General features: G+C 31.6%; 60 protein-coding genes (1 of these 60 running past the window's edge). 14 read left to right on the top strand and 46 right to left on the bottom strand.

Features of this window, described 5'->3' with window-relative positions:
• From KLA_RS03945 to KLA_RS03910, 8 genes are all read right to left on the bottom strand, one after another.
• Positions 1–519, bottom strand: the 5' portion of a protein-coding gene (locus KLA_RS03945) for a thioredoxin family protein (protein WP_013620981.1). It extends 24 nt beyond the left edge of the window; the window shows 519 of its 543 coding nt (coding positions 1–519); it begins with the start codon at positions 517–519; its stop codon lies off the left edge, out of view.
• A gap of 437 nt (positions 520–956) precedes the next feature.
• Positions 957–1,610 carry a 3-oxoacid CoA-transferase subunit B gene (locus tag KLA_RS03940; protein WP_013620982.1) on the bottom strand — a complete coding sequence of 218 codons (654 nt, stop codon included), beginning with the start codon at positions 1,608–1,610 and terminating at the stop codon, positions 957–959.
• Between the two features lie 42 nt (positions 1,611–1,652).
• Positions 1,653–1,991: a hypothetical protein gene (locus KLA_RS03935; RefSeq protein WP_034644133.1), complete on the bottom strand. Its 339-nt coding sequence runs from the start codon at positions 1,989–1,991 to the stop codon at positions 1,653–1,655.
• A gap of 15 nt (positions 1,992–2,006) precedes the next feature.
• Positions 2,007–2,708, bottom strand: coding sequence for a CoA transferase subunit A (locus KLA_RS03930; RefSeq protein ID WP_034644130.1), 702 nt, complete (start codon positions 2,706–2,708; stop codon positions 2,007–2,009).
• Positions 2,709–2,724: 16 nt separating this feature from the next.
• On the bottom strand, positions 2,725–5,070 hold the full coding sequence (locus KLA_RS03925) for a penicillin-binding protein 1A (RefSeq protein WP_034644127.1): 2,346 nt from the start codon (positions 5,068–5,070) through the stop codon (positions 2,725–2,727).
• A 2-nt stretch (positions 5,071–5,072) separates the two neighbouring features.
• Positions 5,073–5,558 (bottom strand): gliding motility lipoprotein GldH, encoded by a 486-nt coding sequence (locus tag KLA_RS03920; RefSeq protein WP_034644328.1) that lies wholly within the window; start codon positions 5,556–5,558, stop codon positions 5,073–5,075.
• The gene (locus KLA_RS18475) at positions 5,545–7,326 is read right to left on the bottom strand and encodes a stage 0 sporulation family protein (RefSeq protein WP_262486342.1); all 1,782 of its coding nucleotides are present in this window, start codon (positions 7,324–7,326) and stop codon (positions 5,545–5,547) included. The genes KLA_RS03920 and KLA_RS18475 overlap by 14 nt, the downstream gene beginning before the upstream one ends.
• 247 nt (positions 7,327–7,573) lie before the next feature.
• Positions 7,574–8,605: a rhodanese-related sulfurtransferase gene (locus KLA_RS03910; protein ID WP_034644124.1), complete on the bottom strand. Its 1,032-nt coding sequence runs from the start codon at positions 8,603–8,605 to the stop codon at positions 7,574–7,576.
• Between the two features lie 291 nt (positions 8,606–8,896).
• Here KLA_RS03910 and recA point away from each other — a divergent pair, with 291 nt between their 5' ends.
• From recA to KLA_RS03890, 4 genes are all read left to right on the top strand, one after another.
• The gene (gene recA, locus KLA_RS03905; protein ID WP_034644323.1) at positions 8,897–9,904 is read left to right on the top strand and encodes a recombinase RecA; all 1,008 of its coding nucleotides are present in this window, start codon (positions 8,897–8,899) and stop codon (positions 9,902–9,904) included.
• A 141-nt stretch (positions 9,905–10,045) separates the two neighbouring features.
• Positions 10,046–10,471, top strand: coding sequence for a hypothetical protein (locus tag KLA_RS03900; RefSeq protein ID WP_034644121.1), 426 nt, complete (start codon positions 10,046–10,048; stop codon positions 10,469–10,471).
• Between the two features lie 30 nt (positions 10,472–10,501).
• Entirely contained in the window at positions 10,502–11,068 is a 567-nt protein-coding gene (locus KLA_RS03895; RefSeq protein WP_034644117.1) for an RNA polymerase sigma factor, read from the top strand.
• A gap of 25 nt (positions 11,069–11,093) precedes the next feature.
• Positions 11,094–12,557 (top strand): outer membrane beta-barrel protein, encoded by a 1,464-nt coding sequence (locus KLA_RS03890; RefSeq protein WP_034644114.1) that lies wholly within the window; start codon positions 11,094–11,096, stop codon positions 12,555–12,557.
• On the opposite strand, the gene KLA_RS03885 is transcribed toward KLA_RS03890, so the two are convergent.
• A complete protein-coding gene (locus tag KLA_RS03885; protein ID WP_013620993.1) occupies positions 12,554–13,312 on the bottom strand; it encodes a lysophospholipid acyltransferase family protein in 759 nt (252 codons plus the stop codon). The genes KLA_RS03890 and KLA_RS03885 overlap by 4 nt on opposite strands.
• A 143-nt stretch (positions 13,313–13,455) precedes the next feature.
• Between KLA_RS03885 and trpS the strand changes: the two genes are divergently transcribed.
• A complete protein-coding gene (gene trpS / locus KLA_RS03880) occupies positions 13,456–14,424 on the top strand; it encodes a tryptophan--tRNA ligase (RefSeq protein ID WP_034644322.1) in 969 nt (322 codons plus the stop codon).
• 26 nt (positions 14,425–14,450) lie between these two features.
• Here the strand turns inward: trpS and KLA_RS03875 are convergent, their stop codons facing one another.
• Complete coding sequence (locus KLA_RS03875; RefSeq protein WP_013620995.1) at positions 14,451–15,203, bottom strand: FKBP-type peptidyl-prolyl cis-trans isomerase; 753 nt, start codon at positions 15,201–15,203, stop codon at positions 14,451–14,453.
• Positions 15,204–15,479: 276 nt separating this feature from the next.
• Positions 15,480–16,580, bottom strand: a complete 1,101-nt coding sequence (gene dprA / locus KLA_RS03870; RefSeq protein WP_034644112.1) for a DNA-processing protein DprA — start codon at positions 16,578–16,580, stop codon at positions 15,480–15,482.
• Between the two features lie 104 nt (positions 16,581–16,684).
• Here dprA and KLA_RS03865 point away from each other — a divergent pair, with 104 nt between their 5' ends.
• Positions 16,685–17,632, top strand: a complete 948-nt coding sequence (locus tag KLA_RS03865) for an SPOR domain-containing protein (protein WP_034644109.1) — start codon at positions 16,685–16,687, stop codon at positions 17,630–17,632.
• A 60-nt stretch (positions 17,633–17,692) separates the two neighbouring features.
• Positions 17,693–18,202 carry an acyl-CoA thioesterase gene (locus KLA_RS03860; RefSeq protein ID WP_013620998.1) on the top strand — a complete coding sequence of 170 codons (510 nt, stop codon included), beginning with the start codon at positions 17,693–17,695 and terminating at the stop codon, positions 18,200–18,202.
• Between the two features lie 118 nt (positions 18,203–18,320).
• On the opposite strand, the gene KLA_RS03855 is transcribed toward KLA_RS03860, so the two are convergent.
• From KLA_RS03855 to KLA_RS03820, 8 genes are all read right to left on the bottom strand, one after another.
• The gene (locus tag KLA_RS03855) at positions 18,321–19,067 is read right to left on the bottom strand and encodes an SDR family NAD(P)-dependent oxidoreductase (RefSeq protein WP_013620999.1); all 747 of its coding nucleotides are present in this window, start codon (positions 19,065–19,067) and stop codon (positions 18,321–18,323) included.
• Positions 19,068–19,127: 60 nt separating this feature from the next.
• Complete coding sequence (locus tag KLA_RS03850; protein ID WP_034644106.1) at positions 19,128–19,691, bottom strand: TetR/AcrR family transcriptional regulator; 564 nt, start codon at positions 19,689–19,691, stop codon at positions 19,128–19,130.
• Positions 19,692–19,785: 94 nt separating this feature from the next.
• Entirely contained in the window at positions 19,786–20,646 is an 861-nt protein-coding gene (locus KLA_RS03845) for an SDR family oxidoreductase (RefSeq protein WP_034644102.1), read from the bottom strand.
• 51 nt (positions 20,647–20,697) lie between these two features.
• On the bottom strand, positions 20,698–21,249 hold the full coding sequence (locus tag KLA_RS03840; RefSeq protein WP_034644100.1) for a TetR/AcrR family transcriptional regulator: 552 nt from the start codon (positions 21,247–21,249) through the stop codon (positions 20,698–20,700).
• Positions 21,250–21,330: 81 nt separating this feature from the next.
• Positions 21,331–21,618: a putative quinol monooxygenase gene (locus KLA_RS03835; RefSeq protein WP_013621003.1), complete on the bottom strand. Its 288-nt coding sequence runs from the start codon at positions 21,616–21,618 to the stop codon at positions 21,331–21,333.
• 110 nt (positions 21,619–21,728) lie between these two features.
• Positions 21,729–22,655: a YeiH family protein gene (locus tag KLA_RS03830; protein ID WP_034644098.1), complete on the bottom strand. Its 927-nt coding sequence runs from the start codon at positions 22,653–22,655 to the stop codon at positions 21,729–21,731.
• A 77-nt stretch (positions 22,656–22,732) separates the two neighbouring features.
• Positions 22,733–23,617: a LysR family transcriptional regulator gene (locus KLA_RS03825; protein ID WP_013621005.1), complete on the bottom strand. Its 885-nt coding sequence runs from the start codon at positions 23,615–23,617 to the stop codon at positions 22,733–22,735.
• 32 nt (positions 23,618–23,649) lie between these two features.
• Complete coding sequence (locus KLA_RS03820; protein ID WP_034644096.1) at positions 23,650–24,525, bottom strand: AraC family transcriptional regulator; 876 nt, start codon at positions 24,523–24,525, stop codon at positions 23,650–23,652.
• A gap of 96 nt (positions 24,526–24,621) precedes the next feature.
• Between KLA_RS03820 and KLA_RS03815 the strand changes: the two genes are divergently transcribed.
• Positions 24,622–24,984, top strand: a complete 363-nt coding sequence (locus KLA_RS03815) for a DUF983 domain-containing protein (RefSeq protein ID WP_013621007.1) — start codon at positions 24,622–24,624, stop codon at positions 24,982–24,984.
• A 3-nt stretch (positions 24,985–24,987) separates the two neighbouring features.
• Here KLA_RS03815 and KLA_RS03810 read toward each other — a convergent pair whose 3' ends face one another.
• From KLA_RS03810 to KLA_RS03800, 3 genes are all read right to left on the bottom strand, one after another.
• Entirely contained in the window at positions 24,988–25,377 is a 390-nt protein-coding gene (locus KLA_RS03810; RefSeq protein ID WP_034644093.1) for a VOC family protein, read from the bottom strand.
• Between the two features lie 4 nt (positions 25,378–25,381).
• The gene (locus KLA_RS03805) at positions 25,382–25,765 is read right to left on the bottom strand and encodes a hypothetical protein (protein WP_034644091.1); all 384 of its coding nucleotides are present in this window, start codon (positions 25,763–25,765) and stop codon (positions 25,382–25,384) included.
• A gap of 67 nt (positions 25,766–25,832) precedes the next feature.
• Entirely contained in the window at positions 25,833–26,552 is a 720-nt protein-coding gene (locus tag KLA_RS03800; protein ID WP_013621010.1) for a 3-ketoacyl-ACP reductase, read from the bottom strand.
• A 232-nt stretch (positions 26,553–26,784) separates the two neighbouring features.
• Here KLA_RS03800 and KLA_RS03795 point away from each other — a divergent pair, with 232 nt between their 5' ends.
• The 5 genes from KLA_RS03795 to KLA_RS03775 all read left to right on the top strand — a co-directional run bounded on the left by KLA_RS03795 (position 26,785) and on the right by KLA_RS03775 (position 36,554).
• Positions 26,785–28,356, top strand: a complete 1,572-nt coding sequence (locus KLA_RS03795; RefSeq protein ID WP_051983457.1) for a histidine kinase — start codon at positions 26,785–26,787, stop codon at positions 28,354–28,356.
• A 91-nt stretch (positions 28,357–28,447) separates the two neighbouring features.
• Positions 28,448–31,021: a zinc-dependent metalloprotease gene (locus KLA_RS03790; protein WP_034644089.1), complete on the top strand. Its 2,574-nt coding sequence runs from the start codon at positions 28,448–28,450 to the stop codon at positions 31,019–31,021.
• Positions 31,022–31,046: 25 nt separating this feature from the next.
• The gene (locus KLA_RS03785) at positions 31,047–34,385 is read left to right on the top strand and encodes a SusC/RagA family TonB-linked outer membrane protein (protein ID WP_013621013.1); all 3,339 of its coding nucleotides are present in this window, start codon (positions 31,047–31,049) and stop codon (positions 34,383–34,385) included.
• Between the two features lie 11 nt (positions 34,386–34,396).
• Positions 34,397–35,713, top strand: coding sequence for a RagB/SusD family nutrient uptake outer membrane protein (locus KLA_RS03780; protein WP_034644087.1), 1,317 nt, complete (start codon positions 34,397–34,399; stop codon positions 35,711–35,713).
• Between the two features lie 85 nt (positions 35,714–35,798).
• On the top strand, positions 35,799–36,554 hold the full coding sequence (locus KLA_RS03775) for a LytR/AlgR family response regulator transcription factor (RefSeq protein ID WP_034644085.1): 756 nt from the start codon (positions 35,799–35,801) through the stop codon (positions 36,552–36,554).
• Between the two features lie 11 nt (positions 36,555–36,565).
• Here the strand turns inward: KLA_RS03775 and KLA_RS03770 are convergent, their stop codons facing one another.
• The 14 genes from KLA_RS03770 to KLA_RS03705 form a co-directional block, all read right to left on the bottom strand.
• Entirely contained in the window at positions 36,566–37,072 is a 507-nt protein-coding gene (locus tag KLA_RS03770; protein ID WP_013621016.1) for a GNAT family N-acetyltransferase, read from the bottom strand.
• A gap of 164 nt (positions 37,073–37,236) precedes the next feature.
• A complete protein-coding gene (locus tag KLA_RS03765; protein WP_013621017.1) occupies positions 37,237–37,539 on the bottom strand; it encodes a DUF3861 domain-containing protein in 303 nt (100 codons plus the stop codon).
• Between the two features lie 5 nt (positions 37,540–37,544).
• Positions 37,545–38,393, bottom strand: coding sequence for an NAD(P)H-binding protein (locus tag KLA_RS03760; protein WP_013621018.1), 849 nt, complete (start codon positions 38,391–38,393; stop codon positions 37,545–37,547).
• A gap of 100 nt (positions 38,394–38,493) precedes the next feature.
• Complete coding sequence (locus KLA_RS03755) at positions 38,494–39,369, bottom strand: helix-turn-helix domain-containing protein (protein ID WP_034644083.1); 876 nt, start codon at positions 39,367–39,369, stop codon at positions 38,494–38,496.
• An 18-nt stretch (positions 39,370–39,387) separates the two neighbouring features.
• Positions 39,388–40,023 carry a transglutaminase-like domain-containing protein gene (locus KLA_RS03750; RefSeq protein ID WP_034644081.1) on the bottom strand — a complete coding sequence of 212 codons (636 nt, stop codon included), beginning with the start codon at positions 40,021–40,023 and terminating at the stop codon, positions 39,388–39,390.
• Positions 40,024–40,157: 134 nt separating this feature from the next.
• Positions 40,158–41,660: an aldehyde dehydrogenase family protein gene (locus tag KLA_RS03745; RefSeq protein ID WP_034644079.1), complete on the bottom strand. Its 1,503-nt coding sequence runs from the start codon at positions 41,658–41,660 to the stop codon at positions 40,158–40,160.
• Between the two features lie 202 nt (positions 41,661–41,862).
• A complete protein-coding gene (locus KLA_RS03740) occupies positions 41,863–42,696 on the bottom strand; it encodes a helix-turn-helix domain-containing protein (RefSeq protein WP_034644077.1) in 834 nt (277 codons plus the stop codon).
• A 27-nt stretch (positions 42,697–42,723) separates the two neighbouring features.
• A complete protein-coding gene (locus KLA_RS03735) occupies positions 42,724–43,230 on the bottom strand; it encodes an RDD family protein (RefSeq protein ID WP_034644074.1) in 507 nt (168 codons plus the stop codon).
• Between the two features lie 46 nt (positions 43,231–43,276).
• Positions 43,277–43,900, bottom strand: coding sequence for a tetratricopeptide repeat protein (locus KLA_RS03730; protein ID WP_034644072.1), 624 nt, complete (start codon positions 43,898–43,900; stop codon positions 43,277–43,279).
• 10 nt (positions 43,901–43,910) lie between these two features.
• A complete protein-coding gene (locus KLA_RS03725) occupies positions 43,911–44,567 on the bottom strand; it encodes a sterol desaturase family protein (RefSeq protein WP_034644071.1) in 657 nt (218 codons plus the stop codon).
• Positions 44,568–44,724: 157 nt separating this feature from the next.
• The gene (locus KLA_RS03720) at positions 44,725–44,916 is read right to left on the bottom strand and encodes a hypothetical protein (protein ID WP_034644067.1); all 192 of its coding nucleotides are present in this window, start codon (positions 44,914–44,916) and stop codon (positions 44,725–44,727) included.
• A gap of 11 nt (positions 44,917–44,927) precedes the next feature.
• On the bottom strand, positions 44,928–45,824 hold the full coding sequence (locus tag KLA_RS03715; protein ID WP_235183517.1) for a DUF695 domain-containing protein: 897 nt from the start codon (positions 45,822–45,824) through the stop codon (positions 44,928–44,930).
• 275 nt (positions 45,825–46,099) lie between these two features.
• A complete protein-coding gene (locus KLA_RS03710; protein ID WP_034644061.1) occupies positions 46,100–46,531 on the bottom strand; it encodes a hypothetical protein in 432 nt (143 codons plus the stop codon).
• Between the two features lie 69 nt (positions 46,532–46,600).
• Positions 46,601–47,485, bottom strand: a complete 885-nt coding sequence (locus KLA_RS03705; protein WP_034644058.1) for a DUF2608 domain-containing protein — start codon at positions 47,483–47,485, stop codon at positions 46,601–46,603.
• 215 nt (positions 47,486–47,700) lie between these two features.
• On the opposite strand from KLA_RS03705, the gene KLA_RS03700 reads away from it, so the two are divergent.
• A complete protein-coding gene (locus KLA_RS03700; RefSeq protein ID WP_034644055.1) occupies positions 47,701–48,300 on the top strand; it encodes a leucine-rich repeat domain-containing protein in 600 nt (199 codons plus the stop codon).
• Here KLA_RS03700 and KLA_RS03695 read toward each other — a convergent pair.
• The 10 genes from KLA_RS03695 to KLA_RS03650 all read right to left on the bottom strand — a co-directional run bounded on the left by KLA_RS03695 (position 48,297) and on the right by KLA_RS03650 (position 57,428).
• Positions 48,297–48,875, bottom strand: a complete 579-nt coding sequence (locus KLA_RS03695) for a hypothetical protein (RefSeq protein WP_034644053.1) — start codon at positions 48,873–48,875, stop codon at positions 48,297–48,299. The genes KLA_RS03700 and KLA_RS03695 overlap by 4 nt on opposite strands.
• On the bottom strand, positions 48,859–49,656 hold the full coding sequence (locus tag KLA_RS03690) for an alpha/beta hydrolase (RefSeq protein WP_034644050.1): 798 nt from the start codon (positions 49,654–49,656) through the stop codon (positions 48,859–48,861). Before KLA_RS03690 ends, KLA_RS03695 begins: the two co-directional genes overlap by 17 nt.
• A gap of 74 nt (positions 49,657–49,730) precedes the next feature.
• The gene (locus tag KLA_RS03685; RefSeq protein WP_013621033.1) at positions 49,731–50,339 is read right to left on the bottom strand and encodes a Crp/Fnr family transcriptional regulator; all 609 of its coding nucleotides are present in this window, start codon (positions 50,337–50,339) and stop codon (positions 49,731–49,733) included.
• 157 nt (positions 50,340–50,496) lie between these two features.
• Positions 50,497–51,363 (bottom strand): glycerophosphodiester phosphodiesterase family protein, encoded by an 867-nt coding sequence (locus tag KLA_RS03680; protein ID WP_013621034.1) that lies wholly within the window; start codon positions 51,361–51,363, stop codon positions 50,497–50,499.
• 305 nt (positions 51,364–51,668) lie between these two features.
• Positions 51,669–53,300, bottom strand: a complete 1,632-nt coding sequence (locus tag KLA_RS03675; protein ID WP_034644044.1) for a serine hydrolase domain-containing protein — start codon at positions 53,298–53,300, stop codon at positions 51,669–51,671.
• 67 nt (positions 53,301–53,367) lie between these two features.
• Positions 53,368–54,510 carry a helix-turn-helix domain-containing protein gene (locus KLA_RS03670; protein ID WP_034644040.1) on the bottom strand — a complete coding sequence of 381 codons (1,143 nt, stop codon included), beginning with the start codon at positions 54,508–54,510 and terminating at the stop codon, positions 53,368–53,370.
• Between the two features lie 278 nt (positions 54,511–54,788).
• A complete protein-coding gene (locus tag KLA_RS03665) occupies positions 54,789–55,241 on the bottom strand; it encodes a hypothetical protein (RefSeq protein ID WP_034644037.1) in 453 nt (150 codons plus the stop codon).
• A 161-nt stretch (positions 55,242–55,402) separates the two neighbouring features.
• Positions 55,403–56,044, bottom strand: a complete 642-nt coding sequence (locus KLA_RS03660) for a hypothetical protein (RefSeq protein ID WP_034644034.1) — start codon at positions 56,042–56,044, stop codon at positions 55,403–55,405.
• 144 nt (positions 56,045–56,188) lie between these two features.
• Positions 56,189–56,674: a hypothetical protein gene (locus tag KLA_RS03655; RefSeq protein ID WP_034644030.1), complete on the bottom strand. Its 486-nt coding sequence runs from the start codon at positions 56,672–56,674 to the stop codon at positions 56,189–56,191.
• A 22-nt stretch (positions 56,675–56,696) separates the two neighbouring features.
• Entirely contained in the window at positions 56,697–57,428 is a 732-nt protein-coding gene (locus tag KLA_RS03650) for a tetratricopeptide repeat protein (RefSeq protein ID WP_034644028.1), read from the bottom strand.
• Between the last annotated feature and the right edge of the window lie 78 nt (positions 57,429–57,506).

The raw sequence follows: 57,506 nt of genomic DNA, 5'->3' as shown, positions 1-57,506 counted from the left end.
TGTGCTGCCAGTTATAATAGCTTTTATGTCTTTTTCTAAGCTTATTATAGGAGATTCTACAATACGGTTAATTTCTTTACCGTTTTTAAAAAAAATAAAAGTAGGTACGTGTGTAATGTTTAACCCTTTTTCTTCTCCTCCTGGGCTTTTTTTATAATTATTTTTTGCATTATCTACTGCTACTAAACTAAAATTTTCCATTGGGTAGTTTGCTGCTTCTAATACTTTGTAGAACGGTGGTGTTTCTCTTTTGCTATCACCGCACCAGGTACCCATAAAGGCAACTATTTTGTACGCTTTTAGTTTGTCTTTTATTGTGTTTATTGTTTCTGTGTCTACCTTATAATCGTTGTAGTTGGGTGTAAACCAATTTTCAAATGAATTTTTTGTTAGGTCAGACTTGCTAATTTTACCTAGTAAGCGTTCTCTGTTGTTGTGGTCTTTAGGTACCTGTGCAGAAGCTACAACGGTAAACAAAAATAACGCTAGAAGTTGAGTGGTGTGTTTTGCTTTTTTCATTTTAATTAGATTTAGCACTAAGTTACATGGCTTTAATGAGCTAATCAAACGCTTTAAGGCTATTTTAGTATAAATTAATAGTATCTTATATATGTTTTGTATTAATTGCCTTAAGTGGCTTATTTTAATTGATTTTTTGAGAAAATAAAAAGGAGCTACATTTAGTAAAATGTAGCTCCTTTTAATGTCTTTAGTTTAAACTCATTTATGAAAGCATAAATAGTTTTTTCGTTAGGCTAATAACTCCAGAAAAGAAACTTTTCTTGTAAATTACTTTCTCTGATGTTGGGTAAATTTGGGCATTCATAATTTAGGTTGTTAAAAGTTTTAATTTGGGGTTAAACTTATAATACAATGTAAATATAGGTGCATCCTTTAAAATTGTAAAACAATTGTTGTAAAACGCTACTTTTATGTTGTATACCTACATTTTTTGTTTAAATATCCATTTCAGGAACGTCTCCATCTACAATTAAAGTACCCTTTGTGGCTTTCTTTATTTCATCTACAGTTACACCTGGAGCGCGCTCTAAAAGTAAAAACCCTTCTTTAGTAACCTCTAAAACAGCTAGGTTTGTTACTATTTTTTTTACACAACCAACACCAGTTAAAGGTAAGGTACATTTGTCTAATAATTTAGACTCTCCTGCTCTGTTGGTGTGCATCATAGCAACAATAATATTTTCTGCAGATGCAACTAAGTCCATTGCCCCACCCATACCTTTTACCATTTTTCCAGGTATTTTCCAGTTGGCAATATCTCCGTTTTCAGAAACTTCCATAGCGCCTAAAATAGTAAGGTCTACGTGTTGCCCTCTAATCATACCAAAACTTGTTGCAGAGTCAAAAAAAGAAGCTCCTGGTAAAGTTGTTATGGTTTGTTTACCAGCATTAATGATATCAGCATCTTCTTCTCCTTCAAAAGGGAAAGGGCCCATACCCAATACGCCATTTTCACTCTGAAACTCAACACTTATATCATTGTTTACAAAATTAGCTACTAAAGTAGGTATGCCAATACCTAAATTCACGTAAAACCCGTCTTGTACTTCTTTTGCAATGCGTTTAGCTATTCCGTTTTTATCTAGCATAATAGTTACTATAAAATTGAATATTTTTTTTAATTAGATAAGTTACCTGCGTCTTATCATATATTTATTAAAGGTATTGGTTGCGCTACTTTCTACGGACATAAAAAGTATTGGAATACCAACTGCAACTGTTCCAATAGCGCCAAAAATAGACCATAATATTATTGCAGATGCAAGGCCAATTATAGCGCCTATTACTATTAATCTCTTGTCTTGTACTGCTGTAATTTTATTAATATGTACTTTTTCTATAGAGTTGCAACTTGTGCAATTAGCGTTAAAACTATCGCCAATTTTCATATGTAAATCTCCTCTGGTTGCAATTACTGGTGTGTAATAATTTGTTGCTTTGCAAGAAGGACATCTATATGCTAATTTCATAAGGCACTTTCTGTATTACTCTTTAGTTCTAACAGTACGTTGTTCTATTCTTTTTTGATAATCTTTTCCTTGAAAAATTCGTTGTACAAATATTCCTGGAATATGAATTTCATTTGGGTCTAAACTTCCTGCTGGTAAAAGTTCTTCAACTTCGGCAACAGTTATTTTGGCAGCACCACACATAACGGCATTAAAGTTACGGGCTGTACCTTTAAAAATAAGGTTCCCTGCTTCGTCACCTTTCCAGGCTTTTACAAAAGCGAAATCGGCTTTAGCAGCTTCCTCTAAAACATACATTTTGCCATTAAACTCTCTTGTTTCTTTCCCTTCTGCTACCTCTGTACCGTAGCCGGCAGGAGTGTAAAAAGCCGGAAAGCCAGATTGTGCAGCTCTACATTTTTCAGCTAAAGTGCCTTGTGGTGTTAATTCTACTTCTAGCTCACCACTTAGCATTTGTCTTTCAAATTCATCATTTTCACCAACATATGAAGATACCATTTTTTTAACTTGACGTTTTTGTAGTAATAAGCCAAGTCCAAAATCATCTACACCTGCATTGTTAGATATGCAAGTAATATTTTTAACGTTTAGGTTAACAAGCTCTTCTATTGCGTTTTCTGGAATGCCGCATAATCCAAAGCCGCCAACCATAAAAGTCATATTGTCTTTTACGCCTTTAAGGGCTTCTTTAACGTTTGCTACTGTTTTTCTAATCATTTTAAATAAGAATTAATTAAAAATCAAGATCTTCTATGTCGTCATCAACACGCTGATCTTGTTGCATCTCTTTTCTAACCTTGGCGCAATCTACATTAATAGATAGGTTTTTAGGTTTGGTAAAGGCTTTGTCTGATATGCCTAAATCTTTATCTGCATAATTTGCTTTCATGTACATACCCCATATTGGTAATGCCATTGCTGCTCCTTGCCCGTATGTGATACTTTTAAAGTGTGTTGCTCTGTCTTCGCCACCAACCCAAACGCCAGTAACTAAGTTTGGTACCATACCCATAAACCAACCATCACTTTGGTTTTGTGTAGTTCCTGTTTTACCAGCAATTGGGTTCCTAAGTTCGTAAGGATAACCAGTCATAATTTCTTTATAGTCTCTTCTATTTGCTTGGTATTTGTGTCTTAGCCTTGTTCCTGAACCACCTTGAGTAACGCCTTCCATTAGATTTACAACAGCGTAAGCAACATCTTTACTCATAACATCTCTTGTTTCTGGAGTATACTCATAAAGTACTGTGCCGTTTTTATCCTCTATTCTGGTAACCATTACGGGTTTTACATACACACCTTGGTTTGCAAATGCGCCATATGCGCCAACCATTTCATACACACTCATATCTGCAGTACCTAAAGCAATAGATGGTACTTCTGGTAACTCTTTAGAAATGCCTAATTTTTTAGCCATTTGCACTACTGGTGCAGGGCCAACCTCGTCTATTAATTTTGCTGTAACAGAATTTACGGAATTTGCTAATGCGTGTTTAAGCGTCATCATTTTTCCTGAATACTTACCGTCTGAGTTTTTAGGGCACCAAGCGTCTGTGTTACCGTGTTTGCCAGCTGCAATACAATGTTGTGTGTCCATAATAGAATCACAAGGAGATAAACGCAATTGGTCTATAGCTGCAGCATACACAAATGGTTTAAATGTAGAACCTGCTTGCCTAGATCCGTTATATACATTGTCATACTGAAAATACTTATAGTTTATACCACCAACCCAGGCTTTAACGTGCCCTGTTTGTGGTTCCATAGACATCATAGCTGTTCTTAAAAAAGATTTGTGATATCTAATGGAGTCTAAAGGAGACATTACAGTGTCTTTGTTTTTAGTTTTGGTTGTCCAGCTAAAAACCTTCATTGGAATTGGCTTTTTAAATGCTGCTCTAATTTCCTTTTCAGATTTTCCGTTTCTTTTCATAGATCTCCATCGGTCTGAAGTTTTCATACCTCTTTCCAGTATTCTATTTACCTCGTCCTTGTTTAGGTCTAAAAATGGAGCGGTTTTATTACGTTCTGGTGTATTTTGAACAAAAAACTCAGCTTGTAACTTCGTCATATGTCTTTCTACTGCTACTTCTGCGTTTTTCTGCATTCTAGAGTCAATAGTGGTGTAGATTTTTAATCCGTCTAAAAATAAGTTCCATTTGTCGCGCTCTCCTTTTAATCCAGGCTTAGGGTTCTTTTTTGCCCAATCGCTCATAAAACCTTGTAAGTACATTCTAAAATACGTTGCAAGACCTTCTTTATGGTTTTCTGGAGAAAAGTTTAAGCTTAACGGTGTTTTTTGTAATGAGTCTTTTTCCTTTTGAGTAATGTAGCCATATTTTGCCATTTGCGCTAACACTACATTTCTACGATTTAAAGTTCCTTCTGGGTTTCTTTTTGGGGTAGGATTGTATAAAGATGAATTTTTAAACATACCTACCAGCATCGCAGATTCCTTAACATCTAAATCTTTAGGTTCTTTGCCAAAGTAAATACGAGAAGCAGAACGTATACCATCTGCATTATTACCAAAATCATAAATGTTAAAGTACATTGCTATAATTTCTTCTTTAGTATACTGGCGCTCTAAACGAGTTGCAATAACCCATTCTTTAATTTTTTGAGTATAACGTTGCCATCCTCTTGCAGCTTGGCCTGTAAATAATTGCTTTGCTAGCTGCTGAGAAATTGTACTTGCGCCTCCCTTTTTTCCTAGGTAGAAAAATGCTCTTAGTGTACCACGGGCATCTATTCCAGAGTGCTCAAAATAACGAGCATCTTCTGTTGCAACCAAAGCATCTACTAAATGTTTAGGCAATTGCTCGTAAGCTACATCTGTTCTGTTGTCTTCAAAATAGTACTTGCCTAATAACTCGCCATCTGAGGAGATAATTTGACTGGCTAAATTTGTTTGAGGATTCTCTAAGCGTTCAAAATCTGGTAACTCGCCAAAAGCATTCATAGATGCTAATAAAAATATAAGTACCACAGATATAATACCTACAACAAATAATATCCAAAACCATTTAATAAACTTAAAAAATGGTTTACTTTCTTTTTTCTTTACAGCCTTTGCCATTGCTATTCTTTAATTTTTTCTATTTGATACCCAACATCAGTGATGCCTTCTAAATTTACTATGCCGTTTACATTGCCATTTTTGCGCATAGCTTGTGAAATTTGTAATGTATATACGCCATTTTCTGGAAAAACGATGTTTTCTTTAAGCCAAAGTTTATTTTCTTTAATACTTCCGTTTCCTTTACCTAACCACTCACCATTAGGCTTTGCCATTTGGTATTCTAAGGTGTCTTTAATAACAGTTCCGTTAGGAAAACTTAACTCTGATATTAAAAATAAGTTACTGTAAGGAAATGTATTGTCATTTCTTAGGTTGATAAATACATTATACCTGCTAATTGTGTCTGGTGCATTAAATGAAAAACTCATTATTTCATCTTTATTCCAAACGCCATTTTTAGTTGCCTTGTATTTGGTTTCTATAATGTTAGAGTTGCAGGCACCTAAGAGTACAAGTAAAAAAATGATAAAACTATTTCTTAGCATTTTTTGTGGGTCTTTTTTTGTTAGTGTTGCTGTTACTATTTGGGTTGTTGTTTTTTTTGTTTGCAACAGGTCTTTTTTTAGCCGGACTTTTAGCCTTGTTACTCTTGCTATTAGGGTTTGACTTTGGTTTTGACCTCTTATTATTAGGGTTGTTGTTGTTGTTGTTGTTGTTGTTGTTGTTGTTGTTGTTGTTGTTGTTGTTGTTGTTGTTGTTGTTGTTGTTGTTGTTGTTGTTGTTGTTGTTGTTGTTGTTGTTGTTGTTGTTGTTGTTGTTGTTGTTGTTGTTGTTGTTGTTGTTGTTGTTGTTGTTGTTGTTGTTGTTGTTGTTGTTGTTGTTGTTGTTGTTGTTGTTGTTGTTGTTGTTGTTGTTGTTGTTGTTGTTGTTGTTGTTGTTGTTGTTGTTGTTGTTGTTGTTGTTGTTGTTGTTGTTGTTGTTGTTGTTGTTGTTGTTGTTGTTGTTGTTGTTGTTGTTGTTGTTGTTGTTGTTGTTGTTGTTGTTGTTGTTGTTGTTGTTGTTGTTGTTGTTGTTGTTGTTGTTGTTGTTGTTGTTGTTGTTGTTGTTGTTGTTGTTGTTGTTGTTGTTGTTGTTGTTGTTGTTGTTGTTGTTGTTGTTGTTGTTGTTGTTGTTGTTGCGCTTTTTATTATTGTTGCGTCTCTTTTTGTTAGACTTTTTTGGTTTGTCAAAACGAGTTAAACTGTCTTGGCCAACAACATTTTCAAACACCATTGCTTTTTCTTCAACTATGTTTTCTACCGCATAATCTTCTAAGCTAACAATTTTTTCTTTTTGCTTGTTTAAGGCAACAAGTTCATTTACTTGATCTTTGGTTAGCATATGCCAGTTTGCGGCATCATCTCTGTAAGAAAACCATAACATTTCTTTGAAAATGTCAGTTTTTTGGCAGTATGCAACTCCTTTTTCTGTAAATATTTTAGTGTCTTGACTAGGAAAATCCTTCAAGGCATCTAAATACACATCTAACTCATAGTTTAAGCAACACTTTAGCTTACCGCATTGGCCAGCTAGCTTTTGTGGATTTAAAGAAAGTTGTTGGTAGCGGGCAGCAGCAGTACTTACAGATCTAAAGTCTGTTAACCAAGTAGAGCAGCAAAGTTCTCTACCACAAGATCCAATTCCGCCTAAACGTTGTGCTTCTTGTCTGTAACCAATTTGGCGCATTTCTATACGAATAGAAAATGCCTTTGCCATATCTTTTATCAACTGTCTAAAATCTACCCTGTCTTCTGCTGTGTAGTAAAATGTAGCTTTAGAGCCATCTCCTTGAAACTCAACATCAGATATTTTCATCTCTAAATTAAGTGCAATTGCAATTTCTCTGGCTCTCTTTTTAATAGCCTCTTCTCTATCTCTGCAATTTTGCCAAGTATCTACATCTTTTTGACTAGCTTTTCTGTATAGTTTTAGAATATCTTCACTATCTAAAGCAACTTTTTTCTTTTTCATTTGCACCCTTACAAGCTCACCTGTAAGTGTTACCATACCAACATCATAACCAGATTTTGCTTCGGTTACTACTAAGTCTCCTATTGCTAGAGATAATTTATCTGTGTTTTTAAAAAACTCTTTTCTACTATTTTTAAAGCGTACCTCTACACAATTAAAAGGCTCTGCGCCGTTTGGCAACGACATATTAGAGAGCCAATCAAAAACCGTTAATTTATTACAGCCATCTGTTCCGCAAGTACCATTGTTCTTACATCCTTTTGGTTGGCCGTCTTTACCAGTTGAACAACTGCTACAACCCATATTATATATATTGATTTGACACTAAAAACAAAGCTGCTTTGTGCCAAAAAAGGTTCATATTAATTTACTTAACCGTAAAGATACTATTTTTAAGTTGAAATAAATAAGACAGTACTTTATTGTAAAATGTTAATTATTTAAACTGAATAAAATAGCTTTTTGTTGTCTGCTGTTTTAATGTAAAAAAGCTGCTAAAAACAAGTGTTTTAGCAGCCTTTATTTGTGTGGGGAAGTTTAGAGTTAAAATCTATTTTTTGTATTTTAAAACCTCAGATCTTCCTTTTTTAAATATTTTGTTGCTTACCGTTTTACCACGTCTAAGCTCTTTTTGTGTTTCGTAAGGCAGTGCGTGTATTTCTTTGCACTCTGTAGAACAACAATTGTCCATTTCTTCGGCACATTTTTTACACTGTATAAATAATAAATGGCAAGCCTCGTTAGCGCAGTTTACGTGTGTGTCACAAGGATCTCCACATTGGTGACAGTTGGCAATAACATCATCAGTTATGCGTTCACCTCTTCTGTGGTCAAAAACAAAGTTTTTACCAATAAACTTATTTTCTAGGTTTTTATCAGTTACCTGTCTGGTATACTCTATTATACCACCTTCTAGTTGGTAAACGTTTTTAAAGCCTTTGTGTTTGTAGTAAGCACTAGCTTTTTCACAACGTATACCACCAGTACAATACATTACTAGTTTTTTATCTTCTTTGTGGTCTTTTAAATCGTTCTCTATAATATCTAAAGAGTCTCTAAAAGTATCTACATCTGGAGTAATAGCATTTTTAAAGTGACCAATTTCACTTTCATAATGGTTGCGCATATCTACCAACACCGTATTTGGGTCTTCAATAAGCTCGTTAAATTTTTCAGCATTAACGTGTACACCCTTGTTTGTAACATCAAAAGCATTGTCGTTTAAACCATCAGCAACAATTTTATTACGCACTTTTACCTTTAATTTTAAAAAGGACATATTGTCTTGTTCAATGGCAATATTTAGTCGTACATTTTCTAAAAATGTAATACTATCTAAATGTGCTTTAAAGGCATTAAAATTTTCTGCAGGAACAGATAATTGAGCGTTTATACCCTCTGTTGCTACATAAATACGTCCAAGAACCTCTAATTGGTCCCAGGTAATAAATAAGTGATCTCTAAATAAAGATGTGTTGCCTATGTGCGCATATTTGTAGAAAGAAATGGTTAGGCGTTCCTTACCAGCCTCTTCAATAAGGGCTGCTCTTTCCTTGGCGCTTAATGTATTGTACAGTTGCATGCTATACTAATTTTATTAAGTTAAAGAATAGCGGCAAAGCTATAAAATATTGAGGTTTTGGGCAACAAAAAAGGGTTATAACATATAGTTAAACCCTTTTTAGATGCTTTTTCCGACTTAACCAACAAAGCGGAAAAATAAACCTGCCTTAAAAATGTAGAATCTTAAGGCACCTTCGTTTTAAGATTGAAGGTGAACACACCTTGTAGATGCAGCTTTGGTAAAAAGGTTGCGTTGGCATTGTATTATGACAAAAGAAATGGTAATTTAGCGGTACAAACACTATTAGAAATGAGCAACGAAAAAGAAGCAAAATTAAAAGCGTTAAAATTAACTTTAGACAAGCTAGATAAGACTTACGGTAAAGGATCTGTAATGAAGATGGGAGATAAGGTTGTAGAAGATGTAGCTGTTATATCTTCTGGATCTTTAGGTTTAGACATTGCCTTAGGCGTAGGTGGTTATCCACGTGGTAGAGTTGTAGAAATATACGGACCAGAATCTTCTGGTAAAACAACATTAACGTTGCATGCTATAGCAGAGGCTCAAAAAGCTGGTGGTATTGCTGCTTTTATAGATGCAGAGCACGCTTTTGATCGTTTTTATGCAGAAAAATTAGGAGTAGATATAGATAATTTAATTATTTCTCAGCCAGATCATGGAGAGCAGGCTTTAGAAATTGCAGATAATTTAATTAGATCTGGTGCTATTGATATTGTTATTGTGGATTCTGTTGCCGCTTTAACGCCTAAAAGTGAAATTGAAGGTGAAATGGGTGACTCTAAAATGGGATTACACGCCAGACTTATGTCGCAAGCACTACGTAAACTAACAAGCTCTATTAGTAAAACAAATTGTACTGTTATCTTTATTAACCAGTTAAGAGAAAAAATTGGGGTTATGTTTGGTAATCCAGAAACTACTACTGGTGGTAATGCATTAAAATTTTATGCTTCTGTACGTTTAGATATTAGAAGGTCTACACAAATTAAAAATACAGATGGTGATGTGCAGGGTAATAAAACAAGAGTAAAAGTTGTTAAAAATAAAGTTGCACCACCGTTTAGAACTACTGAGTTTGATATTATGTATGGTCAAGGTGTATCTAAAGTAGGAGAGATTTTAGATTTAGGTGTGCAATACGAAATAATTAAGAAAAGTGGATCTTGGTTTAGTTATGGCGATACAAAACTTGGTCAGGGTAGAGATGCTGTTAAAAGTATTTTAGCAGATAACCCAGAATTGCTAGAGGAATTAGAAGTAAAAATTAAAGATGCTATAAAAGCAGTTACAGCTTAATTTTTATTTATAAAATAAACAGTTTTACCCAAAAATGGGCCTAAAACATTCAAAATCCCGATTTTTTCGGGATTTTGTCGTTTTTAACGCAACCTTACCATTTAATAATCATCTATAAAGCAACAATATAATAATTACAACATGAAAAAAAGTTTAAGTATTTTAATGCTTGTGATAGTAAGTTTATCTTTTAACGCTTGCTCTTTAGATGATGATGATAATACTAATTTTAAATACGTAAATTTAAAGGTGTTAAGTGCAGAAGTGCCAGAGGCCTTTGAGTACGGAGAAAGGTATACCATATTTGTTACATACGCTAATCCTAATACGTGTACCTATTTTGAAGGGTTTGACATTCACAAGCATCAGTTAACAGAGCGTGAGGTTTACCCTATTGGAACAGAGTTAATAGGTAATGATAACTGCCAAGAAAGTACAGAAGAGGTAGAAGTGTCTTTTGATTTTGAGGTAATTTATAATGAAGATTACTTATTTAAATTTTGGACAGGGCAAAATGCAGATGGTGAAGACCAGTACATAGAAATTACAGTACCAGTAAACCAATAAAATATTTTATAACCAACCATTTTACGTTTTTTGGACTTAAATGAAACTATACATAATTGTGTAAAAGGCAATAGAGCAGCACAAGAGCAGCTTTACCGCCATTACGCTCCTATGCTTTATGGGGTTTGTTTAAAGTATTCTAAAAATAAAGAAGAGGCAGAAGACAATTTGCATGATAGCTTTATGACCATTTTTAATAAAATTGGTCAGTTTAAATTTAATGGTTCTTTTGATGGTTGGATAAAACGAATTACCGTTAATACTGTTCTGCAGAAATACAGAAAAGAAACTTACGTAGCTATAAAAGAAGAAGAAAAGATTGAAGAGCCAGTTGAAGTAGAAGTTACAGAAGACTCTCCCTCATTATCAATGCTTTTAAGTTACATACAAGAGTTGCCGTACAAATACAGAACAACGTTTAATTTATATGTGTTAGATGGCTATACGCACAAAGAAATAGGAGATTTGTTGGGTACAACGGCAGGTACATCTAAATCTAACTTAGCTAGAGCGCGACAAATTTTAAAGGATAAAATAGAAAAAACAAAGCTAAAAATAGTAGTTTCCATAGTGCTATTTTGTTGGTTGCAATTTTAATTGTAGTCAGTATATAATAATTAAAATGAGTAAAGAAAATTTAGACAAGCTGTTCCAGGATAAGTTTAAAGACTTTGGACAAGTGCCAGATGATAAAGTTTGGCAGCGGCTTAATGCGTCTTTAGACGATAAGAAAAAAGATAGGTTTGTAATTCCTATTTGGTGGAAACTTGGCGGAATAGCTGCTGTTTTTGCTTTGTTGTTTTTTGCGGTAAAACCTTTTTTTATGGCTGATGATGCAATAGTGCCTGCAATTACAGATACAAAAAAGGTACTGCCTAATACAGATACAAAAATTGTAGATAAGAATGCAAAAATAAATGGAGAGGACACTACTGATAAAAACAATATTAATTTACCTATTAATGAAGGCTCTGTTGTAACTACTACAAATGAAGAACACGGTAATAATGCATCTGTAGTCAATAAGAATAAAGCTAATACTCATACTTTTACAGCTACACAAAAACATAAAGTAACCAGAGAAGAAGCTACAACCTTATTTACTGTTAAAAACAGAGAGAATAGTGCTATTGCAGCTGCTTTAGTTAAAAATGCGACAAAGCACAACAAAAAAGTAGGTAATGTAGATAGTGTTGAAACAAAATCAACACCAAACTTAAAAGAAGAAAAAGAACAACTTTTTTCTAAAGAAATAGAAGAAGCAGTTGTAAGTACAGATACAGTTGGTAAAAAATCTATTTATGATGCCATAAAAGAGGCTGAAGAAAAAGCTGTTGCGTCTGTAAAAAAAGACAAGTGGTCTGTAGGTGCTAATGTGGCGCCAGTATATTTTAATTCTTTAAAAGACGGTTCTCCAGTAGACCCTAGTTTTGTATCTAACTCAAAGTCTGGTAATGTAAATATGAGTTATGGAGTAACTGTTGCTTATGCAGTAAATAAAAAATTAAGCATACGATCTGGAGTGCATAAGGTAGACTATGGTTACAATACTAATAATGTATTTTTTAAATCTGCTTTTGATCCTAAAAGTAACAATATGGTTAGCACAATAGATTATAGTGCAAATGCAGAAAGTATTGTTATACAAACAGATTCAGATGAACTTTTAGTACCGAGCAGTCCAAAATCAGAGGAATTTAGTTATGCAAATAAAAGTACTAGTAGAGAGGGTAAAATGGTACAGCAATTTGGGTATTTAGAGGTTCCTTTAGAGCTTAATTATGCGCTTACAGAGGGTAAATTTGGTGTAAACCTGATAGGCGGTGTAAGTTCTTTGTTTCTAGTAGATGATTCTATCTCCTTAGAGTCTGATGATTTAAGAACTAAAATAGGAGAATCTAATAACATAAATAGCCTTAATTTTAGTACTAATGTTGGTTTTGGACTTAATTATATGTTTACGCCTAAAATGCAGTTAAGCGTAGAGCCAATGTTTAAATACCAATTAAATACATTTTCTAATAGCTCTGGAGATTTTCAGCCTTTTTCTATGGGCGTTTATAGTGGTCTTAGTTTTAAGTTTTAAAATGAAATACCAGTTGGTTTTTTACTTTGCAACTCTTTAAGTATAACGTTTCGCACATCTTCTCTTAATGTTGCTTTGTGTTCTTCATCTAACTCCTTGGTTTCAAAAAAGGAATGAATTTTTACACGCAATAAACCTGGGCTTCCACTAAAAAAGGTAAAAGAAAAACGTTTTTTACAGTCTAAAAATGTCATAGGTACAATAGGTATTTTATGAGCTATGGCCATTTTAAAAGCACCATCTTTAAACTCGTCTAAAATAACGTCTTCCTCTGGCACGCCACCTTCAGGAAAAATACAAATACTTAGTCCTTGTTTTAATCTTCTTTGTGCACGCATATACACAGCAGTTCTACTTTTGGTATTACTACGGTCTACCATAATACAAACGCGTTTGTAAAAGAAACCAAAAAGCGGAATTTTAACCAATTCTTTTTTGCCTACAAATACAAAAGGGTTTCTACTAGCGCGCAGCATAAGCATAATATCTAGCATACTAGTGTGGTTAGCAACTAGCATATAGCTTTTTCCTTTTTCAATTTTTTGTTCTCTTTTTATTTGTTGCGGACAGCCCATACCTAATAAAATTGGTCTGGCCCAGCAGTTACGCGCCAACCAAAAAAAGTAAGGGTACCATTTTTCTTTAATACAAAACACAAATAATAATGGAAAAAATAAGAGTATAGGCAGTGCCACAAGTATATAAAACCAAATGCGGTAAAGTAAGTGACCTATGTTTTTTAAAAAAGTGAACATAACTTCAAAAATAGCAATTAATTAAAACTATGGTTAAAAAAGTTTACTTTTTAATCGCATAAAACTAAAAAAAGCAAAAACCAAAATGTTGGTCTATTCTTCTATTTGCATTACCTTTGATTTTTACAATTATTTTAAATAAAATGGCAAGAGTTTTAACAGGAGTACAGAGCACAGGAGTGCCACATTTAGGTAATATTTTAGGTGCAATTATGCCAGCAATAGAAATGGCAAACGACCCTAAAAACGAATCTTTTCTTTTTATAGCAGATATGCATTCGCTAACGCAAATAAAAAACGGAGAAGAATTACGTAACAACACCTATGCTGTAGCTGCTACTTGGCTTGCTTTTGGTTTAGATATTGAAAAAACTGTTTTTTACAGACAGAGTGATGTTCCGCAAACCACAGAATTATCATGGTATTTAAGCTGTTTTTTTCCGTACCAAAGACTAACTCTAGCACATTCCTTTAAAGATAAGGCAGATAGGTTAGAAGATGTTAATGCTGGTTTATTTACTTACCCAATGCTTATGGCAGCAGATATATTGTTGTATGATGCGGAGATTGTGCCTGTAGGTAAAGACCAAATGCAGCATTTAGAAATTACTAGAGATGTAGCGTCTAGATTTCATGCGCAATTAGGAGAAACATTTGTTTTGCCACAAGGTAAGGTGCAAGAGGAATCTAAGTTTATTCCGGGTACAGATGGTACTAAAATGAGTAAGAGTAAAGGCAACTTAATTAATTTGTTCCAGACCGATAAGAAGTTGCGCAAACAAATTATGGGTATACAAACAGATAGCAGACCAATGGAAGACCCTAAAGACCCAGAAGGTGATAATGTGTTTGAGTTATATAAAATATTAGCAACACCAGAGCAGGTTGATGAAATGCGTGCTAAATATAAAGGTGGTAATTACGGATACGGACACGCAAAACAAGAGTTATTTGAGCTTATTGTTGATAAGTTTGCAGATGCACGTGAAAAGTATAATTATTACATGAATAATTTAGATGAGATAGATGCAGCACTTGCTAAAGGAGCAGCAAAGGCAACTGCGGTTGCAACTGAGGTGCTAAGTAGAGTAAGAGCAAAAGTAGGTTATTAACTTTTGCCCTTATTATACTGGTTTTTTTATTTAATAGAAATTAATTCTACATCAAAAATTAAAGCGGCGTAAGGAGGTATTTGGCCTCCTGCTCCGTTTTCTCCATAAGCCAATTCTTGAGGAATATAAATTCTGTATTTAGAGCCAACAGACATTAATTGTAATGCTTCTGTCCACCCTTTTATAACTTGCGATACTCCAAATACTATAGATTCTCCACGCTCTATAGAGCTATCAAAAATGGTTCCGTCTATAAGTTTTCCCTCATAATGTACTTCAACTTTATCATCCGCAGTTGGTTTTTGACCATCAGCAGGAGTTAAAATCTCGTACTGTAATCCACTTTCTGTAGTTTTAATACCTTCTCTTTTAGCATTTTCTGCTAAAAAATTCTCGCTGTCTAACTTTAACCTTTTGGATTCTCTTTCTTTAATTTCCATCACGCTTTTCTGGATATATGAACTAGCGTCTTGTCTAGAAATTTTTTCGTTACCATTTAAAGTTTCTTCTAGTGCAACTGCAAACACATCATAGTTAATAGACTTTACACCCACGGATTTTAAGCTGGTTCCTATTTCAACACCAAATGCGTAACTAAATTTGTGTATACTGTCGTTTAGGTTTACTTCTTTGGCTTTTTTAAGTTGATTTAACTCTTTTTTTAGGGTGGAAGCTTCAGATTTTAAAGCGGCTACTTCCTTTATTAAATCTTTCTTTTTTTGAGCATAACTAGCGTTACCTATTACAAGGGTTAATGCTACAATTAATAGTTTTTTCATTTTTGTTTTCTAAATTTTCTATCAAAAGTAACCAAAATCTGTAGTATTTCTCCTTGTGTTTATTTCTATTTAATTAAAAGATGAAACAAACTATACAGTATGTTGTGTAAAATTTTGCAACAGTAACCATTATACATTTTAGGATTATTAGATGTATTTAAAAGACAAGCAACTTTATTTATGTAGAGTAAGCCATTGTTTACTAGCCTAGCAAACTAACTAGTTTGTTTATTTAGGTATATTAGTGGAGTATTAATGCTTTTTTTTAGGGTGGTTTTATATAGCTTCAAACAATTTTCCGGGTAGTGGTCTAATGGCTCCTTTCATTTCCATATTTAGTAATGTAGATGAGGTTTTAAAAACAGGAATGTTGCATGCCAAAGCAATAGTATCTAGTAGCTGTTTGCCTTCAGTTTGTAAAAAAGAGTGTATTTGTTGCTCTACCTCGGTAAGTTCTACAAACAATTGTTGTTGCGTAATTTTTGCCTTTTGTTTAGGTTCCCAGCCTAATAAATATACAACATCTGCAGCAGAAGTAATCATTTGTGCTTTTTGTTGTTTAATTAAATTATTGCAACCTAAACTGTATTTGTCTTGAGTTCTCCCAGGAACCGCAAAAACCTCTCTATTGTATCCGTGCGCTATATCTGCAGTAACTAAGCTACCTCCTTTTTCAGCAGATTCTACTACCACAGTGGCTTCACTTAAGCCAGCAATAATTCTGTTTCGTTTTAAAAAATTTTCACGCTCTGGTGTGCTTGTGCTCCAAAACTCAGTTAAAAATCCGCCATTTTTCTCTATATCTGTTGTATACTTACTATGCACTTTTGGGTAAACTTGATTTAAACCATGTGCCAAGCAACCAATGGTTTGTAAACCGTGTTTTATAGCTTCTTTTTGTATGCAAATATCTACGCCATATGCAAAGCCACTTACAATAATTGGATTTAAAGGAGCAATGTCAGCAATAAATTTTTCGCAAAAGGCAGTGCCATAACTAGTAATTTTACGTGTGCCAACAACACTAATAATTTTTCTATTTTTTAAATTGATATTCCCTCTTTTAAATAATAAAAAAGGAGCATCTATAGCGTGTTTTAAATAATCTGGATAATTTTCATCTTTAAAATAAAGTGTTTCAATATTATTTTTTTTAATAAATTGAAGCTCTTCTTCTGCAGCATCTAAATGTGATGTGTCAAAAATATTTTTCAACTTTAGCGTTCCAATGCCATCAATTTTTAAAAGATCTGTTTTTCTACTACAAAAAATTTGAGAGGCACTGCCACAATGGGCAATTAATTTTTTAGCTGTAACACTTCCAATATTAGGAATGCTTTGTAATCTTAAAGTTGCAATTAATTCTGTTGTAGTCATTTAGAGGCTTTCTGTAATTGGCTACAAAATACAACAATTAAAATGTTAATAAAAAGTTAGGCCAAATGTTAAAAGAAAGATGATTTTTTACAATATTTGCCACAATGCGAACAGAACAATATATTGAAGAATTATTATATAGGTACAACTGTGTTGTAATACCTGAGTTTGGAGCTTTTTTAACGCAAAAAAAATCTGCTGAACTAGATGAGGCTACTAATACCTTTACGCCACCTACAAAGATAGTTTCGTTTAACCAACAAGTAAATTCTAATGATGGCTTGTTAATAACATATATTGCAACGGCAGAAAAATCTACTTTTGAAGAGGTTTTGGAGGCGTTGACAAAAGAAGTTGAGCATTGGAAGAGAATGTTAAAATTGGGGCAAAGAATTAAGTTTGCTTCAGTAGGTGAGTTGTTTTTAAATGAGGACCAAAAAATACAATTTATACCAGCTAACCAAGTAAATTATTTAACAACATCTTTTGGTTTATCTACTGTAGTGGCATCACCAGTTACTAGAGAAGTGTTAAAAGAAGAAGTGGTAGCTTTAGAAGAAGAAGTACCATTTATTATTACACCAGAAAAAAGAAAAACAACTACGTTTAGACCGTATTTAAAGTATGCAGCAATTGCTTTATTGGCAATTTCTACTGGTTTAACAGGTTTACGTTACTACAATACTACAGTTGCAATACAAGAAATTGCACAGCAAGATGCACAAGAGCAAATATCTAGAACTATACAAGAGGCTACTTTTTTTGATACTACACCATTAGAGCTGCCATCTTTGTCTTTAGATATTATAGCAAAGCCTGCTACGCAAGAGCATTATGTAATTGCTGGTGCATTTAGAGTGCAAAAAAATGCAAACCGTAAAATAGAAGTACTTAAGAAACAAGGCTATAATGCACTGTATGTTGGCGTAAATAAATATGGTTTACACCAAGTAGCTTATGCAAGTTTTAGTGATGCTAACGAAGGTTTAAAGTTTTTGCAAAAAATTAAATCGGGCGTATCTTCAGATGCTTGGTTGCTTTCAGTAAAGTAAAATATTTTCTTTTTTAAATTAAAAGCGTAGTATCTTTGCGCAAAATTTAAAAAATAGAAAATGCACACACCTAAAGATAGTAGAACAGTTATGACAGATTTGGTACTCCCTAGTGAGACCAATCCGCTAAACAATTTGTTTGGTGGCGAACTGTTAGCGCGTATGGACAGGGCTGCTAGTATTGCTGCACGTAGACACAGTAGACGTATAGTTGTAACTGCGTCTGTAAACCACGTAGCTTTTAATAGATCTGTTCCTGTAGGAAGTGTTGTTACTGTAGAAGCAGCTGTTTCTAGAGCATTTAAAACTTCTATGGAGATTTTTATTGATGTTTGGATAGAGGATAGGTTTAGCGGTGAAAAAACAAAAGCAAACGAAGCTATTTATACTTTTGTTGCTGTAGATGATACCGGAAAACCTACTGAAGTGCCTGCATTAATTCCTGAAACTGATTTAGAGGTTGAGCGTTTTGAAGCTGCTCTACGTAGAAAACAGCTTAGTTTGGTACTAGCTGGCAAGCTTAAACCTAAAGATGCAACTGAGTTAAAAGCAATATTTATAGATAAATAACAATTGGTATATTGAGAGGTAACAAGTTAAAAATATGTTACTTAAGTACAATGTACTATTTGGTATAAACTAAGAAACGGCTAGGAAATTAATCCTAGCCGTTTTAGTTTAGGTGTTTTTAATTTCTTCCTGCTATTACGCCACCATCTGTATCCCATATGGCACCAGTTACCCATGATGCTTTATTAGATAGTAAAAATACAATGCTATTAGCTACATCTTGTGGTGTACCATTACGGCCAATTGGGTGAAACCCATTTAAACCTTCTAATGCTTTTTCTGCTTCATCTTTACTACCAAAAACGCTATGATAAACCGGAGTATTTACTACGGCTGGCGATACAGCGTTTACTCTTATGTTATCATCTGCTAATTCCATAGCTAAATGCTGCGTTAAGGAGTGTAAACCTGCTTTTTGCATAGAGTAAGCAGAAGAAGGTGTCATTTTTACAGCTTGTTTTGCCCACATAGATCCAACATTTACAATAGAACCACCTTGGGTTGCTTTCATTTTTTTAGCTACAGCTTGTGTTAAAAAGAAAAATCCTCTATTTAGGTCTAAATAAGCGTTGTAGTCGTCCTCATTGTGATCTAAAAAAGGTTTTGGATTAAATATGCCAGAAGCATTAACTAGATAATCTACATCTTCTAATTGATTAATTTTGTCAACCAATTGTTTTAAATCTTCACTGTTAGTGATGTCTGCTTTTACTTTAGATAAGTTTTTAGTGTCGTCTATCTTATCAATATTCCTACCAACAACTATTACGCTTGCTCCATTAGCTAACAACTGTTCTGTGGTAGCTCTACCAATTCCGCTTGTACCACCAACTACTATGGCAACTTTGTCTTTTAAATCTTCCATTTTTTTCTTTTTAATTTTTAATATGAACAGACAAGTCTGTCTTTGTTTGTGCAAATTTTTTTAAGCTATGATTTGCGAACATATATTTTTTGTCTCCTTTATTGGCCAACTGTCTTGGTGTAAGTGACTTTCTGCGACAGCACTTTCATACAGTAAATAAATTTGTCTAGCATAACTATTCAGATTTTTATGGTTTTTAATTTCTAAATTATCAGCAATTAAGTTAGAAATTAAAGCTATGAAATTGGTTTTTTGACTTTGTATTTCTGCCCTAACACGTACATTATCTTTAGGAATTTCTGATACTGTTTTTATGCACCAACAGCCATTAAAATCTTTTTGAAGGAAGAAATTGTCTAAAAAGTCAAATAAAGCAAGAACACGTTGCTCCCCTTTTGGACTACTTTCGCAAAAGCTTTTAATATCTTTTATAAAAGTAGCATTCATATGTTTTAGGTAAGCTAAACAAATGTCCTCTTTAGATTTAAAATGATTGTATAATGTTGCTTTAGCAATGCCAGATTCAGCTATAATTTCATTTATACCTGTAGCGTTATAACCATTTCTGTAGAAAAGAGCAGATGCTGTTTCTATTATATTTTGTTTTACCTTAGAATGTTTCACTCTGCAAATATAGCATAAAATTTTACAAATAGACAAGTCTGTCTGTTTTTAGAAAAAAAAGAGCAACGTTTGTGTAACGCTGCTCTTAGGTTTATTATAGAAATGTGCTTGAAATTTGTTCAATAACCTTTTTTCCGTCAGGATCTCCAATTGTTTTTAATTTGGTAAACTCCTCTGCCCACGCTGATGTTCTTATGCGTAGAGCCGGATTTTCATCCTCTGCTACGTTGGCAATAACCGTGGCAACTTCTAAAGGTGTTTGGTAGGTGTTTTCGGCCTCCTCATTTGCTCTGCGTTGATTTCCTTCTAAATATTTTGCAAAAATAGGCTCATATTCACCCGTAGCAAATTGTCCGTTTACTGCTGTATTACTTATTGCAGATTTCATAAACTCTGTAGCAATACCACCTGGTTCTATCACAGAGAATTTTATATTAAACGAAGGGCCTACATAAGTAGCCAAACCTTCAATAAAGCCTTCTACTGCAAATTTAGCACCACAATATAACTCATTAAACGGCTGACCAATTAAACCGCCTACTGATGATAATGTTATTATATGACCTGCTTTTTGTTTTCTCATATAAGGTAGTACTGTTTTGGTAGTAAATACAACACCTAAATAGTTTACGTTAGTAACCCACTCAATTTCTTTTACAGTGGCCTGTTCTGTTGTTTTAGCAAATCCTGCGCCAGCGTTATTTGTTAGTATATCTATTTTTTTATCTTTAGAAATAATGTATTCTACAGTTTTGGTAATAGTTTCTTGTTTAGTAACATCTAACTCAAGTATTTCTATATCTAATTTGTCTTTCTCAATTTTATGTTTTAATGCTTCGCTTTTAGAAAGATTACGCATGGTAGCGTAAACTTTGTAACCATTTTTAGCAAATAGTATTGCTGTTTCTAATCCTACTCCTGTTGATGTTCCTGTGATTAATACGTTTTTTTTCATTTTGTTTATTTTTTGGATTGAATATTCATTCCAATTGTTGTTTAAATTTTTTTACTCTTTTATTGCATCCCAAACCAAAGTAATTTGGTTTTTAAGGGATTTATTGTTGTGATCAGGCAAGTTAATCCACCTTAAATATGATAATATAGAGCCACCAATAAACTGTAGTAGTTCATCATTATCTATGTTTTTAATAATATGTTCATTTTTACCTTTTACTAGTAAAGATATTGCTCCCTCTATGGCATTATAACCTACAGATTTACTTTCATTAGTTATTATAGGAGAAGCTTGTAATTGGTCCATAAAACCAAAATACAACTTGTTTTTAGTGAAAAATTCTATTACAATAGTATAGTATTTTTCAAACTGAATTTTAACTGGTAAATCATTATTAAACACAGTGTCTAAAACTTTTTTTTCTTCTTCTTTAATAGCTACGTAGATAGCATTAATTAGTACTTCTTTACTTTCAAAATAATTATAAATAGTTCCCATACCAGTATTAGCTTTTTTTGCTATTGCAGAAACAGGTGTAGCGTGTATGCCATTTTCTACTAATAGCTCTAAGGCTGCTTTTAATATGGTTTCTTTTTTATTCATACAGCAAAGGTAAAATAATTGGAATGAGTATTCCAATTATTTTTATTTAATTTTTGTTAAAATTAGTATAAGCTATTAAAATTAGATCAGTTTTGTTCTAACAACAATTGGTTTTTCTTCAAGCTTTGTAGCTGCTAAGACCTTAAAACTAGTAATGTGAGGTTGCTGCCCGTGTAAATCTAATCCGGCTTCATTCTCCCATATTTCATGAAAAATAAAAGTGTTGTCATCTGTTAGCCCCTGCTGTAAGTCATATTGTATGCAAGCTTCCTCTTTTAAAGTTTCAACTACCATATTTTGTAAAGCAGCTTTAACTTCTGTAGTAAATTCTGGCTTACTTTTAATTATTGCGGTTACATATACTTTCATAAATCTATAGTTTACATTGTTAGTGCAAATGTTGTAAATTATCCGTTATATCTACACAAAAAATATCTTTTTATACTCTAATAGTATTATTTGGCAATATATACCAATTGTTATTTTATGTTTAGAATGTAAGTTAAAGAAAAAACCGAGATAAAAAGCCATAAGCAAACGGCTAAAACAATTGGCTTAGAGCCTGTAGATTTAAGGTCTTTTACAGATATGGTTGTGCCTACAATATAAAGAGTTAGTACTAACAAGCGTTTAGAGTATAAAACAATGTTTGTTGTAACAAAAGCTGGCAAAATATGGTAGCTATTTATAAGTATAGCGCCTATAAAGAGTAAAATAAAATAAGGTATTCTTATTTTTTCTCCTTTAGTTTTAAAAATAAACATTGATACTATAGAAAGAGGTATAATCCATAAAGTTCTTGATAGTTTTACGGTTGTGGCTATTTTAAGTGCTTGGTCTCCGTAATCTAATGCTGCGCCAACAACAGAGCTTGTATCGTGTATGGCAATAGCACACCATAGTCCAAATTGAGACTGATTTAGTCCTAACCAATGCCCAACAGCAGGGAACACAAATAAGGCAATAGAGTTTAATAAAAATACAACACCAAGGGCAATGCTTATTGTTTTACCATTGGCTTTTATAACGGGTGCAATAGCAGCAATAGCACTACCACCGCATATAGATGTGCCTGAGGTGATTAAATGCCCAAGCTTTAGATCTATTTTTAAAAATTTTGCTAAAATTAGACCTAAACTTACTGTAAGTACAATAGATAAAAAGGTAAGACTTAAACCTTCTTTACCTGTTTGCAATGTCTCTTTAATAAACATACCAAACCCCAAACCAACTACAGATATTTTTAAAAAGTAGTGTATGGCCATATGGCTATGTACTTTAAAAGGGTTTTTAAAAATTAATGTAAAAACAAAACCTAAAGTTAGTGCTGTAGCACTATTTAAGTATCCTGTTATTGCAGCTATAACTATGCTAAAATATACGAGTTTTGTAATTGTGGTATTCATATCAAACTATTTTAATCTGATACAAAAGTACAGTTAACATATAACTGCTCTGCAAACATTAATGCTATGTAGTATAACTAAAAGTTATGGTTGTTACGTATGTATTTTTCAAAATTAGTCATAGTAGTATTTTGGTAACCTGTTCTAGAAACAAAGTAGAACCAACGCTCTATGCTAAAGTTTTTAATGTCAATAACTTTTAGCTTGTTGTGCAGCAGATCTTCTGTAACTGCATTTATAGACAATAGAGCATAACTGTTAGCGTAATACAGGTAATTTTTTATGGCTTCTGTACTGTTTAGGGTAACTACTGTATTTAGTTTTTTAATATTGTTTTGTTGTAAAAATTGTTGAATAATTTTTTTTGTACCAGAACCTATTTCACGTTCTATTATAGGTAAGTTTTTTAACTCATCTAAGTTAATTATTCCTTTTTTGTGGTTGCTATTTTTACTATTGGTTACCAGTACAATTTCATCTTTAATAAACTTAGTAAAATGCAACTTTGGATTTGTGTTTTTACCTTCTGTAATTCCAAAATCTATTTGTTGATTTAAAATTAATTCTTCAATTTCATCAGAGTTTTCACTATCAATTTTAATATTGGTATTAGGAAACTGAGTTTTAAACTTAGCTATTACTTTTGGCAAAATATAATTGGCAATTGTAGTACTTGCACCAAAGCTAATTTCATCTGGGTATGTTTTTTCTTTGTATAAAAATTGCTGATCAATTTCTGCATAGATGTCTAAAATTCTGTTTACATACACCAAAAACGCTTTGCCATTAGTGGTTAGTTCTATAGAGTTTCTTTTTCTAATAAAAAAAGCACACTTATAATCGTCTTCTAAATTTCTTATTGCTTTTGATACAGCAGGCTGAGATATAAATAGCTGCTCTGCTGCTTTGGTAAAACTAGCGTGTTGTGCAACGCTTTTAAATATATGTAATTTGTTTTTCATAGATGAAAATTTAGCAGCTAATAACTACAAAATTACTTATAACTTTTTTTAAACTCTAGTGGTGTTAGTTTAGTTTTAGATTTAAATACTTTTGAAAAGTAAGCATAGTCTTTAAAACCCAAGTTTTCAGAAATTGATGACATAGTGTTTTTAGAGTGTACTAACAATCTTTTAGACTCTAATATTACGCGTTCTGTAATTAGTTCTGTTGTAGTTTTATTTAATGTTGTTTTGCAAACTCTATTTAAGTGCTTTGCGGTAATATGTAATTTGTCTGCGTAAAACTGGGCAGATTTTTCAGTTTTAAAATGTATTTCAATTTCTTGTTCCAAAGCACGTAAGGTTTCTATATATGCAACAGAGTTTGTTTCTGTAGTAGGAGCCTCTTTGTTATATTGCCTAGCCAAATCTATATACACAGTGTGTAGTAAACTGGCTATTTTTTGTTTTTTATAGGGTAAATTGGCGTAATACTCTTGGTTAATACTTCTGTAATTGGTAATTAGTTGTGCAAGTACATTTTTGTTTACCGTTATATGAGGAGTGTTTTTGTGTGAATAGTAAAAAGGAAATTGTTCTAATTTACTGGTTGAAAAATGCAGCTCATAAAAATCTTGCGTATGAAAAAAAATGTAACCCTCTGGTGTATTTGTAAATTTCCAATAATGAGTTTGCCCTGGTTTTAAAAAGAAAACACTACCAGTATTAACCTCATAACTATTAAAATCTATTTCATGAGTTCCTTTGCCTTTTGTAAATATTACACATAGGTAAAAGTTATGGCTATGTGGCTTATTTACAACAGCTGCGTTTTTATGTAAATGTGTGCTTAAATCATTACTATAAAAGTCTGTTAAGGGAACTCTATGTTCAAATTGTTTAATATTTAATACAGGAATAATCTTCATACAACTTTATAAATGTCTTAAATGTACAAAAAATGGAGAAATATGTATAGCTTTTTTATGGGATAAGCACTTTACCTTTGCTTAAAAAAATAAGTTATGGCAAGTTTAGTATCATCGCTTTTAAAGGGAAAATGTCCGCAGTGTAAAAAAAGAAGCATTTTTAATGCTGCGCAAGGGTTGTTTTTACTGTCTATTCCGGAGATGGATGCTGTGTGTAAAAACTGCAATTTTAAGTTTGAGAAAGAACCTGGCTTTTTCTTTGGGGCAATGTTTGTTAGTTATGCGTTGGCTGTGGCAGAATTTATAGCATTTTCTATTCTTTTTTATTTTATTTTGAAAATGCCAATTCTGTATACTTTTTTTGGTGTACTGTTTTTTGCTCTTATTTTAAGCACTTTTAACTACAGATACTCTAGAATTATTTGGATTTATCTTTTTTATAAAGAAAAGAAAGCCTAATTGTTATTTAACAGGCTCTATTAAGTCCCACTTATTACCGTACAAATCTTTAAAAATTGCAACTGTACCATAGGGTTGTTTTGTGGGTTTTTGTAAAAATTCAACTCCGTTTTTACTAAAAGTACTAAAGTCTTTTTCTACCGTATTGGTTTGCATAAAAAAAGCAACACCATCACCAGCTTGCTTACCTACAGTTGCTTTTTGCAAATCTGTATTTGCAAGTGTTACTACCAATGCAAAATTAGGTTGGTCTTTTGCTTGTATTGTAATCCATCTTTTTCCGTTATCAAGTGGTACATCTTCAGTCAAAATAAAATTTAGTTTTTTAGTGTAAAATGCTATTGCATCATCATAATTAGAAACTAAAAGTGTAGCATTTTTAATAGTATTCATTTTCTTATTTTGTTTCGTATGTGTGTTTTTCTTTTAAATACTTTGCAAGTTCTTCGTCATTCATTTTAAAAAGTATTTTGCAATAGGTTGTGTAATTTACAGTATCTTTTTCTTTTAAAAAATTTGTAATACCATATTGCGTAAAAGGGTAGTGTAGGTCTTTTGTTTTAAAAGAAGAATAACGTGCTTTAGATTTGGGGTGCTTTTTTCTAAGAGCTTTGTATATTTTATGCTGAGACTTTGCTAAATAAGAATATAAATTTAACAATAAACCATTTGGTATTTTGTTGTTAACTATAGGATTGTAGTAGTTTTCTATAGTTTTATAAAAGCTTTTTTTAGACTCAAGTTTATTTGTTTTTTTCTCTAAAGACATAGGTGTAGACATTAGATGTTTTTAAGTATAAACTTGATGATGTATTGCGCTAATATACATTAGCGCAATACTAATTATTTTAAGGATTTGTAGACCATAATGAAGCGTTTTTAAGCATAGCTCTTCTTGGTAGTTTTAAACCAGCAACAATTAGCTCTGCAAAGTCTTCAGGCTGCAGTACACTATCTTTAGAGTCTTTATCTGCAATGCCTAAATCTATAGACATATCTGATGCAATTGTACTTGGTGTAAGGGTGTTTACTCTAATGTTATTTTTGCGTACTTCTTTCATCAATGACTCTGACATGCCAATAACAGCAAATTTAGAAGCAGAATAAGCAGATGTGTTTGCATTACCATTTAAACCGGCAGTAGAAGATATGTTAATAATATCTCCAGAATTTTTTTCAATTAAATGTGGTAATACTTCTTTTGTTACATAATAAACACCTAGTACATTGGTTTGTAAAATTTGTGTCCACTGGTCAGCTTCCATATCATTAAAAGATCCAAAGGCAGCAATACCAGCGTTGTTAATTAAAATGTCTATGCTTTTAAAATCATTAAATATAGATGCAATTCCTTTTTTTACCTCTTCTGGGTTGCCAACATCAAAAGCGGCATAGGTTGCCTCTACACCCAGAGCCTTAATTTCTGCAACTGTTTTTTCTAAAGTTTCTTTATTTCTTCCTGTAATTGCTACCGCTACACCCTCATTAGCAAGAGCCAAAGCTGTTGCTTTACCAAGACCTCTACTGCCACCAGTAATAAGAGCTTTTTGTCCTTTTATATTTTCCATTATTCTTATGTGTTATTTTAAATACGTAAAGCGTATTATTTTATTTAAGAGTTTAACAAAAGTATAGAACAATTAAGTTTTTGAGGTAAGTAATAATGTTGGTTTTTTGTTAAGATTTTTATAGTTGTTATGAATTAGGTAGTTGCATATTATAATTTATGGATTGTACTTTAATTTCAAAAACTCAATTTTGTTTATTTACATTTGTAGCCATTATAACCTTCTTTCCTGTATGAGTATTATTCGCTTTTTTTCTAAAATTAAATACACCACTCTGGTATTAGTAATGGTTATAGTTACAGTGTTTAGTACTCTAGCATTAAGTTATTTAATTACAGATGAAATTACTATTGTTAGTGAAGATATTGCTAAGCGTAATTTTATGGAAAAATATGATGATGTTTACCAAGAATTAACACGTTTAGAAAATTTTTTAACTAGAATTGAAACTATTGTAAATAGGTCTAATTCGGTTAATGATTTGCAACAAAATTTTAATACTTGGATTTCTTTTCAGCCAAAACAATTAGATTCCTTAATCTCTTGGCAAAAAGTTTCGTTTACGCAGTATACAGATTCGCAAGCATCTATAGAAACCTTGCAAGACACTGTTTTATCTTCTAAAAACAAAAATAAATCGTTAGCTGTAGTAAAAAAGCAAAGTGTAATTGTGCCTACTTCTACTGGGTATGTTTGGCGTAACAAGCTTGCTGTAGTTACTGCTACAAAAGACTCTCTATTTTTAGGGTATGATATAGCATTAAAAGATTTGCAACGTTATTTTGCAAACGTAGACTCTAAATCTATTAATTACGCTTATGTTTTTAATAAAGATGGTTTGGTTTTATTACATCCAGATGAAAATTTATTAGGTAAAAGTGTGTTTACATTTAGTTCTATATCTCCTAAGGATACCATAGAGTTAACAGTTAATAATCAGGTGCCAAGCGTTGTAAAGTCTGAGTATTTACAATTAGATGTTATACGTTACTTACAGCCCTTGCAATTAAAAGAAACCTCTTGGTATATTGCAGTAAGTTCTCCTAAAAATATTAGTGAAGAAAATGTTACTAAAATTAGGCAATACACTTTTCTAATCTATGGTATATCTACCATATTACTACTATTTGTATTTTACTTTTTTAATGAAAGAGTTAAAAAACAGTACAAAGAAAAGGAGCGTTTACTAAAGGAGAAAAATAATTTAATTGTACAGAACCAAATTGCAGAAAAAGAGAGTTCTTTTTTGCAATTGCAGCAATTAAAAGAGCAGATAAATCCACATTTTTTATTTAACGCTCTTAACTCTTTGTATATGTTAATAGATGTAAATAAAGAAAAATCTAAAACCTTTGCATTAAAGCTCTCTAAGCTCTACCGTTATTTTATTACACCGCCAGCAAACAATATTACCCTTGTAAAAAATGAGTTAGAACTGCTTAATGAATATATTTATTTACAACAAACACGTTTTGGTAAAAGTTTAGAAGTAACTATTTTGGGTAATGTAAATGTAGTAGAACACAAGTATATTCCGTTTTTAGCATTACAAACCCTTGTAGAAAATGCTATTAAACACAATGCGGCAACTAAAGTTAAGCCGCTTTTAATAACGGTAGATTTAGCTGAAGATGGTATAAAGGTTGTAAATAATTACCAACCTATAGCTACACCACAAAAAAGTAATCACTTTGGAATAGACTATCTAAAAAACATTTACGCTTATTACAATGTAAATAATTTCACGAATTATCAGAAAAATTCACAATACATTTGTCATTTACCTTACATAATTATTAAATAATCCATTCACTCCTTAATAATATCCACTCACTCTCCTTTTTTTGTGAGTATTTAGTAAAACACAGATTTTTAGGCAAAATTATAACCTCATTATGCGTAAAAATCAGTCTGCATTTATAGTTAAAATAGTGCTATTTATTCTTTTTTTAGGAAGTACAATTGGTGTTTCTGCTCAAAAAGAGAATAAAAAAGATAAAGAACAATCTAAAGATAGCCTAAATAAAGGGTATAAGGATTATACTAAACTTTTAAAAGATGCAACAGTAACTAAGGGCTTGTTTAGTGTAATTAAAACTGATACCGATTATTACTTTGAAATTCCAGATAGTCTTTTTACTAGAGAGTTTTTAATAGTAAATAAAATATCTCAGGTTCCTTTAGCAATAAATGAGCACGGTTTAAATAAAGGAATGAATTATGAAAATAAATTAATTACGTTTCATAAAGATAGTTTGTCTAAAACAATTTGGGTTAAAACTAGTAACCCAATGGTTTCTTCTCCTAAAAATGATGCTATAACCTTATCTGTAAAAGACAATTTTGCAGAGTCTATTATAGAAAAATTTGATATTGAAAGTTACAATCCTAAAACAAATGCACCATTAATAAAGGTTAATAAGGTTTTTAATGGAAAAGAAAAAAGCTTTAATGATGTGCTAAATAATGTTGGTTTAGGCGGTAGCGTTAAAAGCGATTTGTCATATATTCAAAAAATAAAGTCGTTTCCAGAAAATGTTGTAGTTAAGTCTCAGTTAACCACAACGGTTAATGAAGGTGGGCCAGCTATGTACGTTACATTAGGGGTAACTAGCAACATAGTATTGTTGCCAAAAACACCAATGCAAGCAAGAGAATTAGATAAGCGTGTAGGTTACTTTACAGAAAAACACTGGTATTTTAATGATAAACAACAGGCTATGAAAAAGCAAGAGTTTATTACTAGGTGGCGTTTAGAGCCTAAACCAGAAGATGTAGATAGGTACTTAAGTGGTAAATTGGTAGAACCAAAAAAACCAATTGTTTATTATATAGATCCTGCAACACCTAAACAGTGGAGAAGTTATATAATACAAGGTGTAAAAGATTGGCAGGTAGCTTTTGAAAAAGCAGGTTTTAAAAATGCAATTATAGCAAAAGAACCAGATGCTAATGATAAAGATTTTGATATAGATGATGTGCGTTATTCTGTAATTACTTATGCAGCATCTCCACAAGCAAATGCTATGGGGCCATCTGTTGTAGATCCACGAAGCGGAGAAATTATAGAGGCAGATATTATTTGGTGGCATAACGTAATGACATCTTTACAAAGTTGGATGCGTATACAAACAGGACCAATAGATAGCAAGTCTAGAGGTAATGTTTTTAATGATGCGCATATGGGAGAAGCAATTAGGTTTGTGTCTTCTCATGAAGTAGGCCATACTTTTGGATTAAAGCATAATATGGGAGCTTCACATAGTTTTCCGGTAGATTCTCTTCGATCTAAAACATTTACAGATAAAATGGGTGGTACAGCACCATCAATTATGGATTATGCTCGTTACAATTATGTTGCACAACCAGAAGATAATGTAACAGCTATAACTCCTAAAATAGGTGTTTATGATACCTACGCAATACAGTGGGGATACCAATGGTTTAAGTCGTCACTAGAAGAAAAAAAACAATTAAAAGCATTGGTGAATAGCCATGCTAACAACCCACTTTACTTTTATGGAGAGCAGCAGCCATATTTAAACACTATAGATCCTAGGTCTCAATCTGAAGATTTAGGAGATAATTCAATGACAGCAAGCACATACGGACTTAAAAATTTACAGCGTGTTGCCGACAATTTAGAGGAGTGGACATACCAAGAAGGAGATGATTATTACAATACGGGTAAATTGTATATGGGTATTATTGGACAGTGGAATATGTATAATGACCATGTTACTAATAATGTTGGTGGTATTTACTTAAATAATACACTACATAAAGACGGTAAACAAAGTTACCAACCAGTACCTTACCAATTGCAGAAAGATGCTGTTGCTTACTTAAACAAAAATGTATTTACAATACCAGAGTGGTTATTTTTTAATCCGGTTTTAAAACATACATATGCAATTAAAGACTCTCCTTTAGGACCTTTTGAGCAAGCACCTTATACCTTGTCTAGGTCTTTACAATACAATACGTTGTATAAGTTACTTTCTAATGAGCGCTTACTGCGTATGGTAGAAACCAATTTGTACAACCCAGAGCATCAGGCGCGCTACACAGTACAAGATTTGTTTACAGATTTGCGTTCGCACATTTTTAAAAGCACTAAAAAAGGTGTGTCTTTAACCTTAGTAGAGCGTATGACACAGAAAAACTATGTAGATGTTTTGCTAATTGACACACAAAAAATTTTAGAAAAAACCACAGTTAAAAAACTTAATACAGCAAACTTTTTTACTACAACTAGCTTTTGTGCTGTTGCTTTGGCAGAAGAAAAGCAAGCACGTAATATTAATTATAGTTCTATGACGCGTACATCAGAAATAGCGTCATACAAGCGCCAAGAGTTGCAAAATGTATTGCAATTGTTGTTAAAAAAGAAGCGTAAAGGAGATGCAAATACGCAAGCGCATTATAATGATTTGATTTATCGTATTAAAAACACATTAAAATTCTAATTTTAACCCCTAAATACCAATTTTTATGAATAAATTCCTTTTTACGTTATTCTTTGTGGCTGTTACAGCAGCGTGGGCACAGGATACGAGAACAATTACCGGAGAGGTAATAGGAGCAGAAGACGGTATGCCTTTGCCAGGAGCATCGGTTTACGTCTCTAAAAATATGATTGCCAATGAAACCGGCGTTGCTGGTGTAATAGAAAATACATCTATTGGTGTTGTTGTAGACTTTAACGGTAAGTTTTCTTTAAAAATACCAGCTGCAATAACACAAATTACAGTTTCTTATTTAGGTTATCAAACTAAAACCATAAACTTAACTGCTGCTAATAACTATACTATTTCTTTAAAAGAAAATGTAGATAGTTTAGATGAGGTTATTTTAACAGGATACCAAAAGGTAGAGAAGAGAAAGTTAACATCATCCGTAGCTAAGGTTAAAATGGATGATATTGAGCAAATTGGTGTTGCTAGTGTAGATCAATTATTGCAAGGCCAGGTTGCCGGTGTAGTTGCTACCACACAAACAGGAGCACCAGGAGCACCTGCTAAAATTAGAATTAGAGGAACAGCATCTTTATCTGGCCCACAAGATCCGTTATGGGTTGTAGATGGGTTGCCTTTAGAGGGTAATGATGTGCCAGATTTTAGTGATAAAGACAATATAGATCAATTACGTAACTACGCTATTGCTGGTTTAAACCCTAGTGATATAGAAGATATTACCATTTTAAAAGATGCTGCTGCCACTGCTATTTATGGTGCAAGAGCGGCTAATGGTGTAATTGTAGTTACTACTAAAAGAGGAAAAAGCGGTAAAATGAGAGTTAACTTTTCTGCAAACACGTTTTTTTCTACAAAGCCTAATTTTGATGAGTTAAACCTAATGAACTCTGAGCAAAAAGTAGATTTTGAACTTGGTTTAGCAGCACGTACAGATTTAGATTTTAGAACTAATAAAGGTGAGGTTGCACGTATTTTAAATAATTCTGGCGAATTAGGAACGTATCAAACTAGTGGTTTTTCTTCATTAAGTTCTGCAACTCAATCTCAGATAAATGCATTAAAAAATAACAATGCTAATTGGGGAGATTTACTATACCAAACTAGTGTAAACACGCAGTATAGCTTAGGAATTTCTGGAGGTACAGATACATCAGACTATTACTTTTCTTTAGGTTATTATGATGAAGAAGGTACTACTATTGGTACAGGATTAGAGCGTTATAACATCACCCTAAAAAATAATTTTGATATTAGTGATCGCCTAAGTGCTGGTGCTTCTATTTTTCTTTCTCAATCTAAAAAAGAGTCGTACTTAACGGGTACAGATGCATTTACTAACCCGGCAAATTACAGCAGAAATGTAAACCCTTATTTTATGCCTTATGCAGAAGATGGGTCTTACAATTACGACCAAGATATAGAGGGTACAGACGGTAGATATGTGCCATTTAACTTTTTAGAAGAAAGAGAAAACACGGCATACGATTTAAAAAACCAAGCTGTAAAGGCAATTTTTGATGGTGCTTATAAAATTACAAACAACCTTACATTATCTACACAACTAGGGTTGCAATTTGATAAAACTAGCACTGAAAAGTATGCTGGGGAAGAAACGTATTTTTCTAGAAAAGAGCGTGAAAAAAGTAGACGTTACGACTCTAGTATAAGTGATTATTATTACTTTTTACCAGAAGGCGGAATTATACAAAACTGGAACGAAGATTTTTTTCAGTACAACTGGAAATCTTTACTAACGTATGATGCTAGCTTTGGTAAACATGAAGTAGAAGGTTTGTTGGGGTCTGAGTTTAGACGCTCTAAGTATACTAATATTATGAGTCGTGGTTTTGGGTATAATAAAAATACATTAACTACTACACCTATAATTTTTCCTAATGAAGATACAGCTAATGAAAGTACTTATCAAACGTATGATAAGACTACTGCAGAAAATGCATACGCATCTTTTTACGCTACAGGTTCTTATACCTATGACCGTAAATACACATTTTTTGGTAGCGTACGTTATGATGGGTCTAACTTATTTGGAGTAGATCCTAAATATAAATATTTGCCATTATGGTCTGTTTCTGGATCTTGGTTGGCTAGTGAAGAAGACTTTTTAAAAACAAGTGATGTTATATCTAACTTACGCTTTAGAGGATCTTATGGTTTGCAAGGTAATATAGACCGTAATACTTCGCCGTTTGTAATTGGTGAGTATGACACTACTAGCATTTTGCCTGGTACATCAGAAGAAACAATTGTAGTTACATCACCGCCAAATGCTAAGTTGCGTTGGGAAAAAACAACTAATACCAATGTTGGTATGGATTTAGGTTTGTTTAATGGTAGAATTAATATTGCTGCAGATGTTTATAAGCGTAACAGTACAGATTTAATTGGTTTGCGTTCTGTGCCATTAGAAAATGGATTTGAGTTTACCAACCTAAACTGGGCAGAGGTAACTAATAAAGGGTATGAGATTAGCTTGTCTACAAGAAACATTGTAACTAAAGATTTTTCTTGGACTACAAACATTAATATATCTCACAATAAAAGTAACGTAGATAAAATACAGGTTAGAGATAATAGCTTTTTACCATCTAGAGAAGGTTTGCCAGTAAATGCTGTATTTGCTTTAAAAACAGCTGGTATAGATGAAAGTGGTTACCCATTATTTAAACGTGGAGATGAGGTTGTTTCTGCTGTAGACTTTTTTAAGTTAAAAGATCCTTGGGCAGATTTTTTCCCAGGCTTTTTAACAGAGTCAGAGTTAACTAATGAAGAATTTAGAAACCTGTTTACATATGTAGGAGACCAGGATCCTAAATATAGTGGCGGTATTATAAACACTTTTAAATTTAAAAATTTAGATTTTACTGTTGCTGCTAACTTTAACTTAAAACAGACAGTTGTAGAGCGCCAACCTTATAATGGTACACAATTAGATCGTGGGCAAAACTATTCTGCTAGAGTTTTAGATGCTTGGTCTGCTACAAATACAGATAGTAATTTGCCAGCTATTGTAGGTGAAACATCTGGCACAGGAGATTCTTGGATGGCCTACAAGTGGTTTGGGGGCTTAAATCCAGTAGAAACAATGCCTTTGTTAGATACTTGGGTTAAAGAAATGAGTTATATAAGAATTAATAGTATGCGTGTTGGCTACAGTTTTCCTAAAAGCTTAACTACTAAGCTAAATATTAATAGCTTCCGCTTAAGTCTAGAGGGTAAAAACTTGTTGGTATTTGGGTCTGATTATAACGGTTATTTTGATCCTGAAACCTACGGAAACATATATGCGCAGCCTATAGCCAAAACAATTGCAATAGGGTTAAATGTAACTTTTTAAAATAGTAAATAATGAAACAAAAATATATATACCTAGTAGCATTAGTAGCATTTTTTGCTGTAAGCTGCGATGATTATTTAGAAATTGAACCAGAAGGAAAAGTTATACCAGAATCTCTAGAAGAATTTAGAGCGGTACTAACAAAAGGATATGATGTTTTTCCGGAGCAAAAATCTAGGGTTGCTTACAGGGCAGATGAGTTAATTTTAGATGAAAATAGTTTTGATTTTACATCGTACAAAGATGTGTATTCTTGGAAAGATGCCAATCCAGATCCGCAAACGGCACCTTACCCTTATATACAAGTGTATAACTCTATTTTTTACACTAATCATGTTATAGAAGATGGTGCAGAAAAAATTGAAGAATCACAAGAAAAAAATCAATTATTGGGAGAGGCTTATGCACTACGTGCTTATGCACATTTTGATTTGGTAAACCTTTATGGAGTACCTTATAATGCTACAACTGCAGCAACAGATACTGGAGTTCCTTTGGCTTTGGGGATAGATCTAGAGCAGGTTTTTGTACCTGTATCTGTGCAAGAAGTGTATAACCAAGTGCTAATAGATATAGAAAAGGCAAAGTCGCTATTAAATGTTACTAAGTTTGATGCTGGTTTAAATTACAGATTTACTAAAACAGCAATTTTAGCCTTAGAGGCTCGTGTGCATACGTATATGAATAATAGTGAAGCCGCTTTAACGGCTGCTAATGCTGCTTTAGCTTTAAATAAAGAGCTTGTTAATTTAAATGACACGCCACAATTGCCAAATTTATACACATCTGTGGAGTCTATTATGGCATTAGAAGATGTGTTTGACCCTAGTGTTAGAAATAGTTCTTTTATTTCTGATGATTTATTAGCTATTTATGATACAGCAAACGATTTAAGGTTTGGATTGTATTTTTCTGAAGATGGTAGTAACTACAAAGCAGCAAAAGGCGGTGAGCAAGAGTTTAATTGTTCGTTTAGAGTGTCTGAGTTGGTTTTAATAAAAGCCGAAGCACAGGCAAAACTAGGAGCTTTAGAGGATGCAAAAGCTACCTTGTTGGCATTTATGCAAAATCGTTACCAAAGTGCACATTTGGCTAATTTAGCAACGGCTATTAACCCAATGTCTGCTAATGAGTTTATGCAAGAGTTATATGAAGAACGTTGGAGAGAATTGGCGCTAGAAGGTCACCGTTGGTTTGATTTAAGAAGAAGTAACCAAAAGGTAATAACACACACTTTAAGCGGTGTAGACTTTCAGTTAAGTGAAAATGATCCACGATATACTTTGCCATTTCCTGCAGATGCAAGATTAAATAACCCGGAATTATAATATTACGAGTTAGTCAGCGAGCAATTATTGTTCAACTAAACCCGATAATTTTATCGGGTTTTTTTATTTTTATGCAAAAAATAATATGCTTGTAGTTGTAGTAGAAGATGAAGATTTGGCAGCAGATTATTTAATTGGTTTGCTAAAAGCGCAAAGTGTTGTGCCTGTAACTAAAATAATACATTTGGGTTCTGTGCAAGAAATGGTGTCTTTTTTTAATGATGCCAAGCCAGATTTAATTTTTATGGACATTCACTTAGGTGATGGTAAAAGTTTAGAGGCCTTTACACAAACAAATATTACTGCTCCTATTGTTTTCACTACAGCTTATGATGATTATGCCATACGTGTATTTAAACACTTTACAATAGACTATTTACTTAAGCCTTTTGAAGCTAAAGATGTGTATAAGGCATTGCAAAAGTATACGCAGATAAAAGAAAATTTTTCATTTTACAATACCGCAAAATCCTTAGAGGCTTTAGATGGAAAAACACAGCAAGAGCGTTTTTTAGTGCAGTCTGGTCATCAGCTAAAATCTATAGAAAGTGCTGAGGTTGCCTTTTTTTATAGCGAAGGAAAAAATCTTTTTTTATTTACAACCACATCTGAAAATTACTTGTATAAAGACACGTTAAGAGATATATCAGAAAAACTAAACCCTGAGATCTTTTTTAAAGTAAACAGAAATTATATTATACACATAAATGCTATAAAAGAGATTGTAAAACATAATCCGCAAAAAATAGAATTACACCTAAAAGTGGCACACGCAAGTACAAAACCTATTTTAGTAAGCAAGTTTGAGGTTAAAAATTTTAAAATTTGGTTAGATAAGTAGCTGCTTGGTGTTTATAGTTTTTTGCTGAACAACAACCTTGCTCCACGTTCTTTAGATGTAAATTGGCGTACCATTTGCAAATCTAACTTTTCTAAAACTCTCCTAGATGCGTGGTTTTCTGGGCTAGCGGTAGCTAAAATTTCAGTTAAATTAAGTTCGTTTTTAGCGTAGTCTATCCAGAACTTACCTATTTCTGTAGCAATGCCTTTGCCCCAAAAATTATCATCTAATATAAAGCCAAACTCATAACTTTCTTTGCCAAGGTAATTGCACTTTAATAAGCCAGATACACCAATAAAAGCATTATCTTCTTTGCTTGTTAAGCACCAAAAACCAACAGTTTCATCTGTTGTGGTAATAAAATCATCTTCAACTATTTTTTGTAGTTCATTAGCAGTTAAAACACGACCTTTTAAAGTGTTTTGCATAACCAACGGATTTTTGCAAAACAGGTCTTCTAGTGGTTTTCTGTACGTTGTACTTAAGGGCGTAAATTGTATTCTTTGACTTTGTAACATTCTAGTAAAATACAATTTTATTTTTAAACTGTAATTTGTTTAGAGGTTACTTGGTGATTTTGTAATAAGCTAGCTTAAAATAAATATAGGGGTAAGGCAATTTAAACCAGTGCTCTACCCCTAAATAAGTAACAACATACTTTTTAAGCTGTAGGTTAAGTTTGTTAATTACTCATATTGCTTTTTAAGTTTTTCATAAATGCTGCAAAAGCAGGTTGAAATTCTTCAAAAAGTGGATTTTTTCTATTTCTTAGCATTACTTCTCCAAATAGTTTAATGCCAAGTATAAATTCTACACTTTCGTTATCTCCTTTAAACCCAAGTTTTCCTTTGGCTGCATTTAATAGTTTTAAAATATCATCGTGGTTTTCTATGTCAAATTCAGTAAATTCATTTGCTTCAGAGCCATCTTTTTTCTCTATTTCCTGTAAGTGTAGTGTGTACTTATTATTTCTTTTAGTAGCCATACTCTTTATTTATTTTTAAAGTCTTTAATTAATTCACTAACTAACTTGTGTTTTCTGTTCATTACCTTTTCATAGTCAGATGCTACATTAAAACTACCGTTATTTATTCCGTCATAAATACCAGAAACTACAGTGCCAATAAAATTGCCTAATTCTGCTTTTCGTTCCTCTAAATATTCTTCTGAACTTAACTGCTTGTAAGTAAGTTTTGTGCTGTAGGTTTTGTTTATTTCATTAGCCAGTTCTTGCTGTGTAATAGGAGTTGCTGCCAAATTGTAAACGTTATACTTTATACTGTCATTTAATAACATTTGTACATATGCATTAGCAAGTTCTTCTCTACTAGTGTAAGCACATTTACCATCGCCAGCGCTGTTCCAAATACAACCTTTTGTTTTGTACTGCTCTATATACTCTAAGTCTGGCTCTATGTACAAACCGTTTCTGCCAATTGCCCAGTTTAGTTTAGAGGCTTCAATATCTCTTTCTGTTTGCCTGTTGCTATTAATAATTGGGTCAAAAGCAGTATTTGTTGTGTTGCCGACAATACTAGTATATACAATTTTGTTTAGGCTGTTAGCTTCTGCTGCTTTAATAATGTTGCGGTGTTGCTGTATCCTTTTTTTGGGAGTGTCCATACCAGAAACTACTAGTATTTTATCGACACCTTTTAAGGCAGATTCAAAATCGGTATAACTATCATAATCTCCTTTCCTTACTTCTACGCCAAGGAATTCTGCTTTTTTTGGAGTTCTAGCAATAGCTATAACATTTTCAGCTCCAATTTGTGTTTTTAATTCTTTTACAATGGCAGCTCCTAAGTTGCCATTTGCTGCGGTTACTGCTATCTTCATTACACTATTGTTTTATAATTTAAGTATAGTGCAAAGTAAGTGAGTTATGTTAGTGTAAAAAAGGTAAATGTTTGCATAGATTTGTTAATCTTTACAACAATTAATTTTGTTTTATTGATGCTATAAATTGTTTAGGTGTGTAATTGGTGTGTTTTTTGAAGAATTTTGAAAAATTAGAAACCTCTTCAAAGCCAAGCAAATAAGATGTTATGCTTATGTTTTTATCTTGGTCTGATAAGTATTGTTTTGCTTTAAGAATAATTACGTCGTCAATAAAGCTTTTTGCAGTTTTATGGGTAAATACTTTACAGGTGTCATTTAATTTACGGTAAGTTGTGTTTAAAATTTTGCAATACTCATTTACATTTCTTGTGATAGATATATTTTTGTCTAACTGGTTTTGAAATTGAATAAACAAGCTAATATCAGATTTGTTTTGCTCTAAATTAAACTGTTTAGAGAGTGTTTTTATTTTTAAAAACGCTACTCTAAGCAACGATTGTATTATTTGCTTACTAACAGTTGTTTTTGATAATGAAAACTCTTTATAAATAAGAGCAAAAACAGTAACAAGTGTGTAGTGTGTATTTGTGTTAGTAATAGTTAATTTTGGACTGTGTAAAAAGCTGTTGTATGGGTAGCTATAACTTAGGTCTTTAAATGTTTGCTGATTTTCATTTAAAAAATCTTGAGTGAAAATAGCAATATAACCTTTTACATTTTTTTGCTTTAACCAAGCGTGAGTCTGATTTTTACCAACAAATAACATGTCATTTTTTTTATAGCTGTATGTTTTAAAATCTATAAGATGCTCACCTGTGCCTTCTGTTATAAAAACTATAGCGTAGAACTTTAATCTGTGCGGAATGCTTCTGTTTTGTATGTCATAATTGGCTAAAAAATAATCTAACTCCCATACGTTTATCCCAAAATCTTCCTGTTCCTTTTTAAAGGTGTACTCTTGTATATTTTTCATATATACTAATGGAGTAAACTATAATTTAAATTCTGTTTGGTTTTTTGGAGTGTCAAAAATATGCGGATAATGTTCTTTAGCATTTTTAATCATAAATGCTACTGGCACATCATCAAAATGACCGTAATCTTCTAAATATTCCATAAAAGTATTCCCTTCTCTATTAAATTTTTGTAAAACGGAATCATTTTCTCCATCAAACTCTAAAGGTGCAACGTTAAACATTTTACATAGTGATGCGTTAAAAGCAGGAGACATTTTAAGCCATTTGCCATTTATATAAGCATTAACCATACCGTGGTTAGTTAATTCATTGCTTCCAAATTTTTCAATAAGGCGTTCTGCTCCTATGTGGTTTTTAACTTTGGCTAAGTGTAGCCTAGCAGGTATATTAAGCGCTCTTAAGCAGGTAATTAATAAAATAGATTTGTCTATGCAATGTCCGCTATCTCTTTTAGCAATTGTACTTGCTTTATAGTTTTCTTTAGAAAAACTAAGGTTGTAAGGGTTGTACCTCCAAGAATCTCTTATTTTTAAATATACAAGTTTGCATTGCTCTTTGGGTGTAAGCGTCGGCTTTTTATATGCTGCTATAAGATTTTGAATTTCTTTTGTTTCATAATCAAAAAAATAGGTAGGAGATAGGTAGTCCATAATAATTATTGTGTTTTTTGATTTAGTTTAAATATAGCAAAAAGAATATTACCTATGTTGTAGTTTGTTTTTTAAAATAACAAAACCCCAGATAAATCTGAGGTTTTGTATAAAAATCTATAGGTTTAACTCAATTAAAAGAAGCCCATTGGTTTTTTATCGTAAGAGATTAACATGTTTTTTACAACGCGGTAATGATCTAATGCCATTTTGTGGTTTTCACGACCAAAACCAGACTCTTTAACACCGCCAAAAGGAGCGTGTGCAGGGTAGGTATTGTATTGGTTTACCCAAACTCTACCTACTTGTATAGCACGTGGTACTTGGTATAATTCGTGTGCATCACGAGACCAAACACCAGCACCTAAACCGTAAGGTGTATCGTTTGCAATAGCAATAGCTTCTTCAGTAGTTTTAAAGGTTGTTAATGCTACAACAGGTCCAAAAATTTCTTCTTGGAATACACGCATTTTGTTGTCTCCTTTTAAAACGGTTGGTTGCACGTAGTAACCGTCGGCTAATTCACCTTCATAATTACCAGCGTCACCACCAGCTAACACCGCTGCACCTTCTTCAATACCAATTTTAATATAGTTTAATATTTTTTCGTATTGTGCTTTAGATACCTGAGAACCAATCATTGTTTCTGGATCTAATGGGTTTCCTGGCTTCACTAATTTTAAGCGTTCTTGCATTTTTTCTACAAAACGATCTGCAATATCTTCGTGTACTAAAATACGAGATGGAGAGGTACAAATTTCACCTTGATTTAAGGCAAACATTAATGCACCTTCTATAGCTTTACTAAAGAATTCATCATCTTTATCTGCTACAGATGGGAAGAAAATGTTAGGAGATTTTCCACCTAATTCCATAGTTACAGGAATAATGTTTTCTGCTGCATTGTGCAATACAGTACGTCCTGTTTCTGTAGAACCAGTAAATGATAATTTTGCTATTCTTTTAGATGTTGCTAATGCTGCACCAGCTTCTTTACCAAAACCAGTAACAATATTTAATACACCTGCTGGTAAAATATCACCAATTAGTTCCATTAAAGCCATTACGCTTGTAGGTGTTTGTTCTGCTGGTTTTACAACCGCTGTACAACCTGCTGCTAAAGCCGGAGCAATTTTCCAGGCTAACATTAACATTGGAAAATTCCAAGGAATAATTTCACCAACAACACCAACTGGTTCGTGTAATACAATACTAACAGTATCTTTATCGTGTTCAGAAATACTACCTTCATCTGCACGAATAACTCCTGCAAAATAACGGAAGTGATCTATACAGTAAGGAATATCTGCTGCACGTGCTTCACGAATTGGCTTACCATTATCAATAGTTTCTAAGGTTGCTAAATACTCTAAGTTATCTTCCATAACTTGAGCAATTTTTAGTAACGCATTACTACGTTCTGTTGCAGATGCGTTGCTCCACGCTGGGAAAGCCTCGTGTGCTGCATCTAATGCAAGGTCTATATCTTCTTGTGTAGATCTTGCTGCTTGTGTAAATACTTTACCATCTACAGGAGATCTGTTTTCAAAATATTGACCTTTAATTGGGTCAACAAATTTTCCTCCAATAAAGTTTCCATATCTTTCTTTAAATTCGGGTTTTGTTACATTTGCCATATTACTTTGTTTTAATTTTTTTAAAAATCTGCTTGAAAAAAACAAGCGTTGTAATTATGATGCAAATGTATAATGGAGTAGAAGCTTCTTATTTATTGATATGGCTCAATAACTTATGAAAACAGTTCAAGTTGTGTTTTTTGATATTAAACAAATATTAATTTATTATTAAGTATTTGATAATCAGATTATTAGAAATAATTTATATTTCTGTTGGACTAATTCCGAACTTGTTTTTGAAGGCTATACTAAAGTTAGACAGGTTGTTATATCCTATATCTAAATAAATATCAGACGGTTTTAAATCGCCTCCTTGTAAAAGTTCTTTTGCCTTTTGCAGTCGTTTGTCTTTTAACCATTTTCCTGGAGCTTCTTTATACTCGGCAGTAAAATGCCTTTTAAAAGTAGACAAACTCATATTACATAAAAAGGCAATTTCTTCTAACTTTAAATTAGAATGTATGTGATCTTCTACAATGTTTTTAAAAGGAGAAACTTCCTTAGATATTAATGCGTGTAAGTAATGCTCAAATTCACTACCATATTTATCTAGTAAATACAGTAATATTTCTTCAAATTTAAGCGATAGCATAGCATCACAATACGCACTGTTTTCAAATGTTTTTGACGATAGTGAGCTTATAAATGATGCAATATAATCATCGTTTTCAATCACAAAATAAGGCACTTTTTCTTGGTACGGCTTAACGTCTTTGGTGTATTTGCTTAAAAAATTGGTAAGTTTTTTTTCAGAAAAAAAGAAAAGTTTACAATAGTAAATAGCTTCAGTATCTAACAACTCTGTCCAAAGCCAGTTTCCTTTTTTTAATAGTAAAGACTGTTCGCTATTAACTGCTTTAGAGGTGTTTGCAAAATGCACTTGCTTTTTTCCTACTTGAAGAAAGCTAAACATATTCATGCTTAAATTTACCTTGCTTTTTACAACATCATTAGTCATTTTAAAATCGTACACAAAAATGTCTTTGCTTTTTGATGGTGTATCAAAGTAAATTTCAGGAATATTTTCTATAGCCATTTTACTGTGTTTAGGGCGTCAAAGGTACTATGCTTTATTCATCATAGCAATAATCTCTTTTTTGCTTTTACTTTTAATAGTGTAGGTGTTTGTTATTGTGTTGTGAAAATAAATGTCTTCTTCCCAAATAACACCTTCAGTAAACACATAGATTACCAAATTTAAAAGCTGCAATATATTTTTTATAAATGATTTTAATACCGATGGCTTTTTGCAGTGATCATCTACAACTTCAAAACCAATAAGTAATTTACCAAATGTTTTACCGGTTATGGTTTCTAAAACTGGATTTATTGTAAAAAGACCTAATGTTGCAATAAGTATATGTGGATAAGCAAAAGTGAAGAATTTTGCTAGTACATATACAATGCAGTAATACAAAAGTAAGTCTAGTAATTTAGACAATAACCGAAAGTTAAAGCTTTTTATATTAGGGTTGTATTTAAACTCAAACTCCATTGCTTTGTAATTTCCGTTTCTGTTTCTACGGTTTACAGTTTTATAGGTTTTTAATTCTGATATTTTTTGTGCCATTTTTAAGATAGACGAATAGCTTATTGTATTTATAGTGCCATTACAATTATGGGTTTAGTTCTATACAGGCGTTTAATTTATTGTTTAAGTCTATAATATTGTAAGCAACATTCTGCATTCCGCGGTAATTACTTTTTATATGTTCTAAATCTGTTTTTGCTTTATCACAGTTGTTGTTACCAATAAAATTTAGTGCTCTGTGTGTATAAGCTGTAGATAGTATAGACGTATCTGTTGTATTATTAATTACGTAGGTTGTGATTTCTATGCCTTTGATAAAGTCTTTTTTGTAATAATAGGTTAACCCTAAATTTATGGCTGCCATATGGTAGGTAGAGTCTGATATTTTGTACGCCTCTTGGTAATATTTAATTGCATTATCATACTCGTAAAGCATAAAGTTATTTAACCCTAAATTGCTTAACGTTGTTGGGTTGTCTGGTTCTATTTTTAATGATTTTTTAAATGCAATTTGAGCTTCGTAATAATTACCAGTTATAGATAGGTCAACCCCTTTTTCATTAAGGTCATTTGCTTCTGTATTCTTATAACTGTTGCCTTTTAGTATTTTGTGTTGTTCGTTAATGTTGTTAGTTTCTTCTTTTGTGCTATTGTTTTTGCAACTAACAGTAATTATAAGTAAAAACAATACTTTTAACGCTATTCTCATTATATGGCGACTATAAATTTGTACTTTCCGTTTTAAATAACCTATCCCATAAAATAGTATAAAAACCATAGTTTTTAGAAAATAGCTTATGATGATTTTTATGAAAGTAATTGGTGGTAAATATTAAAAAGTAAGGCTTACTTAATTTTGTGTTTAGGTGTGTTACAACACCGTAAAACCAGTTGTAAATTAAAAAGGCTATAAAACCATAAACATTTAAAGAAAATAATAACGCAACTACCGTTAATAGTAAACCAAATAGTATAGATTCCCAGGGCGACATATAATACAGGCTTACAACATTAAACTGCTCTGTATGTTCATGATGCTGTAAATGAATTTTTTTTAATACAACAATGTTGTGTGATGCCCAATGTAAAACATACATTAGTATATCTAAAAATAGAAACAGAATTATAAAAGTAAGCCAAGGGTCTTGATTATTAAATGTAATAAAGCCTTTTATCCACAGAATGTATCCTGGAATAGCTATTATAATATTTATAAATAGGGTTAGGATGGATGATAAAACTTCTTTTTTTGTAATTGTGGATTGGTGTTTGTAGACTTTGTTCCACACCAAGCTAATACCTATGTTTAATAAATAGCCAGCAATATTTAATCCAATTAATAAAGCAAAAAATGTTGTAAAGTCTTTAAGATTCATTTACTAATTTTGGTTATTAGATATTATAAACGCTTTGAATAATTATAATTTTTTATAAGCGGAAGAAAAAGGTCTGACTAATCTATTCTTTTTAAATCCATTAATTTCCATGACTTCTTCTTTTATTCCGAAATTATTTAGACATATTTTTAAAATTTCAATTTCTTTTTTTTAGGAATTTAGTCTCTCTTTTTTCTAATTTACCTCTTGTTGTAAATAAGGGGTAATAAAATTCGTTTTTAATGAATTTTGGTTGTGATATTTCAACATCTCTAATACTATCTATTCTTTTTTCAATTACAAACAAAAGTGATTTAACTTCTTCTTCTGAAAAGTTGATTTTCTTCATTTAGACAATATTTAATTAGGCATAAACCTATTAAAAGATTGCCAGTATTTGTCTTTATAAATGTCTGTATTTATTTCAATTTTATTATGGTATTCTTTTTTTATTTTATGGAATACTTTAGCAGGCTTTCTAAAATCCATACAGGCAAAATATACTTCTCTTACAGATTCTGCTGTTTGCCTACCAACGTTTAAATAGCCATCAGAATCTTTGAGTTCTGCTGTTATTTTGTCTTCAATTTGGTTTAACAATTGGTAGGTGTCGCTATCTGGCATACCATTGTTATTATCACCATCGTATTTTATTTCCATTACGGCAATCCAAGGGTGAGACGCTTTACTATCCCAAGCAAGTAAATCAGTATTTACAACTGCAATTAATGGTAATCCGTTATTTAAAGTTGCTTCTAACCCAGAATATTTATCGTTTTCGGTATTGTGCCTTAGTCCTTTGTATTTTTCTACAAACTCTTTTTCTCTCCATATTAAAAAGTCTTTTAGTTTTTTAAAAGGTACCAATTCTGATGTGGCATTTTCGGGAGCAATAATATTTACATTATCTATTTTGGTTATAGAGTTTAATTCGCCTAAAGAATGGTCTAAAGCAAGGTAAACACCATTTGTCATAATAGCTTTATTTTCTTCGGTAAAATCTTCATGGGTTATGGTAATATCAATTTCGTCTGGCATAGAAGAATGTTCTGTAGCATAAAATTGCATTTTACTTTCGTTAAATATGTAGCCATCCATTTCTATTCCAAATTTTCCTAGGTCAGATGGTTGTTTAAGAGCTGTTATCTTCCAATTTTTTATCTCAGGTGCTGAAGCTACCAACTCTTCTACAAATACAATGTTTTTTATTACTCCGTCTGGAGTTAAAATAAGTTCTGCAGTAGTATCATTAAACATACCTGCTAAAAACCAAATTCCGTCTTTAAGTTGATCTAATTTTGGCGATAGTTTTTCAAAAAATTCTTTGTTAACATTGCCTTTGTCTTTAATTACATTATAAAATGCTTGTTGGTTTTGAGAAAACCATTTCCAAAAATCTTCGTAAGAGTTTATTGGCTCTTCTTTTGATTTAAATAGGTGGTTGTTTTCTAAAAATTTTGTTGTAAAAAAAATTAGCTATTCATATGGTTTAGTTTGCATATGAATAGCTAATTTATAAATGTTTTATGTTGTTATCTAGAGATACTAGTAGTGCCTTGGCAGGTCCACTGTGTTTCTGTATCATTATAAGCTGTAAACGTATTTGTACCAGTAAAGTTACCTGTATCTTCAGAAAAAGTATAATTGCCTACAAATTTGCGTTTGCTTCCAGAAGGTAAAGTGTAAATAGTCTCTAAGGTTAAATTGTTACCATCTATAGTGTACATAGAGCTAGATAGGTAACCTGGATCTTCAAACTCTATAGTGTTGTTTTCTAAAAATTTAAAAGCATAAGGGTCTCCTGCTTCTAAATCATAATCATTATCACAGGCTTCTCCTAATCTTTGAAAAAGCCAAGAGCCTTCTAATACAGTTTCTTCTATGCTTTTTTGAGAATTGTCATCATCAGAAGAACAAGAAAATAGTAATGCGGTAAATAATAGCGTGAAAAATAATTTTTTCATATTGTAATTATAGTTTAATTGGTTAAAAACAATTAACGCTATAAAACAGATTAAGTTGTTTTAAATCTGTTAGTTTGGACTAACACATTTGTTTTTGGTATTTCTGCCAGGAAAAATATCTTTTAATGTTTTTGATAATTTCTCCCAGTCTGCTGTCATTTTCTTTGCTTGCTTTTTGGTTATTAAAATACCACCATTAGCTATTTTTCTGTCTCTAACTATTTTATCAAAATAAAAAACAGTAAAATCAATTGCAGTATTATCTTTAAACTTATGCTTAACATCTTTTACGTTTTTTTCAGAGTCATCAACAAAAATTATAGCTTTGTAGCTTCTTCCTGTTCTTCCTAATATATGTGCAATCATATCTCCCTTATTCATACCTGTGGTCATCATAAGTCCATCTCTGTAACTCATTTCTCTTTCTAAGGTGTAATTGTAAACAGCTTTAGAACCATCAACCTGTGTAATAGGAGATTTAGATAAGTTTATACCATTTTTTAACAATTCTCTTTGTGTTGCGGTTCTGTACCTAGGGCTTCTAGATGTTAGTGCAAATACAGTTGTGCCATTATTTTGCCAGTTGTTTAGGTATTTGGGTATTAAAGAGTCTGTTAATTTCATTGTGCCAAGCTCGTACAATAAACCAATAACATCTTCATAAAAACAGTTTTCAATTTTTTGTTTTTTTGTTGGTATAGCATCTTTAATTTTACCTCTTTGCCAATTGTACCAAATGTCTCCGCCAAGATCTACATTGCTGGTTAAAAGTGTATTATCAATATCTACAATAACAAGTACATTTTCTACTCCGTATTGTTTGGTTTTTTGGGTTACAACATTATTTACATCTTTAAAACTAAAAATAGTGCTGTCTTTTAATGTTTGTGCCTTTAAGCTTACACTTATAAGCAGCATTATTGCCATAAATGTTGCATACTTTTTTTTAGTCATAATAGCTTGTTTGTAATTTGTAAAGATGTAGTTTTTGTTGGGTGTAAAATTACATGTTTTGCTTCAACTAACGAATACAAAAAAAACAACTACGAAAACAAATTGCTTTTAAAAGTCTTCTATTGCTTCAATTATATTTAATAATTATTAATAGAGTTACTGTATTTTAAATAGCTCTGTGTTTAATTAAAAGTAAAAATTATAAAATAATAATTATGGAAGAATCAGTAGTAGATTTAGTTAATGAAGATTATTCTTTTAGGCAGTTTAGTAATGGTATAGCTATTTTAGATTATGTAGGCAAAGCTAAAAACGTAAGTATACCAGATTGCATTAATGATAAACCTGTACTTTATATTTACAAAGAGGCTTTTTGCGAAAAAGGAATTGAAGCGGTTACATTACCTAGCTTATTAGAATATATTGGTGAAGATGCTTTTTATGATAATAAAATTAAAGAGATAATAATACCAAGTAAAGTAAACAAAATAGGTGGTGGTGCCTTTGGACGTAACAATATTGAAAAACTTGTAATTGAGTCCAGTATTGAATTTTTACCAATGTTTTGTTTTGTAGGTAATGCTTTAACTAGTTTAAATTTACCAGAAACAGTAAAAAATATGAGTAATGATTGCTTTGCAGAAAATAATTTTGAAGAACTAACTATACCAGATCATTTAACAGAAATACCTAAGGGAAGTTTTGCAAGTAATAAAATGCTTAAAAAAGTTATGTTACCAGCAAAGTTTGAGAATTATATATGGAGTATTTTTCATAAGTGCGACATAGACAATATAACATTTGAAATTTATTAGTTTTTAACACTTATATTTTTAGTCCATCCAATTCCTATTTGGTATCCAGATTGTGCTTTGTCACTAACTAAAGGTATAAAACTGTAAATACCTATGCTATTGGAGCTATTAAGCTTGTATTTTGGAGAAAAAGACAAGCCGTAGTTAAAAAAGGTTTCGGTATTAGAATAGGTTTTTTTAAAGCCTATTTTTTTATTAATTAAAGTTCCTTTGGTAATAGCTATGCTTGCGCCAACAGGAACTTCAAAATTTATTTGTACGCTATTAAAATTAAGGGAGTAACCAAAATTAATTGTTGGTAGTAAACGCATATCTATATCATTTTTTAATGTTGCATTTGGCTCAGACTCTCCCTTAAAGTCAAAATATGCAACTATTGAAAATGCTAAGGTAAAATGATGTTTGTTTTGAGATAGTGGAGTAGTGTATTTGCTATATCCTCCATAATATAAGGCCTCATCGCCAGCAGCTAACACACCTATTTCTAAATTGTTGCTGTTTGTTTTTTGACACCATAAGGTTGTTGCAGAAACACACAATACCAGAGCTAAAATTACTTTATTTATAAAATACATAGTCTAAACCTTTTTTAACTATTTTAGTTGCAGAACCGCTATGGCCACTTTTTTTTATCAATTCACTTTTATGCTTAAAATTTGGAAAGTTTCTAGAACGGAGTCTATTGTTCATTTCTTCAAATGATGCTAACATAACACCACCTTCTAACGAGCCCATTCCGTTATAGAATATCACATCCAAATCGGTGTTAGAGCTGGCGTAGTATTCTTCAAAATTAAATATAACACCAGAGTCGTACCAGTATGATGTGCCTCCAGAGATGAACTTATTAAACGGGTTAGAAGCTCTTTCTTTTGCCATAACGTATTGAGTAAATAGCCCGCCAAAAGAATGCCCAATTAATGTTTTGTTGTTAGATGAATCTATACTATATCTAGATTCTAATTCAGGAATTAATTCATTTTTAATAAACTGATAAAAATTTTCTGCGCCACCAGAGCCATGCGCATAAATAGTAGGAGTGTAGTCTCTATTTCTTTGTTTGTTATTGCCAATAGCAACTAAAATACAAGCTGGCATACTGTTTTTTTTAACCTTGTTTGATACAATATTGGCAATAGAGGTAAACCTAGTATCACCGTCTAAAGCAATAATTAATTGGTTTGCTAAGCTGCTATTGTAATTTTTGGGAAGAAATACATAAATAGCATAACTGTCATTTACTATAGATGAGTTTATAGTAAATTGTTCTTTAGATCCAATAATGTCAAAATCATCATCAGTAGCAGAGCAACTTAATAATACAATGCAGAATACAATAAGTGTTGTAAGTTTCATAACCTTAGACTTTATTTTTCAAAAATCTAAAATCTTTAAAACTTAAAACTTATTTTAAATCAAGAAATTAACCTTTAAGCTTTATTTAAGTATGTTTTTTTAACTCTGCTATATGTTTCTGGAGTCATACCTAAATAATTGGCAATTAACTTTTGTGGTACTTCTTCTAAAAACCTTTTAGATTTAGAAATTGTATTTAAAAAAAGTTCATATTTTTTGTATGCATTTTTATGCTGTAGTATTAAAGATCTTTTTTCGCGCTCTAAGTGTACTTGCTCAAATAACTTGGTATATATAAAAGAAAAAGGATGACTATTTAGTAGTAGCTTTTCAATGTCTATTTTTTCAAAATAAATAATTTCAGTATCAATTAGTGCTTCTTGTATTTGGTTAGAGGGTGACTCTTCCATATAGCTTGTAAAGTTGTTAAAGCTCATACCCGAGAGCGAAAAATCAATAGTAAATAAATTATCTTCAATAATGGTGTATTGATGTATAAAGCCTTTTAGTACCAAACATGTTTTGGTTTCTACCTGTCCAATATTTAGCAAGAGCTCTCCTTTTTTAATTTTTTTCTTTTTTATAACCTTAGCTAAAGGCATAAAATCTATTTGAGTTAGTGGGTATACTTGACTTAAAAAATTAAATAGAATATTTTCTTCTGTAGAAAAGTGCTCTTTCATGAATTTTAGTTTTGTAATACGTGAGTTATTAGTTTTTAATGTGTAAAAAAGGAGCGTAATTTAACAAACAAAATATAACATAGTTATAGCACATTAATGTGCTTGGTAAACATTTTAGAATTCATAGTTTTTATAAGCAGTTTAACTTAAAAGCTATTTATTGATGCGTTATAAGAGCTTTTTGTGTTTCTAGTGGCCTGTCTGTTGCAAAAACGTCAATTCCTAGTTTGGCCCATTCTCTGTAAAGATGTTCGCCTTTTGCAGCGGCTCTCTTATCTAAGTTACCTAAAGTCCCCAACATACACATAACCCCCTTTTTGTGTAGCTTGTTATACAATGATGAGTCTGACACCATTGTTCCTGTAAATGCAACCATATTTGCCCAAGGTATGCCAGAGTTGGCAGCTCTGTTAAACTCTTCGGTATTTCTAATGCTAACAGATAGTACTACTTTTGGATTTAACTTGTATAACTTTTGAGCTGTTTTAATAGAGTAGGTAATAATAACCGATTGCTTTAAGGCATCGTTTTTTTCAATAAAATGTAGTACATCTTCGGGGTCAACACTTCGCTTAATATCAACTGTAAGTATTGCGTTTTCTTTTTTTGCCCAGTCTAATACATCTTTAAATAACGGAATTTTAAAATCAACTATAGAGTCAAAATCATCTTTAAGTTTTAGTTGAGACATTGTTTTCCAGCTGTTTTGGTCAACTCTCCCAAAACCAGTTGATGTTCTCTCAAGTGAATTATCATGCATAAGTAATAATACCCCATCTTTACTTTTTGCTACATCAATTTCAAATAACGCGTTAGGAATATGTTTTTTAATATACTGCATAGTTTCTAAGCAATTTTCAGGGTAGCCAGGATATCCTTTTCCTCCACGGTGAGAACTAATTAATATATCACTAGAATTAGAATAACTAAAATAAGTTTGTAAAGTATTCTCCTGCTTATTGTTTTCTTTACATCCAACAAAAAGAAATGAAATTAGTAGAATAGGAATTATTAGTTTTTTCATGTATTAAATTTTTCTGTGCACTAGAGGATATTTGCCAATTTACTTGTATTGAAGCGTAGGGCAGGTTATTAGTAAGGCGTTTAGTATTGATAAAAGTCAAATATAATATTTTGCTTTTATCTTTTTTGGACAGAAACATTAAATTAAAAATATTTTTTAGCATACCTAAAACAGATAAAAACTCCAATTTTTTATACCTTTTGGTATGTATATTTTATTTCAGTATTCTTAAACTAAACTTCTAAAAAAATCCCCTCTATCTTTTCTACTTGTTTTTTACCACAATACTTTGTTGGCAACGGGTTTTATTCTTTATCAATTATTGCAGGTAATATATAGTCAGTCATTATTTTATCTGTATTGGTATGAGCTGAAAGGCTGTCATATGCAGAAGAAGTTACAACGACCACAAAAGGAATGTCTTTAAAAATAAAAATCTTATTTCCTCCTCTACCACTACAAAAGGAAACTTCATAATTTTTACCATTAACAGTATATGTTTTATTCCAGAAAAGGTACCCATAATAACCATCATCTATTCCACCATAAGCTTGCGATACTTGTTTTGATAAACTTTTTTCTACCCATTTTTTAGTCAGAACTTGCTTCCCATTCCATTTTCCTTTGTTTTTATATAATTGCCCATACTTAGCAAAATCAATAGCTCTTAACTGTATTCCTCCCGCAGTATTACCAACTTTTTGTGGTGTGTATTGCCATTTGTAATTAGTAATATTTAGAGGTTTAAATAACTTTTTATCTGTATAAGAAACCAAACCTTCAGGAACAGATTTATGAATTATATCTCCTAAAATAACAACGCCTGCTGTAAAATACATATAATCTTTACCAATTACTTTATCATTTTTCATAGGTAAATCAAGTGAAAATTTCACCCAGTTATCTGTTGGGTACATATTTTCTTCATTTCCAGGACTATCGTAATCTCGATCATCACCAAGAAAACCAGAACTCATTGTTAAAAGAGATTTTAGTGTTATTGAATCTTTCTTTTCGCTATAATTATTAAAAGATTTTAAATTGTAAAAATCTTTTAATAATACGTTTTCATTATCAATATATTTTTCTTCAATAGCCACCCCCAACATTGTAGATGCAAATGATTTTCCTACTGATCTTGAATCATGTAAACTATTTCTGTTTTCGCCGTTAAAATATTCTTCTATTAAAAGTTTGTTCTCTTTTATTACTACAATACCATTAATGTTTTCAAATCTTTTTTCAGCTATTTTCCTATTTAAGGCTTCTATTTTTTTAGTGTTAAAATTATCTTTAGATAATTTCCAACCGCTATTAGGCTGTATTTTTTGAACAGGTATTAAACTTTCATCTACAAGTGCTTTAGCTACTTCTATAGTAATATTTCCCTTAGCTAAAATTGCCCCAACTTTTATATCACTTCTTTTTATATATGGCCTTACTTCAATAGTTAAAGAATGATTTCCTTTAGCAAGAACATCTTGTCCTCCTCCTAACTTCATAAACTTTAACCACATAAACCAACCCCAAAAATCAAGTTGCTTAGGATAAATTAAAGGGATTGTATGTTTTAGTTGAGTTGTTTTAGATTTAATATTTCCTGCTCCTTTATTTAAGTTTTCTGTATAAACTATTTTACCATCTACTAAAAATGAAAACTGAAAACTTCCTTTATTTAACAATTGGTCTTGCGTTAAATTTGGAGCTAATAATTTAAGACTTTCAATAAGAGGTTTATCTAATGTAAAGTGAGCTGTTAAAAATTTATCTTTATTTAATGTAAAACTATTCGTGTAGTCTGTTAATTTTATTTTCTCTTTTTTTAAGTCAATTTTTGAAAAATACAGGTTTTCAATTTTTTTTGTTTGTGCATAACTTATAGCGTTACCAGAAATAATTAAACAAATAGTAAGAGTTAAATAATATTTTAATTTCATGTTTTATTTTTTGAACAAACATAATGGTAACATGCTATTTTAAACGCCCCAAATTATAGAATGGTGCTTATTTAAAGTTGTGTAAGCTTTTTTTTATTGATTTTTTATAATTTAAAGGAGTGATACCCTTGATGTTTTTAAAGACTCTGTTAAAAGTTGTTTTTGAATTAAAACCACATTCAAAAGAAATACCCAATAAAGTGATGTGATCATAATTACCGCTATGTAATTTTTGAATAATGGCATTTACCCGGTATTCATTTATAAAGTCTGAGAAGTTTTTACCTAAGCCATCATTTATTAATTTTGATAGAACATTTGGATGGATGTCAAGATTGTCAGCTAAAGATTTCAATGTTAATTCTGAATTAAGATAAAAAAGATTGGTTTCCATTTGTTCTTTTAACCAAGATGCTTTTTTTGCAATTTCTTCAGATGGATTTTCTTTTTTTATACTTTTTGGTTTATTGGTTTCAAGTAAAATTACTTCTGGTCTTAAAAAAGCTTCAGCACTAATCCAAATGGTGGTAATAGAAAGTAACACATAAATAGGATAATAATCACTTATTCCTAATTGAAAATCGAAGACAACATAATCAATAATGGTATAAGGAGTCCATGAAAACCAAATTATTGCAAATATGGTAATTAATCTATACAACCACCTTAAACTATATGCATCATTAGTACTATAATTTTTTTTTAACCAGAAATGATAAAATTTGATTGCCTTAAGTGAATAAATTGAATAAGTAATGATTGAGATTATGGCTAAAAATTGAATGATGGGCATTAATTTAAGGTATGTATCAGTTTCTACAGCAGTAATATTATTTATAAGCGCATCACGGCAAATAATTATATGCACGGTAAGTTCTATTATAAGCGGTAAAAAATGAACGCCATGTTTTTTAGATATATGATAGTTAAAATCGGTTATTTTTTTAACATATAAATATAGTAAGGGACCAAGTGCCAGAGAGTAATTTAATGGAATTAAATAGAAATAGGTAAGGTAATTAGTTATTTGAAAATCCAAACTCAAAATCCAAACACTCCAAAAAACAATGATAAAAGTAACTATACCAAGCAGTATATTGGCTTTTCTATTAGCCCGTTTAGTAAAAATAAGTAACAGTCCAAATGTTGTTCCTATAAATATAGATGCAATTATAATAAAGTTATAAAAATTTAAATTTAATTCACACATTAATTATATTCAGTATCTATATTTTATGTAATGTTTCTTTGGCTTGTTGCTAACGGGTTGGTTATGCGCTGTGCGGGAGTAAGGAAACCTTTTGTTTTCTTCTGCGCACTAAGCTAAAGCTTATTGTTTAGTTTTATTTTTTCTTGTCTAAAGCTAAATTTTGAATATTTCGCTATCGCGTAATTTTCAATTTAACGACTTTATAAAAGTACACAAGCTTTTTGAATAAATACCAAACCTCCGCATTAATTATAGCCATTGTTGTGCGTAGGCTTTTTTCATCTAACCGCTCTTATTGGATACGGTTTCAATTCTTTTTTTAGTCCTTCTATAACTTTTTGCAATTGCGAGTTATCCATTTTACAGTCCACAAAATAATCTTTTTTATCATCTGCACTCTTAGGTCTAGATTCTAAGTCAAATTTTATGCGAACAGTTTTAAAGTCCATTCCTGCTTTGATTAGCTCAAATGCCAAATTTGGCTCGATAAAATCCAAACATTCATATTTTGGCGTTTTGTTTTGAGATATTTTTTCGAACCACTCTATTATTTCTATTACATCTCCAACCAAAAGTGATGGGTCAGCAGTTTGCCAATTTCCACAGTCACTTTTTACATTTAGATAAATCAATAACCAATTAGAATCATATTCGCAATCCGTTATTTTAGGAAACTGATAATTTGCTATTTTTAATTCTACTATTTGGTTATTAATGCCGTGAAATATCATTCAATATCGTATAATTTTTAGCTTACGCACAACGGTTGAGCATATGGTTTGTTGCGTGTTTAAGCACTAAAGTTAGCAAATAAATCACAGATAGAAAGTCCGCGAGGACTTTCGTAAGTAGGCTATAACTAGCAATGAATTATACACATTGTTACCAAAAGTTAATTTTTTTCTTTTTTAAATCTGTCCCAAAAGTTTATACCAGTTTTAAATTCATTTTTATTCACTTTTTCCCATTTCCAAGAAATTTCTTTGTCAGAAATAACTTTTGCTTGAGCAGGAAATAAAGCAATTTCAATTATTTTATCAGAACTGTTTTCAATTTCCAATTCAAGGGTTTCATAACCAATAAATTCAATTCGGTAGTTTGCTTTCGTACTATTTTTATCGACTATAAAAACTTTATTTAATTCATCAAAGAAGAAATGTTTTCGGTCAGATGTTCGTATAACATTAGCTGGAATTTCAATTCCATTTTCGTCTTTAACTTTAAACTCAAGTTTAATTTCTTTTTCAGATTTCGCTTTAGATTCCGTTATTTTAATTTCACTTTTTGAAATCTGTTCAGCTTTGTCAAAAATCAAGTTTAGTTTTTCGTCTTTCAATTCAAATTTTCCACTACCAATTGCCGAAACTCCTAAACATCCAGAAACGAAATAATCAAATCGATTATTTTCTTTAAAATCAATACACGTTACATCTGATTCACCAAGTGGAATCGAACAATATTTTCCGATTAATTTTTCTTGTGAAAAAGTCGTAATCGAAATCAGAAGTATTATTGTTTGAAGTATGAATTTCATAATTTTTGGTAACGGTTTCGGCTATGATTAGTTGCGTGGGGTAGCACTTAACTTTGCAAGTTCGTACCAAGCTGAAAATCCTAGCGGATTTTCAGAAGTAGGCGAGAACAAGCAATTACTTATAGCCATTGTTGGCGGTAGTTTTTAAAATGGTAAATTTTTCTTTGTTTCAGTTAACTCTTTCTTTTTATCTTCGATACTTTTTAACTCGTCCATATAGTAACTTTTATTATAAAAACACATTCCTGTATTATCTGTATGTTGTCTATACATTATTTTAATGTAATAGTCATTTTCAAACTGAAATGAAATTGTGTTTTCTTTTTTATTTTCTGTTTTTGGTTTTACTAATTGTTTTATTGCTTCCTCAAGGTAGTTTATCTGATTTTTATTGAATCTATAATAGACTGCATTTAATATTCCGTCATTGAATAATAAAAGAGGATTTCTATTAAAAGTTAGACCAAAAGCACTATTGAATTTCTTTTCTACAGAAATATACATATCATATTTTTGCTCATAATAACTATTTGGTTTAATAGAGTGAGATTTTAAATTTTCTGTATAATTTGAAATAGAAGTATTTAGCTTATAAATAAACTTCTTATTGAAAATCTTTTCGAATTCCATAATTCAATGCACTTTTTTTAATTTAAAACCCTCCATTATTAAATATTCTTGTAGCATTTTGATTTCCCATATCCGAAGCGTGTTTTAAAAACTTCATTGATTCTTCTTTATGACCTGCTAAATCAAAAATTTGTGACAGTAATAAATAAGGATTTGAGTACTGTTCATTACATTTTATTGCTGAAATACAATCTTGCCTTGCATCTTCTAATTTTCCAATATTTTTTAAAGAATTCCCTCTATTAATATACATCTGTTCAAATTTCTTTCCAAGAAGTACTCCATTGTCAATCCCTTCTAAATCTTCGTTATATTCAGAATTCGGGTGTTGCTTTTTTAAGTTGATTGCATATGTGTAAAACTCAACCGCTTTTTCATCATCTTTTAAGTTTAAATAACACCAGCCTATTTGATGATATAGAGCATAAACATAAACGTCATTAGGATTTATATCAATTGCAATTTCGTAATTTTTTATTGCATCCTCATAGTGTTTTGCTTCTTCTAATACGTTTGCCTTGAATGCATATTGTTTCCAATCATCAACATCAGATAATTCGATAGCTTTATTTATATTGTTAAACGCATCATTTAAATTTCCAATTTCATAGTATTTTTGAGCTTGCGAATAATATATAACATATTCAGGTAAAGAATTGTCCAATAGGCTGTTTAATTCATTTAATTGCCTTCCACCTCTTTTATAAATTCCATTTCGATTTCTATTAAATGCTTTTTCAAAAATGTTTTCCATTTCGTGTGTTTAATTTTTTATATGAGAATGTTTGTCTTAATTACCGCCAACGGTTTTCTTTATTTTGATTTATTAATT

Origin of the sequence: Cellulophaga geojensis KL-A, assembly GCF_000568425.1 — a bacterium.
GTDB lineage: Bacteria > Bacteroidota > Bacteroidia > Flavobacteriales > Flavobacteriaceae > Cellulophaga > Cellulophaga lytica.
This window is presented reverse-complemented; position numbering and strand designations above follow the sequence as displayed.

What these genes read in the sequence shown, in the direction of transcription:
- KLA_RS03865 (WP_034644109.1), top strand. Translation starts at nt 16,685, where the DNA reads ATGCGAACAGAACAATATATTGAAGAATTATTATATAGGTACAACTGT.
- KLA_RS03815 (WP_013621007.1), top strand. Translation starts at nt 24,622, where the DNA reads ATGGCAAGTTTAGTATCATCGCTTTTAAAGGGAAAATGTCCGCAGTGT.
- KLA_RS03820 (WP_034644096.1), bottom strand. Translation starts at nt 24,525, where the DNA reads ATGAAGATTATTCCTGTATTAAATATTAAACAATTTGAACATAGAGTT.
- KLA_RS03910 (WP_034644124.1), bottom strand. Translation starts at nt 8,605, where the DNA reads ATGCAACTGTACAATACATTAAGCGCCAAGGAAAGAGCAGCCCTTATT.
- KLA_RS03890 (WP_034644114.1), top strand. Translation starts at nt 11,094, where the DNA reads ATGAGTAAAGAAAATTTAGACAAGCTGTTCCAGGATAAGTTTAAAGAC.
- KLA_RS03680 (WP_013621034.1), bottom strand. Translation starts at nt 51,363, where the DNA reads ATGAAAAAACTAATAATTCCTATTCTACTAATTTCATTTCTTTTTGTT.
- KLA_RS03790 (WP_034644089.1), top strand. Translation starts at nt 28,448, where the DNA reads ATGCGTAAAAATCAGTCTGCATTTATAGTTAAAATAGTGCTATTTATT.
- KLA_RS03935 (WP_034644133.1), bottom strand. Translation starts at nt 1,991, where the DNA reads ATGAAATTAGCATATAGATGTCCTTCTTGCAAAGCAACAAATTATTAC.
- KLA_RS03675 (WP_034644044.1), bottom strand. Translation starts at nt 53,300, where the DNA reads ATGAAATTAAAATATTATTTAACTCTTACTATTTGTTTAATTATTTCT.
- recA (WP_034644323.1), top strand. Translation starts at nt 8,897, where the DNA reads ATGAGCAACGAAAAAGAAGCAAAATTAAAAGCGTTAAAATTAACTTTA.
- KLA_RS03710 (WP_034644061.1), bottom strand. Translation starts at nt 46,531, where the DNA reads ATGAAAAAATTATTTTTCACGCTATTATTTACCGCATTACTATTTTCT.
- KLA_RS03925 (WP_034644127.1), bottom strand. Translation starts at nt 5,070, where the DNA reads ATGGCAAAGGCTGTAAAGAAAAAAGAAAGTAAACCATTTTTTAAGTTT.
- KLA_RS03655 (WP_034644030.1), bottom strand. Translation starts at nt 56,674, where the DNA reads ATGGAATTCGAAAAGATTTTCAATAAGAAGTTTATTTATAAGCTAAAT.
- KLA_RS03800 (WP_013621010.1), bottom strand. Translation starts at nt 26,552, where the DNA reads ATGGAAAATATAAAAGGACAAAAAGCTCTTATTACTGGTGGCAGTAGA.
- KLA_RS03885 (WP_013620993.1), bottom strand. Translation starts at nt 13,312, where the DNA reads ATGTTCACTTTTTTAAAAAACATAGGTCACTTACTTTACCGCATTTGG.
- dprA (WP_034644112.1), bottom strand. Translation starts at nt 16,580, where the DNA reads ATGACTACAACAGAATTAATTGCAACTTTAAGATTACAAAGCATTCCT.
- KLA_RS03780 (WP_034644087.1), top strand. Translation starts at nt 34,397, where the DNA reads ATGAAACAAAAATATATATACCTAGTAGCATTAGTAGCATTTTTTGCT.
- KLA_RS03765 (WP_013621017.1), bottom strand. Translation starts at nt 37,539, where the DNA reads ATGGCTACTAAAAGAAATAATAAGTACACACTACACTTACAGGAAATA.
- KLA_RS03730 (WP_034644072.1), bottom strand. Translation starts at nt 43,900, where the DNA reads ATGAGAATAGCGTTAAAAGTATTGTTTTTACTTATAATTACTGTTAGT.
- KLA_RS03690 (WP_034644050.1), bottom strand. Translation starts at nt 49,656, where the DNA reads ATGAAACTTACAACACTTATTGTATTCTGCATTGTATTATTAAGTTGC.
- KLA_RS03670 (WP_034644040.1), bottom strand. Translation starts at nt 54,510, where the DNA reads ATGTGTGAATTAAATTTAAATTTTTATAACTTTATTATAATTGCATCT.
- KLA_RS03685 (WP_013621033.1), bottom strand. Translation starts at nt 50,339, where the DNA reads ATGAAAGAGCACTTTTCTACAGAAGAAAATATTCTATTTAATTTTTTA.
- KLA_RS03855 (WP_013620999.1), bottom strand. Translation starts at nt 19,067, where the DNA reads ATGGAAGATTTAAAAGACAAAGTTGCCATAGTAGTTGGTGGTACAAGC.
- KLA_RS03845 (WP_034644102.1), bottom strand. Translation starts at nt 20,646, where the DNA reads ATGAAAAAAAACGTATTAATCACAGGAACATCAACAGGAGTAGGATTA.
- KLA_RS03760 (WP_013621018.1), bottom strand. Translation starts at nt 38,393, where the DNA reads ATGAAGATAGCAGTAACCGCAGCAAATGGCAACTTAGGAGCTGCCATT.
- KLA_RS03920 (WP_034644328.1), bottom strand. Translation starts at nt 5,558, where the DNA reads ATGCTAAGAAATAGTTTTATCATTTTTTTACTTGTACTCTTAGGTGCC.
- KLA_RS03770 (WP_013621016.1), bottom strand. Translation starts at nt 37,072, where the DNA reads ATGTTACAAAGTCAAAGAATACAATTTACGCCCTTAAGTACAACGTAC.
- KLA_RS03830 (WP_034644098.1), bottom strand. Translation starts at nt 22,655, where the DNA reads ATGAATACCACAATTACAAAACTCGTATATTTTAGCATAGTTATAGCT.
- KLA_RS03650 (WP_034644028.1), bottom strand. Translation starts at nt 57,428, where the DNA reads ATGGAAAACATTTTTGAAAAAGCATTTAATAGAAATCGAAATGGAATT.
- KLA_RS18475 (WP_262486342.1), bottom strand. Translation starts at nt 7,326, where the DNA reads ATGGGTTGTAGCAGTTGTTCAACTGGTAAAGACGGCCAACCAAAAGGA.
- KLA_RS03875 (WP_013620995.1), bottom strand. Translation starts at nt 15,203, where the DNA reads ATGAAAAAACTATTAATTGTAGCATTAACCCTTGTAATAGGTAACGCT.
- KLA_RS03825 (WP_013621005.1), bottom strand. Translation starts at nt 23,617, where the DNA reads ATGAAAAACAAATTACATATATTTAAAAGCGTTGCACAACACGCTAGT.
- KLA_RS03860 (WP_013620998.1), top strand. Translation starts at nt 17,693, where the DNA reads ATGCACACACCTAAAGATAGTAGAACAGTTATGACAGATTTGGTACTC.
- KLA_RS03805 (WP_034644091.1), bottom strand. Translation starts at nt 25,765, where the DNA reads ATGTCTACACCTATGTCTTTAGAGAAAAAAACAAATAAACTTGAGTCT.
- KLA_RS03660 (WP_034644034.1), bottom strand. Translation starts at nt 56,044, where the DNA reads ATGAAATTCATACTTCAAACAATAATACTTCTGATTTCGATTACGACT.
- KLA_RS03695 (WP_034644053.1), bottom strand. Translation starts at nt 48,875, where the DNA reads ATGTATTTTATAAATAAAGTAATTTTAGCTCTGGTATTGTGTGTTTCT.
- KLA_RS03930 (WP_034644130.1), bottom strand. Translation starts at nt 2,708, where the DNA reads ATGATTAGAAAAACAGTAGCAAACGTTAAAGAAGCCCTTAAAGGCGTA.
- KLA_RS03705 (WP_034644058.1), bottom strand. Translation starts at nt 47,485, where the DNA reads ATGACTAAAAAAAAGTATGCAACATTTATGGCAATAATGCTGCTTATA.
- KLA_RS03665 (WP_034644037.1), bottom strand. Translation starts at nt 55,241, where the DNA reads ATGATATTTCACGGCATTAATAACCAAATAGTAGAATTAAAAATAGCA.
- KLA_RS03795 (WP_051983457.1), top strand. Translation starts at nt 26,785, where the DNA reads ATGAGTATTATTCGCTTTTTTTCTAAAATTAAATACACCACTCTGGTA.
- KLA_RS03840 (WP_034644100.1), bottom strand. Translation starts at nt 21,249, where the DNA reads ATGAATAAAAAAGAAACCATATTAAAAGCAGCCTTAGAGCTATTAGTA.
- KLA_RS03900 (WP_034644121.1), top strand. Translation starts at nt 10,046, where the DNA reads ATGAAAAAAAGTTTAAGTATTTTAATGCTTGTGATAGTAAGTTTATCT.
- KLA_RS03715 (WP_235183517.1), bottom strand. Translation starts at nt 45,824, where the DNA reads ATGTTTAATGATACTACTGCAGAACTTATTTTAACTCCAGACGGAGTA.
- KLA_RS03720 (WP_034644067.1), bottom strand. Translation starts at nt 44,916, where the DNA reads ATGAAGAAAATCAACTTTTCAGAAGAAGAAGTTAAATCACTTTTGTTT.
- KLA_RS03725 (WP_034644071.1), bottom strand. Translation starts at nt 44,567, where the DNA reads ATGAATCTTAAAGACTTTACAACATTTTTTGCTTTATTAATTGGATTA.
- trpS (WP_034644322.1), top strand. Translation starts at nt 13,456, where the DNA reads ATGGCAAGAGTTTTAACAGGAGTACAGAGCACAGGAGTGCCACATTTA.
- KLA_RS03785 (WP_013621013.1), top strand. Translation starts at nt 31,047, where the DNA reads ATGAATAAATTCCTTTTTACGTTATTCTTTGTGGCTGTTACAGCAGCG.
- KLA_RS03755 (WP_034644083.1), bottom strand. Translation starts at nt 39,369, where the DNA reads ATGAAAAATATACAAGAGTACACCTTTAAAAAGGAACAGGAAGATTTT.
- KLA_RS03740 (WP_034644077.1), bottom strand. Translation starts at nt 42,696, where the DNA reads ATGGCTATAGAAAATATTCCTGAAATTTACTTTGATACACCATCAAAA.
- KLA_RS03810 (WP_034644093.1), bottom strand. Translation starts at nt 25,377, where the DNA reads ATGAATACTATTAAAAATGCTACACTTTTAGTTTCTAATTATGATGAT.
- KLA_RS03735 (WP_034644074.1), bottom strand. Translation starts at nt 43,230, where the DNA reads ATGGCACAAAAAATATCAGAATTAAAAACCTATAAAACTGTAAACCGT.
- KLA_RS03775 (WP_034644085.1), top strand. Translation starts at nt 35,799, where the DNA reads ATGCTTGTAGTTGTAGTAGAAGATGAAGATTTGGCAGCAGATTATTTA.
- KLA_RS03745 (WP_034644079.1), bottom strand. Translation starts at nt 41,660, where the DNA reads ATGGCAAATGTAACAAAACCCGAATTTAAAGAAAGATATGGAAACTTT.
- KLA_RS03750 (WP_034644081.1), bottom strand. Translation starts at nt 40,023, where the DNA reads ATGGACTACCTATCTCCTACCTATTTTTTTGATTATGAAACAAAAGAA.
- KLA_RS03835 (WP_013621003.1), bottom strand. Translation starts at nt 21,618, where the DNA reads ATGAAAGTATATGTAACCGCAATAATTAAAAGTAAGCCAGAATTTACT.
- KLA_RS03940 (WP_013620982.1), bottom strand. Translation starts at nt 1,610, where the DNA reads ATGCTAGATAAAAACGGAATAGCTAAACGCATTGCAAAAGAAGTACAA.
- KLA_RS03700 (WP_034644055.1), top strand. Translation starts at nt 47,701, where the DNA reads ATGGAAGAATCAGTAGTAGATTTAGTTAATGAAGATTATTCTTTTAGG.